42 protein-coding genes and 1 pseudogene (1 of these 43 running past the window's edge) are annotated in these 57,671 nt (G+C 59.0%); 13 read left to right on the top strand and 30 right to left on the bottom strand.

Features of this window, described 5'->3' with window-relative positions; translation table 11 throughout:
• Positions 1–330, bottom strand: partial view of a glycosyltransferase family 4 protein gene (locus tag ASD31_RS00215; protein ID WP_056328010.1) — the start only. Its footprint begins 930 nt before the window's first position; only the first 330 of its 1,260 coding nucleotides appear in the window; its start codon is at positions 328–330; its stop codon lies off the left edge, out of view.
• Positions 331–642: 312 nt separating this feature from the next.
• On the opposite strand from ASD31_RS00215, the gene gmd reads away from it, so the two are divergent.
• Complete coding sequence (gene gmd, locus ASD31_RS00210; protein WP_056328009.1) at positions 643–1,713, top strand: GDP-mannose 4,6-dehydratase; 1,071 nt, start codon at positions 643–645, stop codon at positions 1,711–1,713.
• Complete coding sequence (locus ASD31_RS00205) at positions 1,697–2,698, top strand: GDP-L-fucose synthase family protein (RefSeq protein WP_056328008.1); 1,002 nt, start codon at positions 1,697–1,699, stop codon at positions 2,696–2,698. Before gmd ends, ASD31_RS00205 begins: the two co-directional genes overlap by 17 nt.
• 90 nt (positions 2,699–2,788) lie before the next feature.
• Here the strand turns inward: ASD31_RS00205 and ASD31_RS00200 are convergent, their stop codons facing one another.
• Genes ASD31_RS00200 through ASD31_RS00175 form a run of 6 tightly spaced genes read right to left on the bottom strand, consistent with a single transcriptional unit; the run spans position 2,789 to position 9,902 of the window.
• Positions 2,789–4,063, bottom strand: coding sequence for a polysaccharide biosynthesis/export family protein (locus ASD31_RS00200; protein WP_056328006.1), 1,275 nt, complete (start codon positions 4,061–4,063; stop codon positions 2,789–2,791).
• Positions 4,060–6,273, bottom strand: coding sequence for a GumC family protein (locus ASD31_RS00195; RefSeq protein WP_056328004.1), 2,214 nt, complete (start codon positions 6,271–6,273; stop codon positions 4,060–4,062). The genes ASD31_RS00200 and ASD31_RS00195 overlap by 4 nt, the downstream gene beginning before the upstream one ends.
• Positions 6,274–6,313: 40 nt before the next feature.
• The gene (locus ASD31_RS00190; RefSeq protein WP_156392443.1) at positions 6,314–7,135 is read right to left on the bottom strand and encodes a response regulator transcription factor; all 822 of its coding nucleotides are present in this window, start codon (positions 7,133–7,135) and stop codon (positions 6,314–6,316) included.
• Between the two features lie 24 nt (positions 7,136–7,159).
• Positions 7,160–7,813 (bottom strand): PIG-L deacetylase family protein, encoded by a 654-nt coding sequence (locus ASD31_RS00185; RefSeq protein ID WP_056328002.1) that lies wholly within the window; start codon positions 7,811–7,813, stop codon positions 7,160–7,162.
• Positions 7,810–8,616 carry a glucose-1-phosphate cytidylyltransferase gene (locus ASD31_RS00180; protein WP_056328000.1) on the bottom strand — a complete coding sequence of 269 codons (807 nt, stop codon included), beginning with the start codon at positions 8,614–8,616 and terminating at the stop codon, positions 7,810–7,812. The genes ASD31_RS00185 and ASD31_RS00180 overlap by 4 nt, the downstream gene beginning before the upstream one ends.
• Positions 8,613–9,902 carry a class I SAM-dependent methyltransferase gene (locus ASD31_RS00175; protein WP_056327998.1) on the bottom strand — a complete coding sequence of 430 codons (1,290 nt, stop codon included), beginning with the start codon at positions 9,900–9,902 and terminating at the stop codon, positions 8,613–8,615. Before ASD31_RS00175 ends, ASD31_RS00180 begins: the two co-directional genes overlap by 4 nt.
• 338 nt (positions 9,903–10,240) lie before the next feature.
• Between ASD31_RS00175 and rfbC the strand changes: the two genes are divergently transcribed.
• Positions 10,241–10,801 (top strand): dTDP-4-dehydrorhamnose 3,5-epimerase, encoded by a 561-nt coding sequence (gene rfbC / locus ASD31_RS00170; RefSeq protein ID WP_056327997.1) that lies wholly within the window; start codon positions 10,241–10,243, stop codon positions 10,799–10,801.
• Here rfbC and ASD31_RS00165 read toward each other — a convergent pair.
• From ASD31_RS00165 to ASD31_RS00145, 5 genes are all read right to left on the bottom strand, one after another.
• On the bottom strand, positions 10,781–12,100 hold the full coding sequence (locus ASD31_RS00165) for a DUF4910 domain-containing protein (protein WP_056329210.1): 1,320 nt from the start codon (positions 12,098–12,100) through the stop codon (positions 10,781–10,783). The two genes, rfbC and ASD31_RS00165, sit on opposite strands and share 21 nt — an antisense overlap.
• Entirely contained in the window at positions 12,100–13,170 is a 1,071-nt protein-coding gene (locus ASD31_RS00160; RefSeq protein WP_056327995.1) for an NAD-dependent epimerase/dehydratase family protein, read from the bottom strand. Before ASD31_RS00160 ends, ASD31_RS00165 begins: the two co-directional genes overlap by 1 nt.
• 149 nt (positions 13,171–13,319) lie before the next feature.
• Positions 13,320–14,642 (bottom strand): DUF4038 domain-containing protein, encoded by a 1,323-nt coding sequence (locus ASD31_RS00155; protein ID WP_210168910.1) that lies wholly within the window; start codon positions 14,640–14,642, stop codon positions 13,320–13,322.
• 59 nt (positions 14,643–14,701) lie between these two features.
• Positions 14,702–16,084 (bottom strand): glutamate-1-semialdehyde 2,1-aminomutase, encoded by a 1,383-nt coding sequence (locus ASD31_RS00150; protein ID WP_082520336.1) that lies wholly within the window; start codon positions 16,082–16,084, stop codon positions 14,702–14,704.
• An 80-nt stretch (positions 16,085–16,164) separates the two neighbouring features.
• Positions 16,165–17,355 (bottom strand): glycosyltransferase family 4 protein, encoded by a 1,191-nt coding sequence (locus ASD31_RS00145; protein WP_056327990.1) that lies wholly within the window; start codon positions 17,353–17,355, stop codon positions 16,165–16,167.
• A 407-nt stretch (positions 17,356–17,762) separates the two neighbouring features.
• Between ASD31_RS00145 and ASD31_RS00140 the strand changes: the two genes are divergently transcribed.
• A complete protein-coding gene (locus ASD31_RS00140; protein ID WP_056327988.1) occupies positions 17,763–19,019 on the top strand; it encodes a polysaccharide pyruvyl transferase family protein in 1,257 nt (418 codons plus the stop codon).
• 14 nt (positions 19,020–19,033) lie between these two features.
• Here ASD31_RS00140 and ASD31_RS00135 read toward each other — a convergent pair whose 3' ends face one another.
• The 3 genes from ASD31_RS00135 to ASD31_RS00125 form a co-directional block, all read right to left on the bottom strand.
• Positions 19,034–20,011: a glycosyltransferase family 2 protein gene (locus ASD31_RS00135; protein WP_082520334.1), complete on the bottom strand. Its 978-nt coding sequence runs from the start codon at positions 20,009–20,011 to the stop codon at positions 19,034–19,036.
• Between the two features lie 121 nt (positions 20,012–20,132).
• Complete coding sequence (locus ASD31_RS00130; RefSeq protein WP_162251120.1) at positions 20,133–21,578, bottom strand: oligosaccharide flippase family protein; 1,446 nt, start codon at positions 21,576–21,578, stop codon at positions 20,133–20,135.
• 183 nt (positions 21,579–21,761) lie between these two features.
• The gene (locus ASD31_RS00125; RefSeq protein ID WP_244483719.1) at positions 21,762–22,517 is read right to left on the bottom strand and encodes a response regulator transcription factor; all 756 of its coding nucleotides are present in this window, start codon (positions 22,515–22,517) and stop codon (positions 21,762–21,764) included.
• Between the two features lie 370 nt (positions 22,518–22,887).
• Between ASD31_RS00125 and ASD31_RS00120 the strand changes: the two genes are divergently transcribed.
• The 3 genes from ASD31_RS00120 to ASD31_RS25040 all read left to right on the top strand — a co-directional run bounded on the left by ASD31_RS00120 (position 22,888) and on the right by ASD31_RS25040 (position 27,690).
• Positions 22,888–25,806, top strand: coding sequence for a chemotaxis protein CheB (locus ASD31_RS00120; protein ID WP_156392442.1), 2,919 nt, complete (start codon positions 22,888–22,890; stop codon positions 25,804–25,806).
• Positions 25,807–26,003: 197 nt separating this feature from the next.
• Positions 26,004–26,675: a LuxR C-terminal-related transcriptional regulator gene (locus tag ASD31_RS00115; RefSeq protein WP_056327983.1), complete on the top strand. Its 672-nt coding sequence runs from the start codon at positions 26,004–26,006 to the stop codon at positions 26,673–26,675.
• 16 nt (positions 26,676–26,691) lie between these two features.
• Complete coding sequence (locus ASD31_RS25040; RefSeq protein WP_082520331.1) at positions 26,692–27,690, top strand: M23 family metallopeptidase; 999 nt, start codon at positions 26,692–26,694, stop codon at positions 27,688–27,690.
• Between the two features lie 61 nt (positions 27,691–27,751).
• Here ASD31_RS25040 and ASD31_RS00105 read toward each other — a convergent pair whose 3' ends face one another.
• The 7 genes and pseudogenes from ASD31_RS00105 to ASD31_RS26165 all read right to left on the bottom strand — a co-directional run bounded on the left by ASD31_RS00105 (position 27,752) and on the right by ASD31_RS26165 (position 41,464).
• Positions 27,752–29,086 carry an HlyD family type I secretion periplasmic adaptor subunit gene (locus ASD31_RS00105; RefSeq protein ID WP_056327981.1) on the bottom strand — a complete coding sequence of 445 codons (1,335 nt, stop codon included), beginning with the start codon at positions 29,084–29,086 and terminating at the stop codon, positions 27,752–27,754.
• A 30-nt stretch (positions 29,087–29,116) separates the two neighbouring features.
• On the bottom strand, positions 29,117–30,010 hold the full coding sequence (locus ASD31_RS00100; protein ID WP_156392440.1) for a calcium-binding protein: 894 nt from the start codon (positions 30,008–30,010) through the stop codon (positions 29,117–29,119).
• Positions 30,007–30,399, bottom strand: a pseudogene (locus ASD31_RS26980) (calcium-binding protein); the annotation flags it as partial. The pseudogene ASD31_RS26980 and the gene ASD31_RS00100, both read right to left, overlap by 4 nt.
• Position 30,400: 1 nt before the next feature.
• On the bottom strand, positions 30,401–30,769 hold a 369-nt coding region (locus ASD31_RS26975; protein ID WP_413813779.1), incomplete at its 3' end, for a calcium-binding protein.
• A complete protein-coding gene (locus ASD31_RS25030) occupies positions 30,688–32,286 on the bottom strand; it encodes a calcium-binding protein (RefSeq protein WP_082520329.1) in 1,599 nt (532 codons plus the stop codon). The genes ASD31_RS26975 and ASD31_RS25030, both read right to left, overlap by 82 nt.
• Positions 32,283–34,049, bottom strand: coding sequence for a type I secretion system permease/ATPase (locus ASD31_RS00080; protein ID WP_056327974.1), 1,767 nt, complete (start codon positions 34,047–34,049; stop codon positions 32,283–32,285). The genes ASD31_RS25030 and ASD31_RS00080 overlap by 4 nt, the downstream gene beginning before the upstream one ends.
• A gap of 71 nt (positions 34,050–34,120) precedes the next feature.
• A complete protein-coding gene (locus ASD31_RS26165; protein WP_056327972.1) occupies positions 34,121–41,464 on the bottom strand; it encodes a peroxidase family protein in 7,344 nt (2,447 codons plus the stop codon).
• 324 nt (positions 41,465–41,788) lie between these two features.
• On the opposite strand from ASD31_RS26165, the gene ASD31_RS00070 reads away from it, so the two are divergent.
• Complete coding sequence (locus tag ASD31_RS00070; RefSeq protein ID WP_056327971.1) at positions 41,789–43,207, top strand: sensor histidine kinase; 1,419 nt, start codon at positions 41,789–41,791, stop codon at positions 43,205–43,207.
• Complete coding sequence (locus ASD31_RS00065; RefSeq protein WP_056327969.1) at positions 43,204–43,848, top strand: response regulator; 645 nt, start codon at positions 43,204–43,206, stop codon at positions 43,846–43,848. Before ASD31_RS00070 ends, ASD31_RS00065 begins: the two co-directional genes overlap by 4 nt.
• A gap of 160 nt (positions 43,849–44,008) precedes the next feature.
• Here the strand turns inward: ASD31_RS00065 and ASD31_RS25025 are convergent.
• The 6 genes from ASD31_RS25025 to bcsN form a co-directional block, all read right to left on the bottom strand.
• A protein-coding gene (locus tag ASD31_RS25025; protein WP_156392437.1) for an IS630 family transposase occupies positions 44,009–45,069 on the bottom strand; the annotation gives its coding sequence in 2 pieces (ribosomal slippage) (positions 44,009–44,568 and positions 44,568–45,069; 1,062 coding nt in all).
• A 370-nt stretch (positions 45,070–45,439) separates the two neighbouring features.
• Positions 45,440–47,584: a tetratricopeptide repeat protein gene (locus ASD31_RS00050; protein ID WP_056327965.1), complete on the bottom strand. Its 2,145-nt coding sequence runs from the start codon at positions 47,582–47,584 to the stop codon at positions 45,440–45,442.
• A complete protein-coding gene (locus tag ASD31_RS00045) occupies positions 47,581–48,633 on the bottom strand; it encodes a glycosyl hydrolase family 8 (RefSeq protein WP_056327963.1) in 1,053 nt (350 codons plus the stop codon). The genes ASD31_RS00050 and ASD31_RS00045 overlap by 4 nt, the downstream gene beginning before the upstream one ends.
• Positions 48,630–50,996 carry a cellulose biosynthesis cyclic di-GMP-binding regulatory protein BcsB gene (locus ASD31_RS00040; protein ID WP_056327961.1) on the bottom strand — a complete coding sequence of 789 codons (2,367 nt, stop codon included), beginning with the start codon at positions 50,994–50,996 and terminating at the stop codon, positions 48,630–48,632. Before ASD31_RS00040 ends, ASD31_RS00045 begins: the two co-directional genes overlap by 4 nt.
• On the bottom strand, positions 50,993–53,173 hold the full coding sequence (bcsA, locus tag ASD31_RS00035; RefSeq protein ID WP_056327960.1) for a UDP-forming cellulose synthase catalytic subunit: 2,181 nt from the start codon (positions 53,171–53,173) through the stop codon (positions 50,993–50,995). The genes ASD31_RS00040 and bcsA overlap by 4 nt, the downstream gene beginning before the upstream one ends.
• A 102-nt stretch (positions 53,174–53,275) precedes the next feature.
• Entirely contained in the window at positions 53,276–54,220 is a 945-nt protein-coding gene (gene bcsN / locus ASD31_RS00030; RefSeq protein ID WP_082520328.1) for a cellulose biosynthesis protein BcsN, read from the bottom strand.
• A 199-nt stretch (positions 54,221–54,419) separates the two neighbouring features.
• On the opposite strand from bcsN, the gene ASD31_RS26970 reads away from it, so the two are divergent.
• Entirely contained in the window at positions 54,420–54,593 is a 174-nt protein-coding gene (locus tag ASD31_RS26970) for a CheR family methyltransferase (protein ID WP_413813778.1), read from the top strand.
• Between the two features lie 298 nt (positions 54,594–54,891).
• The gene (locus tag ASD31_RS25015) at positions 54,892–55,158 is read left to right on the top strand and encodes a two-component system response regulator (protein ID WP_320409365.1); all 267 of its coding nucleotides are present in this window, start codon (positions 54,892–54,894) and stop codon (positions 55,156–55,158) included.
• Between the two features lie 108 nt (positions 55,159–55,266).
• On the opposite strand, the gene ASD31_RS00020 is transcribed toward ASD31_RS25015, so the two are convergent.
• Together ASD31_RS00020 and ASD31_RS00015 are read right to left on the bottom strand one after the other, a co-directional pair.
• Positions 55,267–55,815, bottom strand: coding sequence for a hypothetical protein (locus ASD31_RS00020; RefSeq protein WP_056327957.1), 549 nt, complete (start codon positions 55,813–55,815; stop codon positions 55,267–55,269).
• 130 nt (positions 55,816–55,945) lie between these two features.
• The gene (locus ASD31_RS00015; RefSeq protein ID WP_056327956.1) at positions 55,946–56,608 is read right to left on the bottom strand and encodes a hypothetical protein; all 663 of its coding nucleotides are present in this window, start codon (positions 56,606–56,608) and stop codon (positions 55,946–55,948) included.
• Between the two features lie 282 nt (positions 56,609–56,890).
• Between ASD31_RS00015 and ASD31_RS26880 the strand changes: the two genes are divergently transcribed.
• Entirely contained in the window at positions 56,891–57,322 is a 432-nt protein-coding gene (locus tag ASD31_RS26880) for an IS5 family transposase (RefSeq protein ID WP_056327954.1), read from the top strand.
• Positions 57,274–57,671: IS5 family transposase (locus ASD31_RS26875; protein ID WP_274534246.1), on the top strand; the 398-nt coding region annotated here is incomplete at its 3' end. The genes ASD31_RS26880 and ASD31_RS26875, both read left to right, overlap by 49 nt.

The following is a 57,671-nucleotide window of genomic DNA, read 5'->3' as shown; positions in this document are numbered from 1 at the left end:
GGGCGGATCCGTGCAAAGCACGCACACATCCCCTTTCGACACATTGCCGAGGCCCCACAGAAACGCTGCGAGATGGAAAATCAGGTAGTCGAGCGCCCTGCCGCCGATCCTGTCTCGCCCGAAATGCGACGTTTCCAGCCGTCGAATCCGCACGCCCGAGACGGTTTCGTCTCGGTCGAGGCGGACGTCGGTCCTGTCGTGCAGAGCCCGGCTTGTGATCGCGGTTACCTCGAAGCCTCGTGCCGCGAGTGCGAAGGCAAGCTTGGAGACGACGCGGCTGGTGGCAGACTGATCCGGATGGAAATACCGATTTGCGAATACGACTTTCATGAAGAACCGCTCCAAGGTCAGCGGCGCGCGCCGGCGCGGCCTTTCGTGTCGGCAAACAATGTTGGCAATTGTACAGCGGCACAAGGTCGACAATCGGTCAATGCGCACGGACCCAATGTGCCACTGCGCGGCACTGAATAGCCGGACTGACTAGACCCGGCCGATCACCGCCTCCTTTTGAACAGGTCTGCGACGCTTTTTAAATCCGCCGCACACTTTTGATCAAGGTGAAGAGGGTGAAAGCCGTCTGTAAGAAGGGAGTAGCCGGAGAGCTCCCTTTGCATCTCCAGGTCTCACAATGAGGAGCAGACGATGACGGAAAAGACTGCGTTGATCATCGGCGTGACGGGACAGGATGGCGCCTATCTCAGCGAGATGCTGCTCGGAAAGGGATACAATGTCCACGGTCTCAAGCGAAGATCGTCGTCCTTCAACACCGCGAGGATCGATCACCTGTATCAGGATCCGCACACGGACGGTGCACGCTTCCATCTCCATTTCGGAGATCTGACCGATGCGACGAATCTGTGCCGGGTGATCATGCAGGTGCGGCCGGACGAGATCTACAATCTAGGCGCACAAAGCCACGTCCAGGTCAGTTTCGAAACGCCCGAATATACTGCCAATGCCGATGCGCTCGGCACGCTGCGCATCCTGGAAGCGATGAGGCTGCTCGATATTGGCGAAACGTGCCGCTTCTACCAGGCCTCGACCTCCGAACTCTTCGGCGGCGCGAAGGAGGCGCCGCAGCACGAGGGAACGCCCTTCTATCCTCGAAGCCCATACGCGGCCGCAAAGCTGTACGCCTATTGGATGACGGTGAACTATCGCGAAGCCTATGGGTTCCATGCCTCGAACGGCATCCTCTTCAACCACGAAAGCCCTCTGCGGGGGGAGACATTCGTGACGCGAAAGATCACCCGCGCCGTTGCTGCGATCGAGCACGGCATGCAGGACGTCCTGCGTCTCGGCAATCTCAACGCGCGCCGCGACTGGGGTCATGCGCGCGACTATGTCGAAGGCATGTGGCGGATCCTTCAGCAGGAAACGGCGGACGATTACGTGCTGGCCACAGGCGAGTGCCATACCATCCGAGAATTCGCCGAACACGCCTTCGGAGTGGTCGGCCGCCGGATCGAGTGGAACGGAAAGGGCGTCGAAGAATGCGGCTACGATCGAAAGAGCGGGCGCCGACTGATCCAGATCGATCCACGCTATTTCCGACCGACCGAAGTGGACCTTCTGCACGGCAATCCCGCCAAGGCGCGCGCCAAGCTTGGCTGGACGCACACGACGTCCTTCGAGGCGCTTGTGAGCGAGATGGTCGAATCGGACATGAGAAACGTCCGGCTTCAGGAGGGACGCAATGACATTCACGGATGACCGGGCGGCACCATCCTGCGATTTCCGCGGCAAGCGGGTCTGGGTCGCCGGTCACACCGGCATGGTGGGGTCGGCGCTGGTGCGCCGGCTGCAGCGAGAAGATTGTGACATCCTGACGGTGGACCACAGTGAACTCGACCTGACACGGCAGGCCGAAACGGAGGACTGGATGAGAAGCCGGCGTCCGGACATGGTCTTTATGGCCGCCGCAAGGGTCGGCGGCATTGCGGCGAATGCGCGTTATCCCGTGGAATTCCTCTATACCAACGCGATGATCGCACTCAATACAATGCGGGTGGCGGCCGACATAGGCGTATCGAAATATCTCTGGATGGCATCCAGTTGCGTTTATCCGAAATTTGCCGAACAGCCAATTCGCGAAACGGCCTTGCTCGGCGGGCACCTCGAGGAAACCAACCAGGCGTACGCCATCGCAAAGATCTGTGGCATCAAGCTGGCCGAGGCCTATGCCTCACAATACGGCAAACCGTTCATGTCCGTCATGCCGACCAATATATATGGCCCGGGCGATAATTTCGAACTTGAATCCGCCCATGTTCTGCCAGCATTGCTGCGCAAGATGCATGAGGCGAAAGCCGCCGGCCGCCAAAGCATCATTCTCCTGGGAACCGGTACGCCGACCCGCGAATTTTTGCATGCTGACGATCTCGCGGACGGCTGCATCTATGTGATGAAACACTATCACGGCACCGACCTCATCAATATCGGATCCGGCGAGGAACTTTCCATTCGCGAACTCGCGACGATCGTTGCCGAGGTCGTGGGCTTTGGCGGGCACATCGTCTGCGACACATCGAAACCCGACGGGACGGCGCGCAAGAGACTCGACATCTCGAAAGTGTCGGCGCTCGGATGGAGGCCAGCGATTGAACTGAAGGAAGGTATTCGCGACCTCTATCTCAGGTGGCAGCGCTCCGGCTACTCCGCGCGAGCGTCCTATCTGACAAGCCGCACGGGTGGTTAGGCGTCAGGTCGGACGCCGGACCGGATATGAGGTGACACAGTCGCCCCTCCATCGTCGCGCGGTTTTCTTCCCGGGCGGGGCTGCCGCCACTTAATCCGTATGTTGCAGGCTTCCAATGACCATGTCGCTCACCTGGGGCACCGTGATGCGCAGGATGTCGCCGCCGCGTACTGGATCGGTCTCCTGAAGAACGCTTTCTTGGTAAGCGCCGTTGACCGGTCGGACCACTGTAAACACCGGCGCGGCCTTGATCTCGCCCAGACTGGCGCGCCGCGCCGCACTGCTCATGCGCGATATTGCCTCGAGATTGAACGCCATGCGGCGGCGAAGCCGCACCAGATCGATATTCACCTCGCGGAGATCCTTGGCGGCCAGACTGTGTCGGTTCAAGACGAGCGAAAGAATGCGCTGGTCAATTTCGGACTCGTTTTGCCGCGCGCGTGCGAGATAGGCTCCAGCTTCCAGTAGATCGCGATTGGCGGCCGAGACCTGTCTTTGCTGGTCACGTAGCTCCGCCTTTACAACCAGGCCCTTCGATACAAGAGACGCCGAGGCATCGGCCTGCTCGGTTACCAGCTTCAACTCGGTTGCGCGCAACGCCGTGCTCTGTTCAAGCGTCTTGATTTCCTCGGCGAAATTGGCTTTCTGACGAATAAGACTGCGCTTTTCCGTCTCCATCTGCGCAACGGACAGCTCGTAAAGCCTGCGTTCAGCTTGAACGATCTCATCCGCTGTCGCCGGGTCCGCTTGACCGTTAAGATCGTAAACAAACGGTCCATCATTGAGTTCAGCCTCCAGGCGCGCGCGTTTCACGTCCTGCGCCAATACCTGAAGATTTCCATCGACATACTCCTGCCGCATCACCATCAACTGGAGCTCGGAAGACATCGTCTTGTCGGTGGCTTCGCGCAGGCCTCCGCTGAGTGCGAATAATTCCAGCGCGATCATACCGGGGCGAAATTGGTATCGGCCCGAATTGCGCACGTCGCCGATGACGAAAACCGGTGCATATTCGGTCACGGCAACAGCAACCGAGAGGTTGGCGATGTGCTCGACGAGCGACACCCTCAAAAGCTCGGCAATATCGGGCGCTGTCTTGTCGAGCACATCGACAGTCCCCAGGATCGGATAGCCGATCGTGCCATCGGCGCTAACCGGAAACTGCCCGGTAAGACCGGCATCGCCATATACAGTGATCGAGAGGACATCGCCGGCGCCGACCTTGTATTCTTGGACGGCTAGGTTCGTCGCCGCCTGAGCGACTGCGCCGTGCATGACCGGGCCGCAAAATGTCAAGGCGAGCGCCATCGTCCACGCTTTCGTCTGCAGGACGGAGAATCTTGTCAAAACAGAGCGCTCCATCATCGCGCGCCTCCAGCTTCGGCATATAGTCTTTCGGCTAACGATGTACCGGCCTTGTGGCTCCGGGTAGCGCGAACGTGCTTTGAGCTGGACGCCGGCGCGCCGCCCCGGACATTGAACCGGTCATTGGCCACAACACCGACGATATCCACCCCTGCCAGCCGAAGGCTCCTGATACGCTCGGCGAGTCCAGGATAATCGACCCGTTCCATGCCCACGACCATCAGCGTGGCGTCGGAGAGAAGTGCAATTCCCACAGCGTCGCACCCGATGCTCAGTGCCGGCATATCGATCAGCACGACGTCGTAACGCGATCTGAGCATCGCGATCAACGCCGCAAACTGGGCCTTGCCCAAAATGAAATCGGCAGGCAGGCCAGAGGCCGCTGAACACAGGATATCCGCGGCTGACCTGCCATCCCTGCGGATCGCCATCTCGACCGGCAGTCCGTCGAGAACGACCCTTTCCAGCATGGGTTCGGCGGCAATGCGAAACTCCGCGGCGATTGTCGGTGTGCGAAGATTGGCGTCGACCACGATCGTTCTCGTGCCCATTGCTGCAAGGGAGCGGGCAAGATTGGCGGTGACGAAGGATTTTCCCGTCGCCGGCGTGGCGGAGGTAAGGGCGATGACATAGCCTTCAGCGCTCTTGCGCTTGAGGCGAAGACTGGCCTGCAGATCGGCGAAGGCGTCACCAAACGGCGAATGGCTGTCGGTGATGAGGGTCGCGGCCACGGACTTGTCAGCAGTGCTCAAGCCGGGAATCCGTCCAACGACGGCAAGGCCCGTCTTTTCTGCCAGAGTGGCAATCGACCGCACGGAACGGTCCGTCAAATGGCGCAGCAAGGCCAGAGACATTCCCGCCCCGGTTCCCGCGATCGCCCCGATCAGCATCCAGAGTGTAAAATTGGGACTGGCGGGGCGCGTCGGACGCATCGCGCGTGAAATAACGCGCGCCTCGGCAGTCGCAATGCCGTCCTGCTCGATCGTCTGCTTGTAGCGTGTGAGGTAGCTTTCGTAAATCGCCCGGTTTGCGCTTGCCTCGCGATCCAGTTGGTCGGCGTGCACAAGCGATTCGCTCGTCTTTGACATGGCGTCCTGCATCTCCTGCAGACTCGATTCAAGGCCCGCCTGCTGCCGTTGCGACACGCTGATCTCGTTTCGCAGGCTGCCGATGATCTGGTGCGTTTCCTTGACGATCTGCCTTCGGATCGAGGCAAGCTGAGATCGCAGGGTCGTGATTTGTGGATTTTTCGTCGCGCCGCTTTCCTCTATTTCCGTAACGCTCCGACTGATGCGCGCCTCTTCCACACGCAGCTGCTGAATTGTCGGCGAAGCGAGAACCTCGGTCAGCGACAGTCCGTCGTCTCCAGTCGCGACGGCAGATACTGCAGTTTCAAGCCGTGCAGTCGACACGGCAAGGCGTCCCCTCATGGCGGCAAGCTCGACATTCAGCGCGCCGATTTGCTGGGATTGCAGCGTGAGACCATTAGCCTTTACCAATCCCGATGCTTCACGAAACGTCGTGGCCTTGCGCTCCGACTCCTCCAGCGTCGAGCGCAGACTGACGAGCCGACTACCAAGCCATTCGCTGACGCGACGGGTGGCACTGGTTTTCAGATCGAGTTGGTAAGCGATATAGGCTTCCCCATAGGCATTCGCCACGGCGGCCGCATATTGCGGGCTACCGCTTCGGAAGGAAATATAGATCGTGTAGGAACGGCCGTCATTGACGGCGCGTACATTGGTCATGAGATCGTGAATGATCGCCGGCCTGGTCAAGTCTAGCGAGGCGCCGACAGTCTGATCGATGCGGCGCGCCTCCTTCAGGCGAGGACCTGGTTCCATGGTTGCCGCAGCGTCAGGAGACAGCACCTCGCCGCCCTGCGGCGTCCCCGCGTCGAACAGCGACTGGAGTACGCGCTCGGCCATCATACGCGAGCCGATAATGTCGATTTCGGTGCGCAGCACGGGGCTCTCTTGTGGAAGCGCGGAGACGACCGATTCCGTTGGAAGCGCCTGCAGTTTGCGTACGTCCAGGGCCAGCACTGTCTCAGCCATGTAACGCGGCGGGCTGACGGCATAGCCAATCAGGCCGGCGCATAGACCGATGACAATGCAGGAACCAAACAACACCTTTCTTTCGGCGACCACCGAAAGCAGGAAGGGCTGTGACGTTTCGCCAGAAATGTGGATCGGATCGGATCGGATCATCGCTAAAGCCTCATGCATCCGAATGGGAGCGTGCGAGAAGTCAAATGCTGGCACGTTGGCCAGAGAGACCGCCGATCTTGAAGGCGACCTCCGATCGATTGGTCGCCCCAAGCTTCCGCATGATGTTGCGGATATGCACTTTGACGGTGCTCTCGGACAAATGGAGTTCGTAGGCGATCGACTTGTTGGCCTTCCCGCAGCGCAAGGCTCGGGCGACCGCGGACTGGCGTGGCGTAAACCATTGATCGTCCAGAACTTGCGGCGCACGCACGGATTCCAGACTGTCACGTAGCGCCATCAGGCTGCTGGCCGGAACAAACCGTCCGCCGGAAATCGCCAGGCAGATCGCGTGGAAACACACGTCTATATCCACAGAGGTGGGAATATAGCCTCTTGCACCGAGCCGGATGATCTCGAGAATGGATTGGAAGTCGCGTTCGTGCGAAAGAACGACGACGGCGGTATCGGGAAACTCCTTGACGACGTCCGAGATCAGGGCGTTGGAAACTTCCGGCCGGTCGTCGCTGACATGAAACAGCACGGCGCGCACCGTCCCGGCCGCCATTGTCTGCCGCTTGTCCCGCCAGGCCTGAAGCGAGGGAAATGAAAGAGCGCTCAAAGCATTCTGATGGGCGCGAAAAGCATGGACCAGGCATTCCCGCTTCAGCGTTCGCTCATCAATGATGACGATACAAGCCTCCTCAATATCGATCGACGTTGGGAAAGCGGCAAAGGGCATCTCGCCGACGTCGATGAATGAGGGCGGATTGTTCCATGCTTTGGCGTTTCGGCTCTGCTCTTGCAACATCTGCTCAATTCCCCGTTCGGGTTGATCGATAACGTCGTTTCCTTGTGGCGACACGTCAACGCCTCGTGACGGTCGCCCTCAGTTCAAGGTTAGCTTGCGAAGCGTGAAGGCTTCGGCAAATCGGCCAGGGGCCCTACATTCGAGCCCGCGCAGTCGCCCCAGGCCGCGGAAAGTTTCCGCATCGAACCAGTCCTTCGAACGCTGCGTGGAGAAATGCTGCAGTAGCAGATCGACTTTGCGGTCCATGATCGCCGGATCGATGGGGAAATAGGCATTTCGGCTCGTGAGGTCGCCGTCCCATTTTGGAATTTCGTATTCGAGGACGAAGTGATCCCGAAAGACATTGGTGGTCAGTTGATTGAGCTCTCGGTGATCCTGGTGCTGGTCATGCGCGCTGTGGGTGAAGATAACGTCCGGGGCGGTCCGGTCACGCAAGGCCGTGAGCCAGTCCTTGATCTCGCGTCTTTGGCTTGGAAAAAAGCTATCCTCGAAACTCTCGATCTCGATACGGCTTGTGGCGACACCCTTCAAAAACGCGCGGGCAGAGCGGGCGGCCTCGTCCGCCCGCTCGCCCGGAGCGCTCAGCACGCACCAGTGGACATCGAGAGACACACCGGCTGCGACGAGGCTTAGTATCGTTCCTCCCAGACCGATCTCTATGTCGTCCGAGTGCGCTCCAAGGCACAATATGGAGAGTGCCTCGCCGTTCGAGGCCAGCGTCAGGGCTTTCATGACATAGCCATCACGCGCGGACGCGGCTGCTGGGCACCCGACGATATCCACGGCATCTCGCCGCGATCGACCATCTCCTGCAAGGACTGCCAATCCCGCAACGTGTCCATCGAACGCCAGAAACCCTCGTGTTTGTAGGCCATCAGGAGATCATCGGCGATCAGGCGCGTGAAGGGCTCCAGCACCAGCTCCTCGCTTTCGCGCATGTAATCAAATATCTCCGGCTTCATCAGGAAGTATCCGCCGTTGATCCAGATGTCGGAGGTTTGCGAGGAACGGAACTGTCGCACCCTGCCATCCTGTTCGATATCGGCGAGATGATAAGTGAGCGGCGGGCGCACGGCCAGGAAGCAGGCGAGTTTCCCGCTCGCCTCGAATTTCTCGATCATGTCATCGAGATCGACATCGCAGAGACCGTCGCTGTAATTGGCGAGGAACATGCGCTCGTTTTTCACCTGGTCGCGCACGGCCCAGAGCCGCTCGCCTATATTGCGCCAGATTCCGGTGTCGATCAGCGTGATACGCCAGTCGCGCTGCATCTCGCCGAGCATCTCGATCTCGCCGCCTCCCGAGACGATACAGTCGGAAAACATTTGAGGGCGGGCGTTGAGGAAGAAGTCCTTGATGATATTGGCTTTGTAGCCCAGACAAAGCACGAATTCGTCATGGCCGTAATTGGCGTAGTACTGCATGACATGGCGCAGAATCGGCTGCGAACCGAGCGGAATCATGGGTTTCGGAACATTCTCGGAGTACTCCCGGATGCGGGTCCCCATCCCGCCGCAGAACAAAACGACTTTCATGATGCGAACTCCTTCGGATCGACGATGTGGACAAAGGGAATTGGCACGACGAACTTACCGCCCCAGTCGCCTATGCGGCGCATCTGGGCGATGATCTCGTCTTTCAGGTTCCAGGGCAGAATGAAGACATAGTCCGGCTTCGCCGCTTCGATGGCCTCGACGCTGCGGATCGGAATACGCATGCCCGGCGTAAAGCGGCCGTGCTTGTAAGGGTTGAGGTCGACAGTGAAGTCCAGGAAGTCGGTGCCGATGCCGCAATAGTTCAACAGCGTGTTGCCCTTGCCTGGTGCACCGTATCCGCAGATCGATTTTCCTGCTTCCTTGGCGTCGATCAAAAAGGAAAGTATGTTGCGTTTCGTCTTGCGGGCGGCTGCGGCAAAAGCTGTATAAGTCTCGATCCTGTCAAGGCCGGCGGCAATTTCCCGCGCGATGAGTGCGCCCACGGATGGACGCACGGCAAAGCCGTTGCCAGCGTGGGTAAGGTACACCCTCAACGACCCTCCATGGGTCGGGATCTCCTTAACGTCGAACACCTCCAGATCGTGCATTCGCGCCATCGTGCGAACGGTCAGCATTGAAAAGTAGGAAAAATGCTCGTGGTAAATCGTGTCGAACTGGTTGAAGGTCATCAGCGCCAAGATGTGTGGGAATTCGAGCGTTATGACGCCCTCATCGCTCAACAGCATCTTCATTCCCGCGACAAAGTCGTTCAGATCGGGTACCTGCGCCAGAACATTGTTGCCGATAATCAAATCGGCCCTCCGCCCTTCAATCACCATGTCTGCGGCGAGTGCCCGGCCGAAGAAATCGACGCGGGTGGGGATGCCTTTTTCGATCGCCACCCGGGCCACGTTCGCGGCCGGCTCGACACCCATGACCGGTATACCGGATGGCAGGAAATGCTGAAGCAAATATCCGTCATTGCTTGCCAATTCCACGACCATGCTTTGCCGGTCCAACTGCAGTCTCGCGATCATGTCATCGCAATAGGCCTTCGCATGCGCGACCCAGCTCGATGAATAGGAGGAGAAATACGCGTATTCCTCGAAGATTGCCTCCCGGCTTACCTGTTGTTCCAACTGCACCAGCAGGCATTCACTGCAGACAAAGGCATGAAGCGGGAAAAACGCCTCCATCTCATGCATCCGGCTTTCCGGGACAAAGCTCTCACACAGGGGCGATAGTCCAAGATCCACGAAGGTCGTGGTAATCGGCGCATTGCACAGCCTGCAGAAACTTGTCGTTCCCGTGGCTATCGACGGCATGGATTTCGGCTGCACGTTCATCTTCAGGCCCCCTGATCGATACGGTCTTTATAGTTGATGATGTATTCTTTTTCGGTCGCTGCATTGTATCGGTTCCGTGGGTTTGCATCTATCGCATCAAAAGGTCAGTTACTCATGTTAAGGTTCTAATCATCTGCCAGGTATCTCTAAGCCTTTCGTTCAGTAGAAGGGCAGAAAGGTAGATCGACGATGTCGACTGGCCGTCCGCCTTACACGCAAGCCCGATAGGCTATGATGGCGATGCTTAAGGATGACTATTCCTTGCATCTGCGCATGGGACAAATCGGAGCAGCCGGCTCATATGCGTTCAGTCCGCCGCGCTCGAAGGAAGGCTGCCGATGCGCTTCACGCAAACAGAACTCGACGGTGTTTGGGTCATCGACCCCGATATCTTTCCCGATGAGCGGGGCTCTTTTTCGAGGACCTTCTGCACCGACGAATTCGCGCGCCATGGTCTGATTGACAGCTTCGTCCAGCACAGTGTCTCCACCTCTACGCGCCGGCACACGCTGCGCGGACTGCATTTCCAGACAGGCAGGCATCAGGAAGCAAAGGTCGTGGCCTGCGTCCAAGGCGCGATCTGGGACGTGGCTGTCGACCTTCGGCCGGGCTCGCCGAACTTTCGGTCGTGGGTGGCCGTCGAGCTCTCGGCCCTCAACGCGCGGCGGCTCTATATTCCGAAGGGATTCGCGCATGGATTTCTGTCGCTCGCGCAAAACAGCACGGTGGAATATCTGATCTCCGAGCGATATGCGCCTGCAGCGGCAAGCGGTGCACGCTATGATGACCCGGCTCTTGCCATCAACTGGCCGGCGGCGCCGGCCATCCTGTCGGACAAAGATCGTTGCTGGCCCCTGCTCGATGTGCAGCCGGCCTTGTCACGCGTCGCAAAGGCGTGACAGAAGGCCGTGCTGCAGCAAAAGATCGGCGGCTCGCTCAACGGTGCTGAAAGCCATGTCCGCCCGCTCGGCAATGTCGAGCAGCGAGTGATCGCCATCCGCCAGGTTCAACACCCAGAGAAAGGCCATCGCGACGCCTGCATCCTTTTGCCCGCCCATCGCCGCGTAGAGCCCGCGCCTGCCGAGCTGCGGCTCACCCTTGGGATAGAGATTGAGTGGCACCCAATTCGATTCCAGCGCATCGATCATGTCCATGACCATGCGGAAGGATGCTTCCATATGCTCGGGGCGGATGAAATCGAGGTTGTCGGCGGATGTATGATATTCGGGGAAGGTGCCATGGCGGCTGCGCTGCAACTGGCCAATCGGAAGCTGAAATCCTGGCGCGTTGAATTGGCGTTCGTCATAGCCATATGGGGTGAAATCGGTGATCTCGATGCGTTTTCCATCATCAAGGCGCATGCACGCTGCGATGCGGTCGATCGTTGCATGACCGTTTCGTGTCTTCTTGTAGGTTGGCCCGCCGTTGTCTCCAATGCACGCGAGCACGAGTCCGTGATCGATACGCTCGAGCGCCTGCTCGTTTCGCGACAACCAGACGAGAGCGCCGATCGTCCCGGGCGCGAACAGGAAGCGATAGGTATAGCGGGTTCGACGCTCCTTCAGGGCTGCAGCGACGAAGGTCAGCACAGCGAGGCCGGCGCAATTGTCGTTGGCCAGCGACGGATGACAGATGTGGGTGGACAAAAGCACGTCCCGCCCGCTTTCACCCCGATGCAAGGCTTCGCCATAGGTTAAGTGGCCGTCAAACAGCACGGAATCTATCCGAACTTCATAGTCGCCCTCGGGCAAGGCGAGGAAGTCCCGGTGCGCCAGGCAGAAACCCCAGTCTTCCGTGTAATAGGACGTGCGGTACGGTATGAGGTCCGGCTGTTCGGGCAGCGTGTGCAGATGCGGCTTCAATGCCTCGAGCGAAAGAGTGTCATGGACGGGCATGCTGTAACCCATCACATGCAAGTTCGAATGGGCGAAATCCACAATTGTCCGTCCTGACGGGTCCTTGATGAATCCACCACGGATCCCCCATTCCTTCGGCACCGTCCAGTCGAACGCGGTCGTGCCCGTCGGCACCTCGTGCCTCTCCAAGTGAATGCTCTCACCCAGGATATCCAGGCTCTGGCGCACCCCCTCGCCGGTAATACTTCTGTTCAGCGGGTAGAGACGGGCGGCCAGCGCGTGAATGCGCTGGCCGATCGTCGTCGATGATGGTTGCGCCACGACCCTGGCAACGTGCTGCATCATGCAGATGCCGCCAGCGACCGCTGGGCCACCGCAGCCGCCGGCGCCCACCGCAGTTCCGGATCAATCCTGTGAGTACCGAGCAATTGCCGGATATGGCTAATGCGTTGATAGCGCGGGCCTTCGAACTCTTCAGTGGTCAGGCCGGCCGTCCGATAGGCGGTGTAGAGCTGCCGGGCGCCGGACAAGGCATCCCAAGTCGGTCGGAACGCCGGCAATAGGCGGGTGATCTTGGAGAAATCGACCCGGTAGGAACGCGGATCTGGCCCTGCATCCGCTGCATAACTGAGCACGCAATCGGGAACGAGGTTGGCGACGATCTCGGCGATGTCGCGAACCCGGTAATTGTGGGTCGTCTGCCCGACATTGATCGCCTGGTTATGGATCGCCTCCTTCGGCGCTTCCAGCGCGGCCAGAAACGCCCTCGAAATGTCCTCGACATGCACGATTGGCCGCCAGGGCGATCCGTCGGATTTCATCAGGATCTTTCCGTCGCTGACCCCCCAGGCAACGAGATTGTTGAGCACAATATCGAAGCGAAGCATCGGCGATAAGCCATAGGCAGTTGCGGGGCGAAGATAGACCGGCGAAAAACTCTCGTCGGCGAGAAGTGCGATGTCGCGCTCGGCAAGAACCTTGGAGGAACCGTAGGCCGAAACCGGCTTCAGCTCACCCTCCTCGTCAATCAAGGCCTGGCCCGAAACGCCGTAATTGCTGCACGACGACGCCAGCAGGAACCGTTTGACACCAGCCGCCTTGGCGGCCTTGGCAGTACGGACACTGCCGAGATGGTTGATGTCATAGGTGATTTGGGGATTAAGATTGCTGAGAGGATCGTTGGAAAGCGCCGCAAGATGTATCACCGCATCGAATCCGCTGAGATCTTGTGGTGTAATGTCGCGAATATCCCGGCGCGTCGTCGGCACGTAGGTCATGGAACCGCCTGGCGCGTAGCGGCAGTTGCGATAAAGTTCACTGTCATAGCCATGGACGTTGTGGCCGGCCTTCAGCAGGATCGGCACCATGACCGAACCAATATAGCCTCGATGGCCCGTTACGAGCACTTTCATGGTAGTCTCCCCGTGGTTGACGACAAAAGAGAGGCTAGAAGCGTGCGGCGCCTGTTGCCATTGAGCAGATCGGGTTGATGGGTTGTCCATCGGGGCAGGAGGAAGAGGGCACGCATACGCCATTTGCAGGATGGAACGGGCCGATCGGATCAGCGTGCCGTCAAAAGCAAGACCCAATCTGTGCCGCCAGCGGCGTTCAAAGGCCCCGGAGGGCGGTATTTCCCTGCCCCTTGCGTCGAAACCGCGGGAGATATCGTACCAGAGGACGGATCGAACCAGCGTGAATTGCGTTTGCCGGCGGTTGCTGCCGCATCAAGGTACACGACCGGGTCTCCCGACGTGTAGACAAGCGCAAAGCTATGGTCGGAAGCTCGCCCGCAGACCGAATTCCGACCGGTCGGGGGACATAGTGGCTCGATCTTCCACCAGTCCAGGTCCTGAAAAAAGGCGAACATTCTGCTCATGTCGCGTGCGCCCGGACTGGCGAGCGCCTCGCGCCATTCCTGCTTTTGTTGGAACGGTGCGGGACCGGCGAAATGCCAGACGGGATTGTTGCCAAAGACCTGGCCGGTGCCACCAGAAAGGATCGCGGTCCAGGCAGCCGCGCGGATATCTTGTGCGGTCGTCCCCCGCTCGCCCTCGTAGGCGCTCTCCAGGAGCAGCACAGGACGGCCTGGCAGCGCTTTGCGCGCGGTAGCCATCGCCGCTGCAACGTCGCCATAGGTATAGACCGTCCCGATATCGATCCAGGCTGCTTGCGACCAGACATCGCCCATCACGCTGTCCCGGTTTCCATGTACGCTCTGGAGCGCCGCCGACCCGGTGCGCTTCAGCCCGGCCACGATCGCTGCTACAAGCGCCTTGTCGCGCGGATCAGCATCGCCGCCCTGCAGCCAGATAATGTTCGGCAAGGAGGCGAAACGCCGGCCAAGATAGGCACCATAGGCTTCAAGTTCAACGGGACCGGCGGCCGCCATCTCCTTCGACCATCCCTCGTCGCTCCCTTCGATGCCGAGATAAGCAGGGGCGAGGATAACGAGGAAGCCGCGCGCACGGGCCTGCTGGATGAACCAGAAAGCGTGATCGAAATAAGCGTCCACTGGATCGAAAAACGCTCGATCCGCCTTGAACGGCGCGACGCCATAGGCGTTTCGCGGAGCGTTGCGACTGAATTTGTGCTCAATCAGCGAGACCACGATCGTGTTGAAGCCCAGTTTAGACCGGCTGTCGAGATACAGGTCGATCTCGTCGCGCGCCAGATCCGCGATCAACGACCAGGCCGCATCGCCCGACACGAGGAACGGCTTTCCCGCTGCATCGATGAGATGCCGCCCATTTGCCGAGACCGTCAGCGGAAAGCGCTCACCCGCAACCGTTGGAAGAGCGATCAAAACGGCAAAAATGCAAAGGAGAGCAAGTCGCACGCAACGTAAGGGATCGCATGGGAATGACCCTTGGTCAGGCACCGCCATGGCTTGTCGTCTCGCCTGCGCCTTGAGACCGAAGCTGCTTGGCGTCATGTCCGGCGCCCTCAGGCCACTTCCGTCTTGGCCCGAACGAGGTGAGGCAACGAAGCCAGGGGAACGGCCGGTTGGTTGTATTTGCGGAAGACGACGTCAGAGGGCCTGCCGACGAGCTGTCCGGCAACGCCGCTATCGAGCGCGCGGCGGTAGACGGCGAAGGCACCGTCAAATGCCTCGATGGTCCGCTCAATGTCCTGATTTTCATGGGTGTAGCTGACGACCAGCGACGGCGCGAGGATGCCGCGCGCGATTGTCTCCTGCAGAAGAAGGCTGCGAAAGGCCTGCGAGGGCAGACCGTTTTCGTCGAGCGTCATGTAGCTTAAACAGGACGCTCTGCCGACGACCCGGAAGAATTCGCCGATGCCGTGCCGCGCGGCAGCCTGCTCGAGCCCCGTCCTCAGAGAGGTCCCCTGCCGGTGCAGATGTTCAATGACAGGCTCTTGTTCATAGACTTTCATCGTGGCGATCGCGGCGGCCATCGCATGGGTCTCGGCGCCGTGCGTCGTCGATAGCAGAAAGACCCGTGGCCGTTCGGTCTGTTCGATCCCCCCCAGCTCCATGAATTCGCGTTTGCCGGCGAGCGCCGAGATCGCAAAGCCATTTCCCAGCGCCTTGCCGAAGCAGGAGAGGTCCGCGACAACATCGAACAGTTGCTGGGCACCGCCATTGTGCCACCGAAAGCCGGTGATCATTTCGTCGAGGACGAACAGAGCTCCGTTGTCGTGGCAAAGCGCCTTCAGCGCCCGCAGGTAATCCCCCGCCGGCTCGTCGCCCCGCGCAGGCTCCACGATGAGAGCCGCGATACGGCCCGGATGCCGGGCAAAGAGCATATGGACGCTTTCCAGGTCGTTGTATCGAAATCCGAGTGTCAGATCTCTGACAGCCTTGGGAATGCCGGCGTTCATTTCTGTCGTGCCGATGAACCAGTCGTCCGTCGCAAAAAACGGATGATCGCTGCAACGCGCAATCAGATCTCGGCCTGTCACGGCGCGGGCGAGCCGCATGGCGGCCGTAGTAGCGTGCGACCCGTCCTTGCAGAACTTTACCATTTCCGCCGTTCGCACCATGTCCAGAAACTTGGTGGCGCAGCTTACTTCAATGGCCGCAGGACGGGTAAAATTGCTGCCTTGCTCCAGCGTCTTGTGCACGGCATCAAGGACAGAGGGATAGGCGTGCCCGAGGCCGACGGAACGGTTTCCCATGCCATATTCGATGTAGGCATTGCCATCGACATCCCAGACGTGGCAACCGAGACCCTTGGTGATGAAACCCGGCGACAGAACAGGAAACTGGTCATCGCCCTTGGCGTACGTATGAGACCCGCCCGGAATAAGGTGGTGTGCCCGGCGGCGCAATAAATTGGAATTCTCGAAATTCCGGATGTAAGACATCACACGAAGACCTCCTTGGATGATGGGCAATTCGACAGCGAACGTCAAAGCGGCACTTGTGCTCGAACGTTTTGGGCTCTCTAGAGTCGTTCGCTGCACAACCGCAGCCAATTCTTGATAGGCTGGGGAACAAGACGCCTGAAACTCGGACGAAGGCTGCCCGGCATTGACCAGAATGCGATGTCGAGCGGCGCAGCGGTCCGCGGACGTCGGTCATCGACTTGCCGGACGAGCGCCGCATAGCGCGTTCCCATCAGATCGACGCTGAATGCATCCCGCGCCTTTTGCCGGGCGGCGATGGAAAGGGCCGCCCACAGGGAGCGGTTTCGCAAGGCTAGGATGATGCTCACAGCCTGCGATCCATTGCCGATCTTGAACAGCAGCCCGTCCTTCCCATGGTCTACGATCGTGTCGGTCACGCCAGAAATACGCGAGACGACCGGTACGCAGCCGGCGGCCATGGCTTCCACGATGGTGATTCCAAATCCCTCGAAGCGGGACGGCATGATAAGAGCGTCGTGATTGAGAAGCAGTGGCAGAACGTCGCGCGGCGGCACAAAACCGAGAAAACGCACGCGTGCCTCAAGACCCGACAAACGCCGCCGGAGTTCGGCAAGGTCGGGGCCGTCACCCGCCACGGTCAGCGTGACATCGTCCGGCAGCGCACGCAGTATCTCCGGCAGCCAGAACACGCCCTTCGAGATATTCTCGACACGGCCTAGCGCAATAAGGCGCAGGCCTACCGGTTCCAGCGGGCGTGTCGTGTCCCCGATCGCCGCGACGTCCACGGCGTTTGGGATGACAAAGGTGCTCGACGGCGGAAATCCGTGCGCGCGCACCAAATCCCGCCGGCACCGCTCAGAGACGCAAACGGTGGCATGCACGTGGTTGCGGATCGCGGTCGCGGCAAGGTAGGTGCCGTAAGTAATGTTGTGAACAATCATGATGCGCAGAACAGACGAAGGAAGGTATCGCACCAGGTTGGTCTCGACGGGGTCCGCCAACACGTTGACAAAGATGCCATCATAGCCTCGCAGGCGAATAGCCCTTGCGAGCGCGGCAGCCTGCTGCTGCTCGTCAGCCTCCGGCGGACACGACACATATGCGCCGTAGGCCGCGTGCTCTTCCTCGTCGATCCCTGCAAAATCGCGCCGCTTTTCGAGGCCAAGCCACTCGACCGAGATTCCGTGCGGGGCCATCCCCTGCCGCAGTTGGGTGAAGACCGAATAGGTGCCTCCGATATGAGGCATCACGAAAAATGCGAATTTCACGGGTGCGGGCTCCCCTGCCGGATGGTTTTGAGACCAACGACGCAGCTGGATCGCGCCAATCCCGCATCGAAGCATACGCGTATTACTGAGGGCGCAATGTGATCCATGCAGGTATCGGACCCTGTCCGTTAGAAATGTCAGTCAAAGCTACCTAGCCAAAGAGATGAGTGGCTCGCCCTCATGTCGATCTGAACAGGGAATGCTCGATCGTCGATATTCGGCACCATCGCCGGCCGTCCGGCGCTCGGGGGTATTCGCCGCAATCCAGCTCGCATTCCGCCTCTAATGATCGCGTCCGGCTGCCATCCACAAGGCCGAATGTTTCTTCCACCTAGCTCACCGACAGAGATGAGGCGTGAAAACGCAGCGGGTTGCCACGAGGCGACTTGCTTACGAGAGGGATGCCCATGAAGATTGCATTATTCGGCCAGTTTGGCAGCGGAAACAGCGGCAATGACGGGTCGATGGAATCCATGCTCAATCTTCTCCGGCACGCCCGGCCCGACTGCGAATTGATCTGCATCTGCTCGGATCCGGACTTGATCGAGGCCCGCTATAATGTTTCCTCGATCGGCATCACCGGCACCACTGCGCAGAGGGCGGCCGCACCGCGATGGACCAGGTTTCTGAAGGCTCCTGCCCGCAAGATCGCGGCGCTGTTCTTCCTCCTGTCGAGCCTTGAGGGCGTCGATATCCTCATCATCCCTGGCACCGGCATTCTTGACGACTTTCAAGAACACCCTTTCGGCTGGCCCTTCGTGGTATTTCGATGGTGCATCGCAGCGCGCCTGCGCAGGGCGCGCGTCGCCTTCGTTAGCATCGGTGCCGGACCGGTCAGTCGCCGGCTCAGCCGCTGGTTCATGAAGCTTGCGGCCAACAGCGCAGGATACAGATCCTATCGCGACGCATTCTCAAGAGACTACGTAAAAGGTCTCGGCCTCGATGTTGGCTCGGAGGGGCTCTTTCCGGATATCGCTTTCCGCTTGCCTGTGCCCGCCGTGCCGCCGCGCACACCGGGCGCTCGCTTGTCGGTGGGCGTCGGCGTCATGCAGTATCGCGGCTGGTCGAAAGACGCTTCGGATGCTACCCAAATTTATGAGACCTACATCGCCAAGATGACCGATTTTGTCGTTTGGCTGTCGACAAAGGGCCACAATGTCCTCCTCCTGACAGGCGACGTAACGGACAGGATCGCCATGCACGACATCATGGCACGCATTGCCTCGCGCGAGCCGAGCCTGCTTGATCTTGTCTGCGCCGGCACGGGTGGAACACTGCAGCAGCTCATGTGCAACATCCTCAAGACCGATATCGTGGTCGCCTCTCGCTATCACAATGTCGTCTGCGCCCTGAAGCTTGGCCGGCCGACCATCTCGATCGGATATGCCCAGAAAAATCTCGATCTTCTGACTGCTTTTGGCCAGCAGCGCTACAGCCAGCCTATCCAGACCTTCGACCTTGCGGTCCTGAGGGCGCAGTTCAAACAGATCGTCACCAACGTCGCTGCGGTACAGCAAGAAATAGAAACCGCCGGGCTTGCCGTACAGACAAGTCTCGAGACCCAGGAGGAACTGCTTCTCAAATGGTGCGCGGAACCGGCCGCGCTGAGACTGAAGCGCCCGCGTCGCTTGTCAGGCGCAATCGGCTCAACGAACGGCCCCTGACAGTCCTGGCTGACTTATCCGCCTTTTCGGATGCCCGGTTGACCAAGGACGATGGAGAGCGCTTTGCGAAGGCGTTTCTCACTGGCCAGATGGCCGAAGGACGGTAGGATCGCACAGGCGGGATGAAGGCGGATGGCGTGCCGCAGCAGCTCGCCCGCGCCGGCTTCGCGCTGCCACAATGCTCTGATCCCGCACCAGTAGGAGCGGTCCGCGATGCTTCTCATCGCCGTTTTGAGGAGCCGATCGGATCCTGGCATTCCTGCGCCAAGGCCTGAGAAAAATGCGCGGTAAGCGGCCTCGAACTCCATGTTCCACCGATGGGTGGTTCCAACCGATGCCGAGCGATTGTTGGCATGAACGCGGGCGACCGCCTGAATCGCCTCGGTCGAGGCGACATTGCCGGTTGTCGCGATGCGCAGCCACATCTCAAGATCGTCCGTATGGGACAAACTGGGGTTATAGAGACCGACGCGCTTCTGGGCCGATGTCCGCACGAGGACGGTGGGCCCACTTACCGTGTTGTGCCCCTGCTGGCAAAGGCGGTGGATGAAACTCTCGCCGCTTTCGACGCGCCAGCCCCCTGCCGACGTGATCGCAGGACGAGCCCCGGTATCCCCGGTCGTCCTGAATTCGGCTCTTCCGAAAACCAGATTGACGGAAGGGCGCTCGTCGAGGATCGCACTCGCGCGCATTAATGCGCCGGGCGCAATCATGTCGTCGGCGCAAAGGATCAGCAAGGCGTCGCCCCGCGCCCAGTCGATGCCCTCGTTGAAAGAAGCGTGCGCGCCCAGGTTCCGCGGGCGCAGTCTCAGGCTGATCCGTTCGTCCTTTCCCGCCAGACGACGCGCTATCTGGCAACTATCGTCGTCGGAAGCATTATCGATTATGAGAATCCTGAGCTCGTCGATCCCCTGATCCAGCACGCTTTGGACGCAGCCCTCCAGATAGTGGCCGTAATTGTAGTTCGGAATGACGACATCGATGCTGGTCATGGCCTCAACAACTCCGTTCGGTCCGTCTTCCAATCCCGCTGGTTCTTTCGACAACCTGTCTCCGATATTCCGACGAACGCCCGAAAGAAGATGACGCCGGACGCGCCATGGAGACGGAGATCTAACGGGGCGCAGCCCAGAATCTGATGCTCCCAAAGCCAGGCAGGGAGCGACCGATGAGACGAGGCAATTCGTCGAGGATCGGATGCGACACGGCAATCACGCCACCCATCCAACCCGCAGCTGCCAGCAGACAGCAGGAGAGGGTCTGGACGACCGACAGGTCCCCGTCGAATGCATTGAGTCCGAGGACCATCATCGGACCTGCCATCGAACACGCGGTTACCACAGCGCTCCGGCCAAGGACGCTCCACAATTCGCTCCATGCGAAAGGTACGTTTCGCCGCACGAAGCGCAACGAGACGTAGGCCTGGAATGGAAGGGTTACGAATTGGCTTAAGGCCAATGCGATCAGGCCGTGATAACTGGCGGCGCAAATCACGACGGTGGAAAGGCCCCTGCCGATAAAGTTGGCCGCGCAGGCGTCCCTGTTCGCGCCAAGTGCGGCGAGAACCGGAAACGTCAAGATACAGGGAAACGAAAAGAGAGCTGCAACTGCCAGGATCTGCAAGACAGGTACCACCGCCAGCCAATCGCCGCCTAGGGAGACACGCACGACCGGGTGGGCCAGGATCGCCAACATTCCTGTTGCCGGCATGAACAGAACGGAAATATATCCCAGTAGTCGCAGATAGGGCGCTTTAAGGCTGCGCTCGTGACGGACCTCCAACGAGAAAGCAGGAAAGGCCACAGCAAAGATTGCCGAGAGAAGAAACTTGTCGGGAAGACCGCAGACGATGTTCGCCCGATTGAACACGCCGACCGCCGACATCGGCATGATATAGCCGAGCACCAGCTGCGGCAGTGCCTCGTAGAACCGGTCAAGGACGGATGAGGCGCCCTTGTATCCCCCGAATGCCACGATTTCTCTTGTTCCGCGAAGGCAGGGCCTGAACATCCACAATTGCGGCCTGGCATGAAAAGACAGCGCTGTGCGCATGAGCGCAGCGCCTAGGGTGCCCCAGGCAAAGCTCATGAATCCCAGTCCGAGTGCCGCGCATGAAATCGTCACGGTAGCGTAGATTATGGCCGTTCCGGCATTGATGCGCGTCACGATCCCGAATTGCATGTCGCGGCGCATCAAGGCAGAAGCGGGTAAGGCTAGCGCCTCGATCACACCAGCGACGGCGATCAGATAAACGAACGCCTGAAGGCGCGGTTCATTGTAGATGGCCGCGATGAAGGGCGCCGCCAGGCACAGTAGCGCGGCGATCGCAAGAGATAGCGACAGGACAAGCGTTGTTCCCGTGCGCACGCTTTGCGTCGTGATGTTCACCCGCTGAATCAGGAACTCCGAGGTGACGAATTCGCGGATCGTGAATACGACCGCCCCCAGCCCCAGACCGATGACCGCAACGCCGATGGCTTCGGAATTAAGTAATCGGGAGACTACGAAGATCATCGCGACGCTGATGATGATCTGGCAATACTGCTCCAGCGCAGCCATGAAATAAGCCCTGCGTACAGTCCCCATTGGCATGATCCCATCGCGACAAAGGGCGGTGCGACTTCGGAACTGCGTCCGCTGCCCTGAGAGCCATGATGGCGTTTTGGAGGCTTATGTAAAACACCCCCATTCGGTGCACCCCCTGGCCGATAGGCGTAGGAACGCCGGTCTGCGCAAAGCCTGTTATTCGAACTCGGCGTTTATCTTGTAAATTGCTTCGGTCCGGTTGCTCGCGTGGAGCTTTTTCATGATGTTTCGGATGTGGACCTTGACAGTGCTCTCGCTCAGACCGAGTTCAAAAGCGATGATCTTGTTGGCCTTGCCGCGTCGCAGCGCCTCGATGACGGTCTGTTCGCGCGCGGTAAACATTTGCGAGCGCTTGCTTTCCACCTGGCTCACCTTGAACAAAAGCTTCTGGATGTCGTTCAAGCTCTCCATGGAAATAAACATGCCACCGGCAAGGGCGAGAGCGATAGCCTGCACACAAACGTCGATGCCGACCGTTGACGGGATGTAACCCCTGACGCCGATTTGCAGCGCCGCGAAGATCTGCTCGATATTCTGATTATCGGATAAGATGATCACCGGCAGATCGGGATAGTTCGCGATGAGGAGCGTGAGCTCTTCGTTCAACTGGGCATGAAGGAAATCTCGGGCTCCGACATTGATCAGGATGCCGCAAAAATTTGTCGCCAGTGCGCTCCTCCACATGTCGATCGAGCTGAACAGGGTGATATCCATCTCCAGGCCGTGAGCTATGAGGCTCTGGCCAAGGCACTCCCGATCCAGGGCGCGCTCGTCTACAATGGCAAGTTTGAGGGTGCGTTCGCCCAACGACGAAATGTCGTTATAGCCATCCAGATCGACTGTTGACGACCCGGCAACCGGGACCATTCTCTTTGCATGATCCCTACGCATAGACATGATATTATCAAGCATAAATGCCTCCCCGAATTTTTTATTGAAGTGATAGGATATACAATAAAACCCTAATGAGGTAGCATCGGAAAATACCCATGTGATGCCGTAATCCTTTTTCGAAGGGACAGGACGTCTTAAGTGGTAGGCGCTAATATCATGGGTAGCGTTTTGGGTTATTCTATGTATTGCAATCGAAGTTTGTGAGGACGTCTCGCAAAACCGACCTGATGAGACTTGCGCACGGCCCGTCCGGCGGACATCGGTGGCGTGTTATACGCACAAGATGTCGCTCCGAACGCACTTGTGACGATTTCGATCAAGTCTCCTAAGTCGATCTCTGCGAGGAACACCATCGCAATTTCTCCGCTCTTTTTTGGATCGTGATCTTGTGACGAAAGACGATCATCGCTTTTCCCCGTTTCCTATCGTCGGCGTCGGCTGGTCGTCGGAGGGGTTCGCCGCCGTACGCAAATTTCTGAACGCCGTCGATGCCCTTAGCGGCATGGCTTACGTTTTCATCCGGCACATCGATCCGTCGGATCCATATCTGACGGCGAAGCGTCTGGCCGACCATGCGCCCATCCCCGTGATCGAGGCACGCAACGGGATGGCGATCAAGGCCGATCATGCCTATCTCGGCACTTCCGGAACCTACGTGGCGGTTGAAGGCCTGACGCTGCGGGTCACAGATTTCCAACTCTCGGCTGGCTCGCTTCTTCCGATAGATTTCCTGTTTCATTCGCTTGCTGTCAATTTCAAGGACCGAGCCATCGCTGTCGTCTTGTCGGGGATTGGTTCGGATGGCAGTCTTGGCGTAAGGACCGTCAACGAGGCCGGCGGTCTCGTGTTGGCCGAGGACCCGCGCGATGCGGAGCCTGGTGGAATGCCGCGCAGCGCGATCGATACCGGCGCCGTGACCGCGATCAGCGGTGCGGAAAACATACCTGACATCCTTAGGACGTTTGCCCTAGGAAGGAACCTACCCATCTACCCATTTGCGCAGGAAATGCCGTGGGACAGCATTAGGATAAGGCCCCCTGCGACTGACGCTCACGAAACGGCGATCGACCAGCAAAAGAGAGTGTTCAAAGAAGGCGCGTCGACAGATCACGAGCTCTGCGTGCCCGACGGGCAATTGCCGCAAGCGATGGAACGCCGGCCGACGACCCCGATCGATCCGGAAAAGGCCTTTTACAGCGCGGATGCCCCAGCCCTCCTTCTGGACGGTCAGCTCAATATCTGCTTGTTCACGCCCGCGAGCCGATCTCTGTTCAATATCCTGCCCACTGATATCGGCAAGCCGATTGCGGATCTCGGTTTCCGGCTTCTCTACCCTGAAGTCCTGGAAGATATTGGCTCAGTGTTGGCCGATGGGGTAGCGCGCGAACGGGAAATCAATGTTCGCGAGGGGCGCTGGTTCGTCTGCAGGGCGATGCATTGCCGTCACATAAAGGCCGATGCCGACGGGGTCGTCGTGTTGTTCGAGGAAAGCAAGAAACGCGGGTTGACAGCCCACATGCTTCAGGCGGCCACGCGCGATGCCGAAGATGCAGATGCAGATGCGCCGAAGTCGCGGTTCCTTGCCGCTGCGAGTCATGATCTGCGGCAACCGCTGCAAGCGCTCAAACTTATCCACGGCCTTCTCGATTCCCGACCGGACGAGGAGTTGTCGGAGCGACTGACTTCCAAACTCGGTGAAACGATCAGCTTAATGGCCGCGATGCTCAACGCGATGCTAGACATCAGCCAGATTGAGGCGGGCGCGATTCAACCGCGGCGCGGCGTCTTCCCGGTGTCCAAAGTTCTCGACAGGCTGAAGGGCGAGTTTTCTCCGACCGGCCCGGACCGGGTTTTCAGAGTATTGTTCCTGCCTTCCAGCCTGATGGTCAGCACCGACGAACGGTTGTTTGAACAGATTTTGAGAAATCTCATTTCCAACGTTCTCAAATACAGTACCGGCTCGGGTAAAATAATCGTTGGTTGCCGCGCAAGTGGCCCGGATGTGATCGTTCAAGTGCGCGACAGCGACATCGACCTCAAGGAGGGTTCACCAAATGTCATCTTTGACGAATTTCCCCAGGCGACCAACGACAGACATGAGCGTTTCGACGGCATTGGCGTCGGCTTGTCGATTGTCGGGCGCTTGGCCGATCTTCTCGGCCACACGCTGACAGCGAAATCTAAAATGGGAAAAGGCTCCGTCTTTTCAATACGGATTCCGCAGGCTCCCAAATCCCAAGTGATAGCGCGTCCGCTCCGGAATTCCCACCTGGCCGCCCTCCCCGCATCTCCGGCGCGCGCATCCATTCTCCTGTTCGAGGACGATACCGAAATCCGTCGCCTGCTGAGGATCGCCCTGATGCGAGAAGGCCATCGCGTCGTGTCGATGTCGAACGCCAATGAAACGGTCAGGTCGATCGCTTCTTGGCAGGCCGAGCTGCCCGATATAATCATCGCCAGCCTTGATCTTCCAGACAGTCAGCACGGCCTGCGGGCAATCTCCGAAATTCGCCGTCTGTTCGCAAAGGATATTCCCGCGATCGTTCTTACCGCTGATATTTCTTCGGCGACCCTTCAAACCATCGCAGAGCGCAACTTCCACCATCTTTTCAAGCCTTTTGGCTTCGATGATCTGACGAAGGCTATTTGCAACCTCGTGCCGCTTCGAACACCCGCCGAAAGAGGCAGCTTGTCCGATGCAGACCTGCCCCCCATCCTATATATCGTCGATGATGACCCCGATATCCGCGCAATCGTTCGACTGACTTTTGAAAAGGATGGCTGGCGAGTTCGCGCCTTTGCCACTTGCGAAGCTTTTCTCGCCGCCTACGACGGCGATGGCCATGGCTGCCTCCTGGTCGACGCCTACCTACCGGCAATGTCGGGGCTCGATCTTCTTAATAGTATGGATGACGCCGTCTTAAACGTCCCGGTCATCATCGTCGGCAGAGCGAGTGACGTCGCGACCTCCGTAAGCGCATTAAGGGCCGGCGCGTTCGATTTCATCGAAAAACCCGTTGCTGGCCACCGGCTGCTCGCCAGCGCGCTGGAGGCGATGCGACGGTTTCACAAGGCAAAACGAGGCGCCCCGAACCGCGGGCAAGCCAAACGGATTCTTGCCAAGCTGACGGCTCGTCAGCGGCAGGTTATGGAACTGGTTGTGCTCGGTCACACCAACAAGGCCATTGCTCTCAAGCTCGGAATAAGCCAGCGCACGGTAGAGAACCACCGCGCGTCACTGCTGAAGAAGACCGGCTCTCCTTCTCTCGCCGCCCTTGCACAACTCGTCGGGAACCTCGCTAGTTAAGGAATGTTCCATCTCATAACAGGCTCAGTTCTGCGTGGGAATCAACAGACCGATTTGTCTTCCTGCTCATAACGCTATTTCGTGGCTCGATTGAACGCGGGTGGATCGCCCGGCATGCTCAGATTAACCCTCTGTTAACAATCAAATTGCGCTTCCCTGAAATTTCACTACTATCTAATCTAGGGGAGGGACATAAGATGACCAAGATACGGATCGCGCTGCTAAACAGCCAGCCCATGCTATTAGACGGGATGGTTGGAGCGTTTTCGTCAAAGGACGAATATACGGTGGTAGCGCGAAGCGAAGCGCCCCGTGAAGCCTTCGAGATTGCGAATTTGCATAGACCGGATGTTCTCGTTCTTGATCCAAGTGATCCTCTCTGTGCGCCAGAGGTGATCTCGGGGATCACACGGATATCCGGAAGTCCCAAAATCGTTGTCTTCACTGCTGTGACCAGTATTGAACAGGCAATGAGCGCATTGGAGGCAGGTGCAGGCGGGTATTTGACGACAAAGAGTACATCTTGCGAGCTCCGGGAGGCTGTCCAAACGGTGCATGGTGGGGATACATTCATAAGTCCCTCCATTGCCACAAAGCTGATTGTTTCCTTGCGCACTGCGGCCCTGAGAAAGGCAGCGGCCCAGAAGATGAGGCTGACTGTCCGGGAAGAACAGATTGTGGGCCTTTTGCACAAAGGAAAAACCAACCGGGAAATTGCGGAAATACTGGTCCTGAGCGAGAAGACCGTAAAGCACTACATGACCGTGCTCATGCACAAGCTCGCTGCAAGAAGCAGGCTCGAAGTGATTCTTGCGCTCAAGGAGCCAAATCTGGCGGTCACCTCCTCAATGCTACGAACATTAAACTAGGCTGGGGAATTTGGTGGTGAACGGCTGGCGCGTCGTTACTGCCTTTGCTTTGGCGGGTATTCCGTTCGGGATCTCAGTCCCCGCGTCGGGCTTTGATTTGAACCTTCCCGTCGCTTGCACTCTTGGTGAAGATTGCTTTGTCCAGCAGTATCCCGACATGGATCCGGGCCCAGGCGCACTCGATCCATTCTGCGGTTCTGCCACTTATAATGGACATGACGGGACGGACCTGCGTATCCTCTCCATGGAGGATGTCGCACGAGGTGTGCAGGTCCTCGCAATGGCGAGCGGCAAGGTCCTGCGATCTAGAGACGGAGAACCTGACCGTTTGGTCGTGACGGCCAAAGGCAAGGAAGCCGCACTCTCGAGAGAGTGTGGGAATGGCCTTGTGATTCAGCATGACGACGGCATCGAAATCCAGTACTGCCATCTGAAGCAATGGAGCATCTCCGTCCGGCCAGGGGACAACGTCCGCAAAGGTGGGATAATAGGCCAAGTCGGCGCCTCGGGAATGGCGCAGTTCCCGCACGTTCACGTCACGGTCCGCAAAGACGGGCGCGTCATTGATCCTTCGACCGGAAAATTCGTTCCTGGAAGATGCGATGAAGCCAAGGCGGAGACGACACCGTTATTTTCCAGAGATGTGCTTGCGCGTCTTGGGCACGGAGATACCCAGATACTCTCGCTTGGGTTGGCCGAATCCGCCATCGAACATGCACAGCTCGTAGTTTCAGGCCCACCTCCTCCAGCGGACGTTTTCTCTTCGGCGCTGGTCGGTTGGGCGTGGTTGCAGAACTTGCGGACGGGCGACAGGGTATCGGTCGAGGTCACAGGGCCAAACGGTAAGCTCTTGGCGAGCGGAATGACAGCACCCGTGAACCGGACGAAAGCGTCCTTTTCTTCATATGTGGGTAAGCGAGGCGCGCCCATGCCCGGCCCTTATTCTGTGACTGTCAAACTACTTCGCGACGGCCGCAGCGTTCTCGAAAAAACCGGTTTATACCGGGTAGAGTGACCCATTCGGGCAAATGAGCGGCGTCACTTGGATATTCGCGGACAGAAATCGAACGCCCGACTTACCTCTCCCTGAATGCTCTTTCAAACTGATCGATGAGAGGTTTCGAGAGATACGAAATGGCGGTTCGTTCTTCGGTCGATACATAAACTTCGACAGGCATGCCAGGCAGAAGAACGCTGCCAAGCTTAGCAAGCTCCGCGGCCGTTACTTCAACGTCTCCGAGGTAAAAGCTCTCTCCTGTGGCCGGATCACGCGACGTTGCGGGGGAGACATGAACGACTTCGCCATTCAATTCCGGGGTGGTCCTCTGGTTGAAGGCAGAGAAGCGGAGCCGTGCCGCCTGCCCGATGGCGACTTGATCGATACTATTGGGGGCTAGCCGCACCTCGATCTTGAGCTTCGCGTTTTCCGGAACGATCGTGACCAGCACCATCGCGGGCGTGATCACGCCCCCGATCGTATGGATGTTGAGTTCGTTGACCGTGCCGGCGATCGGAGCGCGTATATCGGTACGTGCAAGCCGGTCTTCCACCGCCGTGAGACGATCACGGAATTCCGACATCTTGGTTTCCACCAAGCTCAGTTCACGCTGCGCTTCGGTGCGGCCATTCTCATCGATCGAAATGATCTGGAGCCGAATTTCGCTTATGCGGGTTTTTGCCCTGGCAATGGCGGCATTAGCTTCACCCCGCTCGCCCAGGAGGCGCGCCTTGTCTCGATCGAACGCGTAGACGCGTGAGCTTTCGATCAACCCTTTGTCTGCCAGTCCTTTAATTTTCCTCTGTTCCATCTTGAGCAGTGCGATTTCGTCGTCTTTTGAATAACGCTGCGCCTCCAGTCCCCTGACCTCTTCGCCAATCTGCTCAATGCCTAGTTCGAGCTGCTGCTTCTGACTTTCGCGATTGGTCAGGTTGCCGGCGAAAAGACGGTTCTCGCCGTTTACAACGTCAGCAGTGTCAGCATGGCCGAGATTGAAGTCGCTTGGATATTCGATCGCCTCAAGGCCGTCACGCTCAGCGAGCAACCTGGCCTTCCTCGATGCAAGTTCAATCAATTGTGAACGGATGATCGACAATTCGGCCTTCGTCTGAACGTCATCGAGCCTGATCAGCATCTGACCAGCCTTGACGAAATCGCCTTCCCGCACCGCTATATCCGACACTATGCCACCGTCGCGGTGCTGGATCGACTTCAGATCCTGATCGACAGTAACTGAGCCTTGCGCGATCACCGCCCCCGTCAGTTGCGCGGTTGCGGCCCAGCCGCCCACGCCACCGATGAGCAGGAAACAGAGCGTCACTCCCACGACGATGCGCGGGCCGATCCTGAAAGCTTTTTCTGATTTCTTGGCTCGCGCTCCGCCAAAGTTTGATTTGCTATTGTTCACGCTCATGTTCCCCATTCGTGTTTTTTCTACCGCTCGTCATGCGTGTTCAACGATGACGAGGACATGGTTTCCAAGCAAGGTGATGGTTGTTTCGTAGATCTCGTCCTGGTCGAAGTCGGCTTCGATAACGGTCCTGTCGATCTCGTCGGTTCGTTCGTTCCGATACCGTATCGCGATATCGTCTTCGTCTATGCCCTCTCCATAAACATTTTCAAAGCGGTCCTCCAACCCGTCGAACACCTGTTCGAAGAGGTCGTATTTGGATATGCGCACCCTATCCCCAACCTTGAAGTCGAGGATCTCATGCATCACCAGACCGGGTGCGACAGCGGAATCGTCGGCAGTGAATTCGAATATATTCAGCCCGTCGCCTCCGACCAAAACCATGGCTTCTCCTCCGGCGACGAAATGGTCGTTGCCCGCCCCACCTTCCACAGTCTCGAAGCCGAATATCGCGTCGTCGCCGATTTCGACCCCGAAGGCAATTTGGGCAACAAGATCGATAGTAACGCCTGTGGATGTGCACGCGTAGTCGAGCGTGTCCCAACCCTCTCCCCCGTTATAGATATCGTTTTCGGGACCGGATGTTGCCACAAGGCGGTCGTCACCAGCGCCACCGTAGACACCATCCTCACCTGAACCATCGAGCAGGAGATCGTCTCCGTCACCCCCTTTAATCAAGTCGTTACCGTCGCCGCCAAGGATCCTGTCGTTTCCTGCGTCTCCACAAAGTTGATCGTTGCCGTGACCGCCCGAAATCACATCGTCGCCAGCGCGTCCATCGATCAGGTCGTCTCCGCCATGTCCAACGAGGGTGTTGTCCCCATCATTGCCAGCAATTTCATCATCTCCACCGCCGGCGACCACGTCTTCAAAGCCTGAGATCGTGTCGGTTCCGGCATCCTCGCCGAACGCCAATCCCTCGGTCAAATCAATGGTGATGCCGTTTTGCGTGCTGGAATAGTGCCGTGACCGCCCGAAATCACATCGTCGCCAGCGCGTCCATCGATCAGGTCGTCTCCGCCATGTCCAACGAGGGTGTTGTCCCCATCATTGCCAGCAATTTCATCATCTCCACCGCCGGCGACTACGTCTTCAAAGCCTGAGATCGTGTCGGTTCCGGCATCCTCGCCGAACGCCAATCCCTCGGTCAAATCAATGGTGATGCCGTTTTGCGTGCTGGAATAGTCGAGGGTGTCGCAGCCTGCTCCGCCATCAAGGACATCATCGTCACCGTCAGCTGCGGCAATCAGATGGTCATTACCATCGCCGCCGTAGACTGTATCCTTGCCTGCTCCATCGATGAGGACGTCGTCACCNGGAATAGTCGAGGGTGTCGCAGCCTGCTCCGCCATCAAGGACATCATCGTCACCGTCAGCTGCGGCAATCAGATGGTCATTACCATCGCCGCCGTAGACTGTATCCTTGCCTGCTCCATCGATGAGGACATCGCCACCGGCGCCCCCATACAACTCATCATTGCCTTGGCCGCCATCGGCGGTGTCGTCGCCGGCATTGCCTTCGAGGATGTCCTGGCCATTCCCGCCGGTCAGATGATCGTCGCCGTGACCGCCCGAAATCACATCGTCGCCAGCGCGTCCATCGATCAGGTCGTCTCCGCCATGTCCAACGAGGGTGTTGTCCCCATCATTGCCAGCAATTTCATCATCTCCACCGCCGGCGACCACGTCTTCAAAGCCTGAGATCGTGTCGGTTCCGGCATCCTCGCCGAGGAATAGTCGAGGGTGTCGCAGCCTGCTCCGCCATCAAGGACATCATCGTCACCGTCAGCTGCGGCAATCAGATGGTCATTACCATCGCCGCCGTAGACCGTATCCTTGCCTGCTCCATCGATGAGGACGTCGTCACCGGCGCCCCCATGCAATTCGTCATTGCCTTGGCCGCCATCGGCGGTGTCGTCGCCGGCATTGCCTTCGAGGATGTCCTGGCCAGTACCGCCGGCGAGGAGATCGTCTCCGCCTCCGCCTGCCAGATAGTCGTTGCCAGCATCGCCGAAGATGATGTCATGTCCCTCGCCGCCGAACAGTCGATCATGTCCCGCGCCGCCCGAAATATAGTCATTGCCGGCTCCGCCGAAGACAATGTCATCGCGCTCGCCGCCAAATACGGTGTCATTCCCCGCTCCGGCCACAATGTGATCGTCCCCGTAGCCCCCGGCGATGACGTCATCGCCCGCGCGGCCGTCGATATTGTCGTCGCCATCGCCGCCATCAATATCGTCTGCGCACATCGTGCCGATAAGAATGTCGCCGCCGTCGGTGCCTTCGATCGACGATCTGATGACGGAGAAGTGCGCTGTTTGAATGACTGCGAATTGGCCGTCTGTGATCTCGTAAGTGATGGTGACCGGGCCCAGCATGCTCGGTTCGCCCTTAAACACCCAGCCCTGCGCCGATTGGGTAAGCGCACCCGAGGAGACGGTCAGGTTCGTCACCGTGAGCGTGTCTCCATCCGGATCGACGGCGTTACGCAGAAGGTCCGACAGTCCGATTCCAAGGAGGGCGCAACCGGTTACGTCCATCAGGTAGACCGGACCGGTAACCCGAGGAGAGCGGTTGCCCGATTGGGGATCATCATCCTCGTCACAGGTGTCTTCATCTAGGCTTTCACTGCATGGTTCGTTGTCGCCAGGGTCTGTGTCGCCGGGAGCCTTATCGCCTGGACCAACCGGATCTGTCTGATCCACGTCAGGACCTCCAGCATCGGGGGAGAGGTTCCCTCCGGACCCGGAGCCGGCATTGTCATTGGCGGCCCGTGGATCGGGCGACGGCCGTTTGAGATCGTTCCAGTCCAAGGAAATCTCAGGCTGTAAATATCCGAACCCAGGCGTATCGATGGGTAACCGTGTAGGAGGTATCCAATCAGCGAGCGGACCGTGCGAGCCCACAGGTTCGTCAGCGGCGACCGAGCCGGTATGGATAGTGTCAGGCATGGGAGGCTTAAGGGAAAGAGCATCGGCCATTCCAGGCGCAGCCTGTCCTTCCGGTTCGTCCTCGATCGTGGATTGGCCCTCTTCGATTTTTGTCCAGCTCGGGAAGACCGACTTCAGGTAGAGTGCCAGGCCCAACAGAAGTATAGTGAAGGCCGCCGGGGACTTGGATCTCTCTTCCGTGTTTTTCAGCACATATCGCTCGGCGGGATCGTTTGCCTGCGCCTGGGACTTCTTGGCTTTGACCTCGATCATGCCGACACCCGTGCAGACACTCTGGGGCGTGTCTCCTTTGATTGTCCATCTGCGGCGACCGCCTCCCGGCGCGCTGCATTGCCGATAATCTCTTCCTTTGGCCCGAAGGCCGTCATCTTGCCGTTCTGGATCACGGCCACGACATCGACGGCCGCAAGCGCGCTTGGACGGTGGGCGATCACGACGACGATGCCGCCGCGGCTTTTGACGCCTTCGATGGCCGCCGTCAGCGCGGCCTCACCCTCGCCATCGAGGTTTGAATTCGGTTCATCAAGGACTACGATGAAAGGACTGCCGTAAACAGCTCTCGAAAGGCCTATGCGCTGACGCTGGCCGCCTGAGAGGGAAACGCCCAGCGGCCCCAGCTGGGTGCGGTAGCCGTCGGGCATACGAACGATCATTTCGTGTATCCCTGCCGCTCTCGTGGCCTCGACGATGGCGTGGGGATCGGACTCTTCTTGAAGCCTCGAAATGTTTTCCTCGATCGTTGCGTCCAGAAGCGCCACTTCCTGAGGCAGGTAGCCGACAAACTGGCCAAGTGCCTCGTCGTCCCATTGCGTCAGTTCAGCATCGTCCAACCGTACGCTGCCGCGCAGCACCGGCCAGATTCCCGTCAGCGCTCGCACAAGTGTAGTCTTGCCTCCGCCGCTCGGGCCGATGATGCCCAGCGCCTGCCCGGCTTTCAGTTCAAAACTGACATCACTCAACAATACGCGGCCCGAACCAGGTGCCGCCACGGTGATGTTTTCTATCTTGAGTGAGGAACGCGGTGCCGGCAGTTCCATCGGCGCGTCGCTATCGCCAAGCGCCATGGCCGTTTCCTTAAGCCGCGCGAACGCGGTACGCGCCTGGACAACGTTCTTCCAGTTGCCGATGGCAAGGTCAATGGGGGCAAGCGCCCGGGCGGATGCGACCGACGCCGCAATAATCGCGCCTGCGGTAAGCTCGCCTCTGATGGTCAGAAACGCTCCCATTCCAAGCACGGCCGACTGCAAGATCATCCGTAGAACGCGCGAGATTGCGCCAAGGGTGCCGCTGATGTCGTTGGTTCGTGTCTGCAGTTCGAGATGTTCCTTGTTGGCGCGGTCGAAGCGCCTGACAGCGCGGCCGGCAAATCCCATCGCCTTTAGAATGTCGGCGTTGCGAGCGTTGGAGTCTGCAATCGCATTGCGGGTCACAGCGGCCTGATGCGTTGCGCTGCTCAATCGCCGCGTCATCAGTTCGCTGATGATCGTCAACAACGTTAGTACAAAGGCCCCGCCAAAGGTCAGCGCGCCTAGCCAGGGGTGAAGCATGTAGACGAAAAGAAGGAACAACGGCATCCATGGCAGGTCAAACAGCGCCATCGGTCCCTGGCTGCCGAGAAAGCCGCGAACCGTATCGACGTCGCGGCCGCGCTCAAGGGCCTCTGCCGTCGAAAAGCCGAATCGCGGCATGTCGATGGCGACCTGATGGGCCATCGGCGCCGTCTTGCCGTCGAGGCGCGCGCCGATGCGCACCAGGATTTGCGATCGGACGATGTCAAACAGACCCTGGAACAAATAGAGGCCGATAGCGAGCACCGAAATCGCGACCAGCGTCGGAATGCTGCCGCTGGTCAGTGCTCGATCATAGATCTGAAGCATATAGAAAGCGCCTGTCAGCGCGAGAATATTGATAATCCCCGAAATCCCGAAAAGGAAAACGAATATGCTTTTGAACCCTTTGGTCAGTTTCTCGGCGCTTTTGCGCTTTGATGCAGTAAGTGAATCCTTGGTACGCATGACCCGTCCCCCCCGGAACCCGTTGAGCTAGGTGGCGGGGCCGGTGAATCCCGGCCCTCGCCATGTTGTTTTCACAGGTCGAAATCGCCTGCGGTCAGATCATGGAAACCCTTTATGCTGAGCTTGAAGTCGGCATCCGCACCCCCGGTAGTGTTGCCTTGGACAACGGTGAAGTCCCCATCGTCGCGGCTCTCGTGGGTGACCATGATCTGCCCTTTTCCAGTGAAGGCGTCGGATACCAACGCAAAGCTCTGGTTGCCCGACAAGCACCCATTGGCGTCCATGGAACTCAGGTCGATCCTGTCGCCCGGCTGAAAGCCGATGATGGTGTCTCCATCGGCATGGTCCGCTGAAAGGAAGCGAAAGACATCGCCCCCCGGCCCGCCGCTCACGTCGATGACATTGGCCGTCTCGCCCGCCGTGACCGTGTTGTGCCCGGAGCCGCCGACGAAGTTTTCGACGCCCCACAGCGTGTCGCTTCCGGTCTGAGAACTCGAAACGCTGCCGCGGTTCATGAAGCCGGTGCCAAGGTCGGCGGTTATATTCGCTGTTATTGCCGACATGTCGAGCGTGTCATTGCCCGTGCCACCCACCATGTCGTCGCCATAATAGGTGTCATGACCGTCACCCGCCTGGCCTAAGATGACGTCGTCGCCGTCACCGCCAAACACTGTGTCATTGCCCGCACCGCCATTGATGAAATCATTACCGTTCTGACCAAGGATGCGATCGTCGCCCGCATCGCCGTAAAGCATATCGGCGCCGCCGCCGCCGAAGACGTCGTCGTTGCCACCATGGGCGAAGATCACGTCCCCGCCATCAAGGCCCATGATCGTCTCGCCATCCTCGGTTCCGATCAAGGCGTCCGCGCCAGTGGTTCCGATGACGGCTTCTGGAGCGATTGACTCTGGAAGTATGTCTGGGCTGCCGGGCTGATCATCAACGGGTCCAAGGCATGGTCCTTGCGGACCTTGGTCGTCGTCAAGATCCTCTTCATCGACGCTGCCAGCGTCACCATCAGCGCTGTCGTCATCGTCACCGTCGTCGTCGTCTTTATCGTCGTCATCGCCGACCGATGGCGTCTCGTCATCGTGCGCGGAAGGCGTGCCAGGCTCATCAATGTTGTGACCATGGCCGAGCTGTGGTCCGTCGCCCGTTGCAAAGAACGTCACGGTGTGAGTTTCACTCGAGATGGTCGTCGATCCGTCCGCGTTGGCGGTATGCACGTAATCGGCGATGGTCTTGCCGTCCTCGAGTTCGACGACGTCCTGGGGTCGCAGGGTCCCGATGATGGTATCGTTGCCGCCCTTTGTCTTGAACACAATCCGGTGTGCCGACAAGAGCGAGGAGATGTCCACCGTGTCGTTGCCGTCAGAACCAAGGATTGTGATCGTGCTGGTGCGCAGGCTCGTCTCCTCGCCTTGTTCGGCGAAGTCGCCAATCAGTTCGAACCTGTCACCATTTGCAGCCCCAACGCCGCTCGCCGGAAAGCCATTGATAACGATTTCCTCGATCTCAGAGAGCTCCGCGATGACCTGCGGCAGACCTTCGACCCCGTTGATCACCGTCGTTCTCGTGACTACGATCTCCGTGGAGCCCCCTTTGAGCACCAATCCGGGAATAACCGTTTCTGCGTCTTCGGCCGGGTAGAAGCGGAAGATTTCGTAGTCGGAATTACCGGTGATGAAAAAGGTGTCTCCGTCAATGCCTTCCGACCCGCCGTCGATCACATCCCATCCACCGGTGCCTCCCTCCGGAGCCGTCCAATGGATGGTGTCGTCACCGGTGCCGCCGTTTATTGTGTCATCGCCGGTGCCGCCGTCGATCCTGTCGTTGCCGGCCCAACCGCTAATGACGTCGTTTCCGCCAAATCCGTTGAGCTGGTCGCCGCCGCCCGTTCCATCAAGGATGTTGTCGCCAGCGTCTCCGTCGATCGTGACAGCGACATCGTTGGCAAGCATGAAGTCCGTTCGATCGATAATATTCGAGCCCGTCCCACCGACGCCGGTCAGTACGATGGTGCCGCCCGCAACACTGACGTGCGTATCACCTCCGCTCGTTGCTATCGTCACCGCCGAGGCAAAATTGGTATCGCTGATACCCAAGCCGCTCAGATCGATCTTGTCCTGGCCGCCGGTCGAATTGGCATCGAAGCTCGCGACAGTATCGGTGCCGAAATTGGCTGTATTGTAGACGATGGTATTGAAGCCACCGCCGACGTTGATCGTGTCGTTGCCGGCACCGCCGCGAACGGCATCATTGCCGTTATTCCCATTGAGCGTATCATCTCCGTCCCCGCCATCCAGGAAGTCGTCGCCTTCACCGCCGACCAGCCTGTCGTTGCCAAGGTCACCATAAAGGCTGTCGGCACCAATCCCGCCGGTGATGACGTTATCGAGCCCATTGCCGGCGCCGGTAAACTCGCCGGTTCCCGTATAAGTCAGTCGCTCGACATTGGCGTCCAGCGTGTAGCTTGAAAGCGACGTCTGAATGGTATCGGTGCCGCCATTGGCTAGCTCGACCACGGTGTCGCCAAGGTCGTCGACGATATAGCTGTCACTGCCCGAGCCGCCGACCAGAAGGTCTATGCCCGCACCGCCGTTCAGAATGTCAGCACCACCATTGCCAAACAGCATGTCATCACCACTGTTGCCCAGAAGTGTCGAGGCAAGGCCGCCGGCGAGGTCGGCAAGCACTGTATCGACATCGGCGTCCGCAGTGAGTTCACCATCTGCATCCGTGCTGAGAACATAGGTGCTGCGGAAAATCTCGTCGCCTTCATCGTCGGCAAGATAGAAGTCGTAGCCGCCATAGCTTCCGCTGTCGAAGCTGACTGTCTCGACCATTTTTCCATTGTTTTCGAAATGATCGACCACGGTAATTCTCTGGCCGTTCATGTCTATCTGCAGGTCGCCATTGGCTGCCCGAAGAAAATTCAAGGCGCTTAATGCGGCCCCGCCGGCGGCGATACTGATCTTGTCGGTGCCACTGGCTTCATCGATCGTGTCTTGGCCGTCCGTTACGCCGAAAACGTAAATGTCGTTGCCGGAGCCACCATTCAGACGGTCGTTGCCTGACCCGCCGATCAGCACGTCGTCGCCCGAGCCGCCGTTCAGGACGTCGTTGCCGCCAAAACCCATGATCACGTCGTGGATCAGCCCCGAGCCGGCAACGTTGCCGTTGAGGGTTTCACCTGAACCCGTGCCGTTGATGACATTCATGGTGACGTCGGTAAACTCGAGACGCTCGAGGTTGCGAACCGTGTCGCGTCCGTCGAGGACTGGCTTCTCCGTCACGCCCTCAACATTGTCACCGAGAACCTCGGTCTCATCGGCAGCCGGAGGTGCATGATCGACATAAAGGCTGCCATCCGTGTTGACGCCAAAGCCGTAGTTCACGCGCAAGTCGGTAAAGACGGCGGCGTCGATGTCGCCGGCTTGATTACCATCGACGATCTCTCGAACAATGCTGAGCGCCCCGGGGTTAAGGGTGCGGTCGAACATCAGCGCGTCAAGGTTGCGGCCCCCGAATTGTGCGATGGCGCCGGCAATCAGGACGCCATTGATGAGATCTGATTGCAGATAGACCTTCTTCGTCATGCCGTCTGCGGTATAGGACTTGCCTTCGTGGGCAATCAGAATACGCGCGTTCAACCACTTGTCGCCATCAATGACGTCATTGCCGGCGAGGCCTTTTATTTTGTCGCTACCACCTCCGCCAAGCAGGATGTCAGACGCGTCGCTGGACTGGAAGGCGATGATTTCAACCGTACCGTCATTGCCGGTCTCGGTCGTGCGGACACTGTGCGCGACAATTTGGTCAAGTCCGGCGATCAGTGACACGTTCTTTTCAAGCAATGCGCTGGAATAGGACTCCAGGATCGAGCCGGGGCCCGGGATTGCCGCCGTGCCTGTCAGTTCGGCGCGGGTATTCACGTTTGCTTCCCGACCGGTCAGCACGTCATCGAACTTCCAACCCGACAAGCCCTCCACAAGATCGAACCGGTCGCGCAGGATAAAGTCCTCCTGGGTTGCAAAGATTGGAATGCCCAGATCAGAGTTGGCCGCGACTTCGTCTCCCTTGTGGATTGCCCAGTCGAAACCGGCCATGCCGTTGCTGCGCTGGATGCCGACGCCCTGGAACATGATGTCGTCGCCGGACTCCGCGTCATAGTCGACGTCGGCCTTCTGGCCATTCAAGACGTCGTGGCCGATGATCGTGGAGTTAAAGAAAAGCTCCGAATTCTCCCCAGCCAGCGTGTCGAAGCGGCCCCCGCCCTCCAGCCAGTCGTCGCCTGCTTCGCCAAGCAGGAAATCAATGCCATCGCCGCCCAGGAGGAAATCATTGCCAATGCCCCCCATGACCGTTTTCCCATCGGGCCCCGCGACCATGAAGTCCTGGCCCTGATTGCCGAACATGAGCGTCAGGCCTGCACCTCCGTGGATGACGTCGTTGCCTTCCTCGCCGTGAAGAAAATCGGCCGCCCCGATGTCGGTGCCAGAGTTAGTGATGATGTCATCGCCCGCTCCACCATGAACATGGTCCACGCCATAACCACCGTCGAGACGGTCGTCACCTTCGCCGCCCCAAAGGCTGTCGTCGCCTTCGCCACCGAAGAGGGTATCATCCGCGTCGCTGCCCTGCATGACGGCGTGATCGACGCCGTTGTAGCGCATATAATCGACGATACCGTCGCCGTCGGTGTCACGTCGGCCCACTAGCTCCGAGATTGCTGCAAGCGTGGCGTTTTGATGTTGCGGATCGTTCAGGCCGGTCATCGCCACCTGCCGTGCTTCGTCGATGTAGAGCACAAGATCTGGCCGCGAGAAGATGTCACCCGGGATCGCGGTGCCGTCGTCGCCCAGATCGGTGTTCCGGAGCACCATTTTGGCCAGCGAGTTACCCTCGAGCTCGGAGAGGAGGTTCAAGCCCTGGACGCGAGACAGGTAGTAGAAGCGGTCGCCGTCTTGGAGGTTTTCCATCTGCAGCTCGAAGACTGCCGAGAAGGTCGACCCAAGCATGCCCCCGAAGTCCATTTTCCTCTCGGCCAGTCCGCCCATCCACAGGTCAACGCCGTCGAGACCGCTGCTTGCCGCGGTCCAGGCGCCCGTGCTTTTGAGGAAGTCGAGACGGTCGGTGATGCTGGAAGCAAGGATGACCTTGTTGGTGTTTGTTATGCCGTCAAGGAACGTCTGGTCGGTTCCAAAGACCATCGCCATGGCCGCGGCACGTTTCCCAGCGATACTCTCCTGCGCGGCAATTGCGTCATGCGTTCCGTAAGCGGCAATGAAATTGACGATGGATGCCGGGTTTTTCAGGTTGAGGGCGAAGTCGGTCCAGCTCGTGTAGGGATCGAGCTGGCTGTCGCCGCCGGCCGCCGCCTGGAACTGGGCCCGCGCCTCGTTGAGAGACGGCATGTTGGTGTCACGGCCGCGAGCGATATTGATGGCCGTCAGGTCGAGCGGAATACCGACGAGCTGGTTGCGCAGCACGTTGGTGACGAATTCGTCGATCTCGTTGCCGACCTGGCCGCTGAGCCCGCGCATGATCGCGCCTGCCGCCATGTCGTGCGTCAGGGTCCCTGAATTGTCATAGGCAAGAGGATTGAGGAAGGCCTCGAACAGGTCGAGATTGTCGGTGGTCCCGTCCGTGTGAACCCGGTCGATCGTCTCCCGCAACATCGAATGGCCAAAGCGATAGATGACGTTGGCAAACTCGGCGAAAATCGCAGGATTGATATCCGGATCCGGTTCGAACAGGAACGCGTCCACATCCGGCTGCATCTTGCGGGCGAATTCCTCGAAGACGAGGTGCTGGTATTCCATTTCGGTGGTGAACCGCCCTGCCTGGAACAGTCGTTCACCATCCCAGACCAGTCCATCAACCCAGCTGGCGTAGCCGGGATCCGTCACGGGCGGAATGGATGTAACGTCGTCCAGCAGCCATTCGTTCAGGAATGTAAGATCTCCTGAGCCGATGATGACTTCCTTGGCATGCTCGACGACGCGATTGTGTTCAGCGTGAAATACATGATGGATGGTCGTGAGGCCTACGTTCTCGTTGGCCCGTCCGTCACCGGCGATGAAATGCGCATCGAGCATTTCATCGTCGTAAGTCATCGGATTGTCGTCATCGCCGGTCGTGCCGTCGACGTCCGGCGTCAGCGGGACCGAATTGGCGGTCGCTGGATTGTGGTCTGGATCGTACATGCCGGGTGCGGCATGGTGGGCGATATCGAGAAGAAAGGCCTGCGGCGTACGGAAGGCTCCGACCTCGGTCGGGTCGATTGCATCTGCTCCCGCGGCCCCTTCTCGCAGATCACCCGCCCCAAGGCCGACGACAAGCTGCGGAAAGCCGTTATTCCCTGGAATGAAGTTTCCATATTCGTCCGTTGCCAGGAGTGGAACGCTGCTCACATCGCGATCCGTGAGCTTGATACCCAGGATGTCGGCAGCCTGCTTCTTGATGTCGCCCCAGGTCGCCATCCCGCCCTGCGCGCCTTCCAGCAGGTGCCCGGTCGCGACAGGCTTGCCGTCGATCAGCGCGTATTCGCGCAGAAAGACCTGGACGGAAGCGTGCGAGCCGTAGGTTTGGTTCTGGTCAACCCATGGTGTCGTCGTATTCATGGCGTCGTCGCCGGTGCTGGCCCTCGACATCGCCATGAAATTTGTGCGCGCGCCTGGAGTATGGTCGTAAAGCGGGTCGTCGGGAGAAAGCGGCATGTAGACAGTGCCGTTGTTGCCCTTGGCGACGTGATCAAGGCCGTGATCGAAGAACTGCCCGAACAGGGTGAAGACCGAGCTATAGGGTGCGGAATCGCCGATGTCGGGGGACACGTTGGGCAGGATGACGGTCGTGCCATCCATCTCGATGCCATAGGCCGCAGTGTCTTCGTTCAGCCCCTCCCGGAGCAGTTCCAATGCTGCTGGGTTTCCAGCTACTGCCAGGGCAAGCTGTTTGTATGTCGTGTATTCGCTTTGCAGGTCTGCGATAGCGGCGTTGACGTCTCCGTCATATCCAGCATGCTCGAGCGCGGCGATGATGACGGCGGGATTGTCCAGCGTCTGATCGACGATCAGGTTCGAAATCAGGCGCGGATCGGCATCAACGACGTCGCCCGATGTGCCGTAGTCGGTATTCGTCAGCACCCCTCCCGGGCCGAAGTTCATCGCGTCGCCGTCTATGTCATTCCGGGGTGTGCCGCCGGAGGTCATCGGTGGGAATGGACTATCGGCGGCGCCCCATTCTATCCGCCCCGGAACAAGGTTATTGTGGCTGCCATCGACAGTCCGGAGCCCGTAGGGCGCAAGCGGGTTGCCCACCAGAGCAGCCAAATCGCCGCCCTCAGCGTGTGCTTCGGCAATCTTGATCTGCCTGAGGATGAATTCCAGATCGTGCTTGACCAGATTTACCATGCCGTCCCCCTTCGCGCGTTGCGCTTCTCTTGTCTTTCCTGCGATTTTTCCGCGCTCCTGGAGTATTGCGATGAACGCCCAAGTCGATCGTCCGCTTCGCCCAGGAATGGCGGGTTCAGCGTAATAATGGAGAGAAAAAAAGGAGATGAAAACGTCGAAAAGTCGTAGGAATATCGAAGAGATTTAGTCTGACCGGGTCTAGACGATCGGGCGGCATCTAGGCTGGACCTTGGTCCAGTTAATTATATTGACTTAGTATAGTGGCGCTTGCGTCTTTATCGTGCGTATTGGGTCGCAGGCTTGGACGTCCAGGGGGGCAAGGCCATGTTGGCAAAAGCGGAATCTGCTTTCGTTGCGGGTGTGCCTGCGCGTCGCAGCCTCTCGCGGCAGTTCGCGCTGACGGGCGGTCTGGTCATGCTGGTTGTCATGGCGCTTGCCGGGACGCTGACCTCGGGCATTGTCGTCAATGCCACGGTGGAAAGCACTGCAGCGTCAACCGCATTGTTCATGGACAGCTTCCTGTCCCCCCACCTTCAGGATCTCGCCAATAGCGACGAGCTGCCTGGCCGCAGGGTAGAGGCCTTGGACCGGTTGCTGGGCGCAGATTCTGCACAGGTCGGTCCGTTTGAAAGGAGATTTCCCCATGTCGAAATATGGAAGGACGGCGGGCTCGTTGTCTATTCGAGGGCGCGTGAACTGGTCGGGAGGAGATTCGATCCTCCCGCAGGATTGGTAGGAGCGCTGACCGGTGAGGTTACAGCGCAATATGCTGACCTCGCTGCTACAGAACATGTCGAGCGCCATTTTAAGAGGAATTATTTGGAAATATATGTTCCGGTGCGCGAGTATCTTTCAGGACGAATAATAGCGGTCGCCGAAATTCACGAAATTCCGGGGATCCTGGAACAGAGACTGTTTCAGGTGCGGCTGAGGACCTGGCTGACCACGGCGGCATTAACAGTGGCGGTGATGCTTAGTCTCTTCGGTATCGTCCATAGGGGAAGCAAGCTCATTACCGAACAACAGGACGCTCTCAATGGCCGCATTGATGAGGTCAGAAAGATTTCGGACCGAAATCGCAGCCTGATGGAGAAGGCGCAAACGGCGTCCAGCAGACTGTCGGAACTCAACGCGAGTTATCTGCGAAATGTCGGAGCGGAACTGCATGATGGGCCGGCGCAGTTGATCGGCCTTGCCGCATTAGCCGTGGAGCACGTGCGCCGAGCAAAGACGGCCGGAGCGCGAGACAAGGAGCTGAGTGATATGAGTCTGGTGCTCATGGAAGCGCTCCAAGATATCAGAACGATCTCGAAGGGGCTGATGCTCCCGGAGATAGAAAGCCTCCCCCTTCGCGAGGTCGTCGTGCGCGCGGTTGGCGTCCACGAGAAACGGACTGGAGCCAAAGCCACCCTTGTTTTTGGTCGCGTCGACCGCGTCGTCTCTCACGCGGTCAAGATATGTGTCTACCGTTTCGTGCAAGAAGGACTGAGCAATGCATTCAGACATGCGGGCGCAAACGGTCGTTCCGTCAACTGCGGTTTGGAAGGCTCGATCCTCTCCGTTTCAGTCCGAGATATTGGCGTCCCCAAGGACGGAGGCGGCTTGGAAATCGAGGCCGGATTAGGTTTGACCGGACTGCGAGCGAGATTGGAAAGCCTCGGTGGCACGTTCTCGGCCTGCAAGGCCAATGACGGAGGAACTGTGATCGAAATGACGCTGGATGTGGGGAGAGAAGAGCAGTGATTGACAAGATTTCAGTCGTGGTCGTTGATGATCACTCGTTGTTTCGGGCGGGAGTAATCAGGACGCTTGAACTCGACAGTGCCATCAAGGTTGTCGGCGAAGCTGGATCGGGAGAAGAGGCACTCGATCTGGCGATCCGGCTGAAACCAAATATAGTTTTGCTCGATATCTCAATGCAAGGGAATGGAATCCATGCCGCGGGTAAAATTGTCGGCCTTCCCGAAGCGCCTCGCGTCGTGATGCTCACGGTCTCGGAGGACGACGATGACGTCATGGCCGCGCTCGAGGCAGGTGCAGTTGGATACGTTCTGAAGGGGATCGAAGCTATGCAGCTGATCTCGGCCATGAAGAGCGTAGCAGCGGGAGACACATTCGTTTCTCCTAACCTCACCCTGCGCCTGCTGTCAGGTGTCAAGGAGAAGGCAAGAACAACTTTGCTGGACTCTTTATCCGACCAAGAGGAGCGAACCCTGCGGCTCGTAGCGATGGGCTTGAGTAACCGCGAGGTGGGTGAGAGGCTTGGCGTAATGGAAAAAACAATAAAGTTCCACATGACCCGGGTGATGGCCAAACTCAATGTCCGTAATCGCGTCGAAGCAAGCGTGATGGCTCAGAAGGAATGGGGTACCGGAAAGGAGTGATTGCAGATCCAGAAGACATCCGGCCACCGAATTGCAGTCATCCCGACGCCCGCATCGAAGAGCGCCATCTTGAGCCCTTCGGTTGGCTGCGGCAACAACATTACCCCGCAATTTCCTCTCGCATTGAATTTCAACCACAATTGATACGGCCCCTCATTGATCAAAACCCACTTGCCCATTCTCTGCGCCCGATGGACATGATGCGCCAAGGCTGGCTTTCGAGCTTGCACCATGCATCGCAGCAATGAGCGACGATGTCTTCATAGGATTTGAAGACGCGGTTTGAGAGCCAGTTCTCGCGCATGAAGAGCCAGAGGTTTTCGACCGGGTTGAGTTCAGGCGATTTTGGGGGCAGCGGCAGGATCGTGATATTTTCAGGCACGACAAGAGTGTTGGACATATGCCAGCCCGCCTGATCCATGATGAGGATGGCATGTGCATCGTCGGCGACATGACGGGCGATTTCGGCCAGATGCTGGGTCATGGCGTGGGTGTCGCACCATGGCATGACCAGCGCTGCGGCCTTGCCAAGCTTGGGGCAGATTGCACCGAAGATGTAGGCTGATCGGGTCCGCTGGTCGTGCGGGGCTGAAGGTCGCGTCCCACGCATGGCCCAGCGGCGCGTGATCTTGTTCTTTTGGCCGATGCGGGCCTCATCCTGGAACCAAATTTCTATTCGCTTGCCTTTGGCGGCACCAAAGGCGATCCCTGCCACAACAGTGGTGAAGTTTTTTTAAACTCCTCAATTGCTCGAGGGTCCTGGGCGTGATGTTTCGGTCTGACGGCAAGCTTGCGGTAACCCATGGCACGCACTTCCCGGCTCAGCGTTTGTTCGCTCACCGAGACGCGGAACTCTTCCCAGAGCCATCGAACGAGATCGCATAGACGCCAGCGCACGACACCGTCGAGATAGGGCGTCGGCCCTCGTTCCACGGCCAGAGCCAGCGCTGCCCGCTGACCATCGTTCAACCGTGACTTCGCACCGGGAGCCTTGCCATTGATCAGACCGTCAGGGCCGTGTGCATTGAAGCGCAGGACCCAGTCCCGCACAATCTGAAGCGTGACATTGCCCAACCGCGCCGCATCCGAGCGCGAGCCGCCGTCATAGATCGAGGCAAGCGCCAGGAGCCGCCGTGTCTGGGCGGCATCCCTGGTCTGGCGTGCCAGACGCCGAAGATGCTCCCCGCCAAAATCCGCTCGTAATGAAATCGCTGAACCCATCGTAAACCTCCGGTTTGCACCATCGATTCAGATTCACCACGTTTTGGGAAGCCCGTGAGTCGAATTCACTGAGGTGCCGTATGACACGACTTATCGTTCCGTAAAGTCCAGATTCTGGATAGCGCGTCGGCCGTGGCTCGCGGATCCCATTTCGGCCGGACACCAAGCATGGGCAGGAAGGGTCAGCCACGGGATTGGATAGGTTCATTTCTAGCGAATTCGAGAGGGTGATGTGGTGGCCGGTAACGTCTACCGGAACCTTTGGACGGTACCGAGCCCAACTGCAGATCCCGAGGAGAGCGATGCTTCAGTGCAGATGTTTTTCTGTTTTGAGCTATGACGATAGCAAAGGGAGAGGCCTTGCCTCGCGCTAGTTCTTTTCGCGGAATATCTGGTGAATGATCGCCAGGCCACGCTGGCCGTCACGATCGCCGATGTCGGCCAGGGCCTCGAAAATCCGGCGCGCGTCACCATAGCGTTTCAGTTTGAGGTAGGCATATCCCCTAAGCGACAAGAGGTCGGCCCGCTCCGGACCCATCTGCTTCAATCGGTCGAGAACAAGCAGCGTCTCGCGCGGGCGGCCGGCGTCGAAAGCAGCCACGGCCTTGTCGGCCAGGATGGCCTTTTGCAGCTCCGTTGCACGTCGACGGTTTTGCGGCGCCTTGATTGCGGCAACCGCAGCCTTGCTTCCAAGCCCGGCGCGCAGATAGGCAAGGCTCTGCCCATAGGCGGCATCTTCACGCGCCTTCGAAGAGGCTCCAAGCAAGCCGACCTCGAAAGCGGCAGCGGCTTCCAGCGGCCTGTTCATATCCATCAAGCACCAGCCGCGCGCCAGCGCAACTTCCGGTGCGAGCGTTTGCGGATTGACGGTGGCGCTGCAGCCGCGAACGGTCCTGGCCTGGCTGCGCGCCTGCGGCCTGGGCGCGATGTCGCTGCGCTGGGGCCGCTCGCCCGTATCGGAGACGGAGCGGACGGGCAGTCGTGCCTCCTTCTTGGCAGGCGCGGCTTGCTCGGAAAGGAGCAACCGGTCCGTAGCGCCCTTGGCTGTCTCTCCCTCAGGCTCTCCCAGCCTGGCGATCCGCTCCGAGCGACCGGCCCACAGGCTTTGGATCTGCGAAAGTGCCTTGACGTCTTCCAATTGCAGATAGGTGACCGCCTGCCCATAGGCGGAAGGCTCGTCGTCGGGCTTCCAGCCAAGAGCCGTCTTGAACCACTGCAAAGCCGTCTGCGGCTGATTGAGAGCGCGAGCATACCAGCCGAATTGCTGGGCCGTCGCGCCGTCGCGCGCCTCGATCGTTTCGGCGGCAATCCGCTTGAGCACCTGCGGCGCGATGGAGACAGGCGGATCGCGGGCAAGCAGGCCGGCGGTGGCGGCAAGATAGACGGATTTCGCGTCGGGTGATGCATCGCGCCAACGATACATCACCTCTTCCGCCTCCAGCGGAGCCTCGCGGTCGAGGAGCGCAAGTGCGAGCCCTTGCGAGGCCTCGGCGGTGTCCTCCTTGTCACGCGCACGCCGGAACCATTTCTCCGCCGCCGCGCCATCACCCCGCGGCAGATGGTACCAGCCGAGGAGGAGCGCATCGGAGGCGAGACCGCCGGCTTCCGCCAGGCGTTCGACGCGGGCGAGATAAGACGCCGGCACGGTGATCTTTTCGTCGGCTTCGGCTCTTGCTAGATAGCCGCGCGCGAGATCGTCGCGAATGGCGCCGAATTCCTTCGTACCGTCTTGCGCCGTCCTTTCCTTGGTGAGCAGGTCCTCGACTTTTTCGGGCGCAAGCAGGCCCGCGGCTTTCTGAACGGTGGCAAGACGTTCGGCGGCGCTCTCGCAATTGTTCAGGATATAGGCATAGGCGTCGGTGGCGCGTTGCGCCTTGCCGGTCCGGAAGAATGCCTCGGCCAGGCGCCACAGAACATCGGCTTCGCTGCAGGTCAGGAGGCTGGGGGTTTCGGCACTGATGCGCACCACGGTTTCATATTGCTTCAGATCCGACGCATTGATCAGGCGCACTCGGCCCTCGGCCACGGCCAATCGATCGATCAGGTCCGACGGCGGCGTCCAGGCGGGTTCGGCGATCTGTCGTTCGGCGATGGCCTTGCGCAGCTCCGCATAGCGAGCCTGGGCGTAAAGCTGCCACATGGTCTCCAGCCCCGTATCGCTGTTCTGCGGAACGGCAAGCGGATCCTTCGGTGGCGTCCAGTCCGGATAGAGTGCCCTGAGGCGGGAGATTTCCGTCTCCAGCCGCGCGGTATCGCCGTGACTGGCGAAGTAGCGCAGGGCGCTTTCATCGACCGCCGGCCCGGTCGCTGCCGTCGTCACCGTATCTATGACCTGGTCGGCAGATACGATATCCCCGGCGCTGGCGGTTTTTTCAAGAAGGGGTGAAGCCTGATCCTTACCGGTGATAAACGAGACGGAGCGGACCGCTCTCGCCATGTCGTCATATCTGCTTATCGCGACAAGGCCGATGGCCGCGATAATCGCCGCTGACAAAGCGATGAAGGACGGCTTCATAAACACTCCGGTTGCCTCGCGGCGACGTAGGATAGCCCCAAAAGGTGGAGCGTCGAGGGATAATAAAGCGTCGGCGTGAACTCTTTCACATCCGCCGGCAGCTTCGACCTGTTCATCACACAGGCCAGAATATGGTTAACAATTCGATAACCGGGATCGTTCAGCCTCTCCTTGGCGGTGCCGGACAGCAGGTCCACGATCGCGGTCCCTCCGGCCGGATCAGCCATGCCGCGTTGAAATTGGGCCATCAATTCCCGGTCGGATACGCCGCCGCGCACCAGATAGAGCGGGATGCGCAAGGCATTGTAGCCGAACTCCGCCGGAAAGCCCGCTGCCGGTACCGCCGGCGATGCCATCGACACCCAGTCAGCTGGCAATTGTCGCGGCCCGAAGCGCAGGCTTTTCATCAGCGCCAATCCGTCACTGCGTAATTTTTGCCATTCGGGTGATGGCGCCAGTTGTTCGAGGACCGGAAAGGCCTCGAAAATCCAGTAGGACGGATTGATGACTGGCCCATCCTTGCGCTCGCCCGCGGCGAAGCCGGACGCACCCGGCAAAAGCAGGGTTTGGCCGGCGTGCTCGACGACGACATGTTTGAGAATGGCGCGGGCGATGCCTGCGCCGGCACGCAGATAGTCCGCCCGATTCCAACGCTGCCCTGCAAGCCCGAGCGCATAGGCAATCAGGATATCGCCATCCGTCGCATTGTTGATGTCCGTGACATGCGGCCTGGCGCCCGGGCTCCATTTCCAGGCGACAAGCCCGTCGTCGCGCAACAGCAGTTCCGTGCGGGTGAAAGCCCAGATCAGTTCGAAATCCGGTTGGCTATCGGCAAGCACCGACAGCAGCAAGCCATAGCCCTGCCCTTCGCTGTGGCTGATATTGCCATTGGCGTCGTCGATGATCCGGCCGCCGCGGTCGAGGAAGCGATCCTTGTAGGCCTGCCAGTCATCGGCGGCGATCGAAGGGTCCAAAGGCGCCGCCTGGCTGCTTTGCGGGCAGTTCGCCAGAAAGCCTGCAAGGACGATTGCAAGCCATTTCCGCTTCATCCGCGACGCCCTAGATTGCCAAGCAATCCTGCCGTCGCCAGTCCAAGTATGACGGCAACAGCCGCCAGCAATCCGGCATAGGACAGGATATTGGTCGACAGCCAGTTCGCCGCGATCAGCCGGTAATTGGCCAGGGAAACCGGCTGGGTGGGCATGAATTCGAAGGCATTGACCGGCACCGTCCTAATGGTGGCCACACCAGGCTGGTAGGTCGAAATGCGCCCCGCAAGCTGGTTCCAGTTCTGTTGGACGCTCAGGGCCCGCATGCCCTCTTCGAGATCCTTCGTGGTGGGGGCGGCGACGACCGTCCATGTCCCGCTCCCGTCGAGGCTTGTGCTCTGCGACACCAAAAGGGAACTTTCCCTAGACGGGGTAAAGCTGGGTTCCGACCGCGAAGCGAAACGCAAGGAGGCGAGGGAAATGTCGAAATTCCGCTGCATCCACTCTTCAAGGGCATTGATCTGCCCGCGCCAACTGCCGCCGCGCAGCTTTTGACGCCACTGATCGAAGGCGGCTGGCGTATCGATTTCAAGCGCTTGGCCGCGTGGCGCGGTTCCCCATGTAGCACGGCTGTCTTCCGCGATGCTCATCTGCGAAAACACCATCTGCGGCATACCCGACAGGGCGCCGATGAAAAGCGCATTTCTATTGCCGATCATGGCCGGCGAAGCGACCGCCTCGACGGCGATCGGATGGCCGGCAGCAACAGCGAGTTTGCCGAGGAACGTCGCCGCGGCCGAAAGCGTGCTTGTGTCGATACGATCGATGAACAGCGGAATGGGCTGGCGGATCCTGCCGTAGGGGAAGCCGGTTCCGGCGGTGGCCGACAGATTGGGCAACTGGCCGATCCGGGCAAAGTCCGGCATATGCAGTTCCGATGTGTCAAACAGCGCGAAGCGGGGAACAAGGCTGCCTGTAGTGCCAGGGATACAGGCCTTGTCCTCGCGGGTCTCCAAAACGGCCTCGATCGCCACGACGTTCAGGCCCGGCCGGAAATGCCGCATCGTCACGCTGATTGGCAGATGCCGCAATATGCCACCGCCCGCGGCGGTTATCGGCACCGTAGCGGCGACACTACCATTGACATAGATGTCGATATGGCTGCCGGGCAGGACAGCGGCGGAGTAAGCCGCATCCAGAAGCAGGACTGCTTCGCCATAGGCGTCGGCATAAAAATCGGAAGGCACGCCGATGGCGAAATCGGTGCGGAAACGCCGGCCGGAAAATTCCTCCGTCCTCATTCCCAGCCGCGAAAACGGGATGCGGCTATCAGAAAACAGAAAGGGTGCATCGGGCGCGCGCCATCTCTGCGTGGCGATGATGTCACGGCTGGCAGGCGTTACATTGTCGGTCTCACCGACAATGCTGTCAATCGCGATGCGTACCGCCGGCCAGTCGGGACCGCTGAGGAAAAGCACGGATGATCCGGAAACCGGATCTTCGGCAAAGCCCGCAACCGGCGTTGATGTCGCGGCAGCCGGCAAGGTTGGCAGAAGCGGCACCAGTTCAGCGGCGGTACCCACCAGGACCGTCAAACGACCCGATGGTCCCGCCTGACCCGACAGTGGTGCATCCGCCGGAGGCGCATCGGACGCCGGAGCTACGGGCTGCTTGAACGTGAAGGACTGGTTCGGCATGCCAGCGCGCAGGGCTAGTCCCTGGGCAAGGCGCATCAGCGGCATCGTCGTCGAGGGCTGCTCTAGAGCCGGCACAATGAATTCGAAACGGGAAAGGCCATTTTCATCGGTGCCGATGGCGCGGATATCATCGAGGTTCGTCAGTAACCGGGCGGCATTGTCGTCAAAGCTCAGATATGTTTTTTCCGACTCCAGGTCCGTCCATAATTCATAGGTCGATGCGGCGGAGCAATCGGTGCGGTGGCGCTGGCTTGCGCGCAGGCGGATCAGGTTTTCTCCGGCTTTCAGCACATTTTTTTCCAGCGCCAGGTTCAGTTCGGAAATAGTTTCCGGTGACCGGATCGCTTCCTTTGTGATAGCCACATTGTTGATCTCCACCGAAAGGCTGGATAACTCCGGCGCGTCCAGGATAGCATTCTGGTAGCCGAGATTAAGCTTGGCGCCGGCTGCCGCCTGCTGCGGGGTCAGATAAATCGACCAGGCGCGATCCGCGTTCTCGCCGGGCAATTTCAGGTCGCCGCCGGGAAGGAGATAGCGCCGGAAGCCACCGGATGGACGCGAGGAGTTGCCTTGGGTGACTGGCGCAGGCGGTGTCGCGTCGCCGCCGCTATCCGGTTCGCTGGAAGCCGGTCGCTCCGGCGTCATGTCGAAGGGAAGCACCTGCGCCTGTGCCGCGCCGCTGCCCATGGCAAGCAGGACGAGAGCGGATATCACGGCCCCTCTCATCGCTTCGTTCCTGGCGCCGCGCCTGCACGGCGCCCGCGATACCCAAAGAAATAGACCAATCCCCGGCTTGTCTGGTAGAGCGCAAGCCTCAGGAACCAGACCGTGCCGCGCAGAAGACCCGGATTGCCGCGCCGCGCCAGCTGGAATTCGGTCCATTGCTGCGAATTCGCGAAAATCAGATCGGCTATCAAACCGTTATCCCGGGCTGTTTCCGGGTCGTAGCGGCAGCCGATCGTGACGATATCGCCGAGAATTTGCGTATTCTTGACCGTCACGGGGAGAATTTCCTCCATTTCGCTGCCATGGCGCTTGAACCGGATCAGCCCGCGGCCATCGATGGCAAGCGACGCCGTTTCCTTTCCATAGACATTTACGCGTGCGCCATGGACCGAAACATCGTCGATCGTTGCGGGATACCAGTGTTCGCCGAATCCGAATTCGCATCGGCGGGTGACCTTGACGCGCCGCGACGCCGATCGTTCGCCGCGCTCCGAAACAACCCCGAGCGCGCAACCGGCAAGAATAAGGTTGAGAAGGTTCCAGCCGCCAACGACCAGTGTGACATCAGCCTTGTAAGGCTCTGTATAGACCCGGTACGCGGCCACGAAGAGAGCTATCAGCAGGACAGCGAAGATCACGAAGAAAGGTCGGCTGATCTCCGACAATCGACTGACCAGGATGGACTCGTCCTTGGCCGTCACCTTGAAGCTCGGTTTCGATGGATTGACGATCGCCGAGACGACGGCCGGCAGCAGATGTACTGTCTGCACATACTCGTAGAGTTCCGACACCCAGGGCCAGCGAAACGAACCGTAGAGATAGTTCTGCATCATCAGGTTCACCAGCATATAGGCAAGCGTATAGGCCAGGAACTCGCCGCCTGAGGCCGTGAAGATCTCCAGATCGAAGAACAGGTAGAAAAGCGGCGCAAGGAGGAAGATCATGCGCGGGAAGGGAAACAGCCAGAACAGCGTCGAGGACATGTAGCAAAGGCGTTGCGGGATCGTCAGGCCCCGTTTGAGAAGCGGAAAGCGATACCGCAGGATTTGCATCATACCCTGCGCCCAGCGGCTGCGCTGGCCGATGAAGCTGGCGAAGGTCGCCGGCTGCAGACCGGCAATCAGCGGCCGGTCGACATAGACGCTGTTCCAGCCGCGCGCATGAAGTTCGATCGCGGTTTCGCAGTCCTCGGTGATGCTGACGCCGCTGAAGCCGTCGGTCTCTTCGAGCGCCCGGCGGCGCAGCACGGCCGCCGAGCCGCAGAAGAACGAGGCGTTCCATTTGTCGAGGCCGCGCTGGATGATGCCGTAGAACATTTCGTTCTCGCTCGGCATTCTCTCGAAGGTCCGCAGATTGCGCTCGACCGGATCGGGATTGAGAAAGAAATGCGGTGTCTGCACGAGGAACAGTTTCGGGTCGTCCTCGAAATAACCGACGGTCTCAAGGAGAAAATCCCGCGCCGGCGCGTGATCGGCATCGAAGATCGCGATCAGTTCGCCGTGCGAATATCGCATGCCATTGTTCAGATTGCCGGCCTTGGCATGCTCGTTGCGCTCGCGCGTCAGGTATCGCACGTCGAGATCGGCGCAAAACGCCTGCAAATCCCTGTGCCGGTCCTTGGCGACCTGGCCTTCGAGCAGGTTCGCCGAAGAGCGCTTCTGCAGCGTTCCACCATCGTCGAGCAGCCAGACCGTCAGTTTATCGGATGGATAGTCCATGGCCTTCGCTGCCGCCAGCGTATTGGCGAGAAGATCGGTTTCCTCATTGTAGGTCGGCACGAAGACATCGACACTCGGATAATTGCCCTTCGAGGTTGCCCGCGTCGGACGCGACGGCAGGGGCATGGAGACAACGAACAGGCTCAGCGCCAGCATCAACACGCTGTACATTTCGGCCAGATAGACCAGGAAGCCGGGAATAAAGTTCTCAAGCTGGTTGAGCGGCGGCAGGGTACTGGTCGTGCGCCAGTAGACATAGCGAAGGACGATCGCCGTGCCGGAAGCGAGCGCCATAAGGCGCCAGGCGCCTTCCGCCCGCAAGATCTTGATCATGCCCATGAAGGTGACGACGACGATGCTGGCGATCAGCTGGGTCTGCAGATTGATCGGTAGCGTGACCAGCGCAATGACGCAAAGCGACGAGAAAGCCCAGAAGAAGATGATGGCGGCTTTGCGCATGATCCTGCCTTTCAGAGGACTGCCCGTCGACAAGCTGTTGCCGGCCGAGCTCCTCGAAATGCCACGTCCGATTCATTCGGGGGTATTCCGGCTCAGCCGGAACTACCTGCAGGATGTGGCAACTGCCGACTCTGCCACACAGTTCGGCGAAGGAACAACGACAGCGTCCATATCCGTTGTTGTTGGTAAAGGAATGGTTTCATCTGGCGTCGCTTGCGCAGACGGAGCAGGCTTTTCAACCACACGGGTCGGGCGACGCTGTCTCAAAACGGGGCGATCGTCAGCTTTTTCCACAGCCCTGGCTGGCGCCGGCTGCAAATCCCCGCCGCCGGGATAGATCGGATTTCCGGTTCGTCCGAGCGCCGGATCAACGCCCGGGGCGGCGCCATAGGGGTTCCAGCCGGCGGTATCGAAACCGGCCCTGATCGTATAGCCGTACATGTTGCGAAGCAGTTTTTCCTCGCTGGCGCCAGCTTCGCAAAGACGCAGCCGCACCTGGATCGTGCCCCTGTTTTGGAATGTCGTGCGCGCCTCTTCGCGCGAACGGATCTGCTGCCAGGCATAGAAGCAGGCGTCGTCTCCGCGCCCACGGCCATAGGCATAGCTGAACGGGCCGTAGTTGTTCTGCAGATAGAGCGGCGACTGGACGAGCCTCATTCCTGGCAGTTCGCGACGCGTCTCACGGCCGATCTCGCTTGCCCTTATCGAAGAATAAGCCAGCGATGTGCGTCCGTCATATTCCAGTCCGACAGGGCCGAACAGCTGGACACGCATGACATTCTGGCCGGGTGTCGCGGCCGATGTGAAGAGATAGATGTCCTGCTGGACCGCATTGCTGAAACGGCGCTCGACTATATTGACGATACCCGGCCCACCAGGCGGCGGCAGGGCGAGTGCTGTTTCGTCCGGGACGATATTGGCATTCCCCGTCAGCCGTACGCCTTCGCGCGCCCCGCAACCGGAAACACTGACAACAATGACGAGCCCCGCAAGTAATCTGACGCACGGCCGAAATGACGAAGGGTTGCCGGCCTTTTCAGCGGACATTGGCTGCGACGGAGCGCATTTTCGAATCAGGGCCGACCTTAACATCGCCTATTGATAAGTCATGCGACGAGCTTCGGGAATCCCCTTTGATAGCGAGCGATCGGAGCGATGTGAATATCTTCGCCCGGTCGGAACTTCCGTCACGGATCTTTGAATCTGAAGCCGCTCCGTCACCAACTCCCTACCCTGCCGGCCATCGATATCCTTCGACAAATCCCTGCGTCGCAATGTCGTGTTTTCGGACCACAGCCTGGTGACGGACGCCGTTTTCGGCGAGATGCACCTCATCTCCTGCCGCAATGTGATGATCTATTTTAATCGCGACTTGCAGGATCGTGCGCTTGGATTGTTCAAGGATTCCCTGGCTCAATAAGGATGTTTGCGGCTCGGCGCGAAAGAGAGCCTGCGATTTTCAAGACATGCCGGAGCCTTCGCGGATTTCGTGAGCGAAGAGAGACTCTATCAGAGGCGCGACCAATGAGCTTGGTTTGCACCAGAGGCCAAGGAGCCGATCAGCGGCGCGGTCTATGTTGCGCAGCCGGGCTATCATCCCGCAATATCTGCAAGAGGTTTGAGACAATTATGAAGCCAGCTCCATTTCTTCTGGTTGACAACCTGGGGAAAACCTTCTCTCCCTGGAGGAGCGGTCGGGCGATCAGGCACTCGAACTTTTGCTCCAGCACGACGTTGCATTGGCGCTCGTTGACGTTCAGATGCCTGGTCTCAACGGTTTCGAACTGGCCGAACTGATGCGCGGCAACGAGCGCACCCGGCGCATCCCGATCATCTTCGTAACGGCGGGCTCCGCCGATGGCCAACGCCGTTTTCGCGGATATGAAGCAGGGGCCGTCGGTTTCATACAGAAGCCGATCGAACCCGATATTCTCGCAGCAAGGTTGACGTGTGTTTCGAGCTCTACAGCAAACCTATCGAACTGAATGGCGCGGCGAGGGTCCTGTCGCGCCAGTCCGAGGAATTATGACGCATCAGCATCCCGTCACCGTGTGAAGAGGCGTTCCCGCAGACAATAGGTGCGCGGGTTCAGTCTATCGGTCGAAACGCTTCAACATCTGCTTCAGTTGCGAATTTTGCAGCCGCAGCTTGCTCGCCAGCTGATCCCGGAGACTCCTGATTTCTTGTTCGAGGCTCATCTCGTCGGAAATGGTGGGAACGGCTGGAGATGTCTGCGAGACAATAGCGCCCGCTTTGATCGACTTGGCGCGGCCTCTCTTCTTGGCTGGCTGGGCATGAGCGTGGTCTTCGACCCTGGGAGCGGCGTATGCGAGCGTGGTCCCAATATCTTGCGACGCAAGTTCAAAGGTTTCAGCGCTCGGGGCGTTGTCGCTTTCCTCCGTCCCCTGTCGATCGGTGCCGGATTTTGCGGTAGATTCACATTCTGCAGAAACAGGTTTGGATCGAGCGAGAGACCGAACCTTTTCGCGTGTCGATTGTTCGGCGGTACTCAGTCCGCCCTCCACAGGTGCCGTTGGAATCGCCGACGCGTCCTGTCTCTCGTCTTTGATTAAGCCATCGTCGTGCTTGTGCTGGCGTCGCGGCGATACAAGTCGGGCAAGAAATTTCCAGGGGGACGCCATCAATTCGACCTCGCATTCTATCCCGCATACAGGCTGTGAGTCTCCGTTACGGCGGCGGATATGACCGCAACCGAAATACATGTTTCACTCAGCACAGAAATGCGGCCGGCGATGGGCCGATTTGCAGATATCAATCGAGCTTCAGACGCTTCCGCAGATCGGCGTTTTCGGCCCGAAGTTTTTCCGCCAGAAGTTTGCGAAGCCTTTGGTTTTCTTCTTCAAGCTGCACAATATCAGCCATCTCATCGCTCGACACAGCAGGCATGGCAGGTTCCGGCTGCACCGCCCTTGAAGCGCGCGTGACAGGTGCGCGCTTGGCGGGGCCAGCCTCCTTGCTCGACTTGAGCTTGCGTCCCCGCTTCTGCTTTCCAGCCACGGCGGTTGAAGCAAGTGCCGCTTCTGCCGCAGCGTCAACTGGAGCTGCGGCCCTTTTCGCGCGAGGTTTGCGCTGCTTCACTGGCGCGGTAGATGTTTCTGCAACGGCCGGCGCATCAGTATTATCTATCGTTTCGATTTCGTCGGCCATCGTCGTCTCCTCTGCTACTGCTGCAGTTGTGTGCTGACCAGCTGACGGTGTCAACACGGGGCTTGCTGGCTCAGCTTTCAACTGAGAGTCTCCGCCGTTGGATTTGCTTGCCAAATGCCCATCCGGCAACAATGGCATCGTCTCTTCTTCTAAATCGAGCGCTACGGACTTGAGATCCATATTGCCCCAGATAGAGTTTGACTTGAGATCCGGTTTTCGCCGACCGGATTTATATTCAACGGCAAAACTTCGTTGGAATTTTTTCAATTCTTAAGGCCCCGGTATCCGTGAGGGTATTCAGCAATATGTCAGCATCGCATCAAGGCCTGGAGATATCCGAAGGCAACGGTTCAGTCCAGTCTGTTTTGGTCTGGGTACTAGGTCCTGTTGACAAAGTGGGTTTGCAAATCACCTGAAGCATGATTCAACGCTGTCTTTTAGGAGGCTGCTTTGGCTCGTGGTGATCTTTCGGATGNCTAGGTCCTGTTGACAAAGTGGGTTTGCAAATCACCTGAAGCATGATTCAACGCTGTCTTTTAGGAGGCTGCTTTGGCTCGTGGTGATCTTTCGGATGTCGAATGGCGGATTATTGAAGGGCTATTGCCTGCGGAGCGAGGAAGAAAATCCCGTCCTGCCCATGATAATCGGCGCTTTCTAAACGGGATGCTGCACGTTCTGCGCGTTGGATGCCCCTGGCGGGATATGCACGAACGATACGGCAAATGGAATTCGGTCTATGTCCGTTTCCGGCGATGGGCTGAGCACGGCGTTTGGGATGCCCTCCTCGAAACATTGGTCGGCCTTGGCCTGACTGACGACTGGCAGCACATGATCGATAGCACCACAGTTCGCGGCCATTCGCAGGCAGCGGGCGCTAAAGGGGGACTCATAAGGAGGCTTTTGGTCGATCACGCGGCGGCTTTACGACAAAAATCCATGCCAGAGCGGACGGTCAGGGACGCCCTCTCGGCTTTATCCTGACGGGTGGCGAGACCTCGGACTACAACGCCGTTCCGGCTCTGTTGGCCATGCCAGTCAACAAGCCCAGGCTATTCMTGGCAGATAAGGGGTATGACGGCGACTCTATCCGGGAAGAGCTTTTGATGCGCGGCATCCGTCCCGTTATTCCGCCAAAAGCGAACCGGAAGAACCCGCCTGCCTGTGACTACCGAGCATACAAGGATCGCAATCGTATCGAGCGGATGTTTAATCGCCTCAAGCAGTTTCGCAGGATCGCCACCAGATACGATAAGACCAGAGCTTCCTTTGAAGCCTTCCTCGCGTTGGCTGCCGCAAAGATTTGGCTACCCTACTTTGTCAACAGAACCTA

Source organism: Rhizobium sp. Root482 (assembly GCF_001426565.1).
Classification (GTDB): domain Bacteria; phylum Pseudomonadota; class Alphaproteobacteria; order Rhizobiales; family Rhizobiaceae; genus Pararhizobium.
This window is presented reverse-complemented; position numbering and strand designations above follow the sequence as displayed.

What these genes read in the sequence shown, in the direction of transcription:
- gmd (WP_056328009.1), top strand. Translation starts at nt 643, where the DNA reads ATGACGGAAAAGACTGCGTTGATCATCGGCGTGACGGGACAGGATGGC.
- ASD31_RS00205 (WP_056328008.1), top strand. Translation starts at nt 1,697, where the DNA reads ATGACATTCACGGATGACCGGGCGGCACCATCCTGCGATTTCCGCGGC.
- ASD31_RS00200 (WP_056328006.1), bottom strand. Translation starts at nt 4,063, where the DNA reads ATGATGGAGCGCTCTGTTTTGACAAGATTCTCCGTCCTGCAGACGAAA.
- ASD31_RS00195 (WP_056328004.1), bottom strand. Translation starts at nt 6,273, where the DNA reads ATGATCCGATCCGATCCGATCCACATTTCTGGCGAAACGTCACAGCCC.
- ASD31_RS00185 (WP_056328002.1), bottom strand. Translation starts at nt 7,813, where the DNA reads ATGAAAGCCCTGACGCTGGCCTCGAACGGCGAGGCACTCTCCATATTG.
- ASD31_RS00180 (WP_056328000.1), bottom strand. Translation starts at nt 8,616, where the DNA reads ATGAAAGTCGTTTTGTTCTGCGGCGGGATGGGGACCCGCATCCGGGAG.
- ASD31_RS00175 (WP_056327998.1), bottom strand. Translation starts at nt 9,902, where the DNA reads ATGAACGTGCAGCCGAAATCCATGCCGTCGATAGCCACGGGAACGACA.
- rfbC (WP_056327997.1), top strand. Translation starts at nt 10,241, where the DNA reads ATGCGCTTCACGCAAACAGAACTCGACGGTGTTTGGGTCATCGACCCC.
- ASD31_RS00165 (WP_056329210.1), bottom strand. Translation starts at nt 12,100, where the DNA reads ATGCAGCACGTTGCCAGGGTCGTGGCGCAACCATCATCGACGACGATC.
- ASD31_RS00160 (WP_056327995.1), bottom strand. Translation starts at nt 13,170, where the DNA reads ATGAAAGTGCTCGTAACGGGCCATCGAGGCTATATTGGTTCGGTCATG.
- ASD31_RS00155 (WP_210168910.1), bottom strand. Translation starts at nt 14,642, where the DNA reads ATGGCGGTGCCTGACCAAGGGTCATTCCCATGCGATCCCTTACGTTGC.
- ASD31_RS00150 (WP_082520336.1), bottom strand. Translation starts at nt 16,084, where the DNA reads ATGTCTTACATCCGGAATTTCGAGAATTCCAATTTATTGCGCCGCCGG.
- ASD31_RS00140 (WP_056327988.1), top strand. Translation starts at nt 17,763, where the DNA reads ATGAAGATTGCATTATTCGGCCAGTTTGGCAGCGGAAACAGCGGCAAT.
- ASD31_RS00135 (WP_082520334.1), bottom strand. Translation starts at nt 20,011, where the DNA reads ATGACCAGCATCGATGTCGTCATTCCGAACTACAATTACGGCCACTAT.
- ASD31_RS00130 (WP_162251120.1), bottom strand. Translation starts at nt 21,578, where the DNA reads ATGGCTGCGCTGGAGCAGTATTGCCAGATCATCATCAGCGTCGCGATG.
- ASD31_RS00125 (WP_244483719.1), bottom strand. Translation starts at nt 22,517, where the DNA reads ATGCTTGATAATATCATGTCTATGCGTAGGGATCATGCAAAGAGAATG.
- ASD31_RS00115 (WP_056327983.1), top strand. Translation starts at nt 26,004, where the DNA reads ATGACCAAGATACGGATCGCGCTGCTAAACAGCCAGCCCATGCTATTA.
- ASD31_RS00105 (WP_056327981.1), bottom strand. Translation starts at nt 29,086, where the DNA reads ATGAGCGTGAACAATAGCAAATCAAACTTTGGCGGAGCGCGAGCCAAG.
- ASD31_RS25030 (WP_082520329.1), bottom strand. Translation starts at nt 32,286, where the DNA reads ATGATCGAGGTCAAAGCCAAGAAGTCCCAGGCGCAGGCAAACGATCCC.
- ASD31_RS00080 (WP_056327974.1), bottom strand. Translation starts at nt 34,049, where the DNA reads ATGCGTACCAAGGATTCACTTACTGCATCAAAGCGCAAAAGCGCCGAG.
- ASD31_RS26165 (WP_056327972.1), bottom strand. Translation starts at nt 41,464, where the DNA reads ATGGTAAATCTGGTCAAGCACGATCTGGAATTCATCCTCAGGCAGATC.
- ASD31_RS00070 (WP_056327971.1), top strand. Translation starts at nt 41,789, where the DNA reads ATGTTGGCAAAAGCGGAATCTGCTTTCGTTGCGGGTGTGCCTGCGCGT.
- ASD31_RS00050 (WP_056327965.1), bottom strand. Translation starts at nt 47,584, where the DNA reads ATGAAGCCGTCCTTCATCGCTTTGTCAGCGGCGATTATCGCGGCCATC.
- ASD31_RS00045 (WP_056327963.1), bottom strand. Translation starts at nt 48,633, where the DNA reads ATGAAGCGGAAATGGCTTGCAATCGTCCTTGCAGGCTTTCTGGCGAAC.
- ASD31_RS00040 (WP_056327961.1), bottom strand. Translation starts at nt 50,996, where the DNA reads ATGAGAGGGGCCGTGATATCCGCTCTCGTCCTGCTTGCCATGGGCAGC.
- bcsA (WP_056327960.1), bottom strand. Translation starts at nt 53,173, where the DNA reads ATGCGCAAAGCCGCCATCATCTTCTTCTGGGCTTTCTCGTCGCTTTGC.
- bcsN (WP_082520328.1), bottom strand. Translation starts at nt 54,220, where the DNA reads ATGTCCGCTGAAAAGGCCGGCAACCCTTCGTCATTTCGGCCGTGCGTC.
- ASD31_RS00020 (WP_056327957.1), bottom strand. Translation starts at nt 55,815, where the DNA reads ATGGCGTCCCCCTGGAAATTTCTTGCCCGACTTGTATCGCCGCGACGC.